We start from the raw sequence: 55,874 nt of genomic DNA, 5'->3' as shown, positions 1-55,874 counted from the left end.
AGGAGCATTAGACATGCCTATCAGACGAAAAGCCGTGGACGCCGGGATTTTTGATCCGGACGAATTGGCCTTGCTGGGGAGGGTTTTTGCGCAGATGAAAACCCCTGACCAATCAGCTGAATCTCAGAGCAGACTGGCCTCTCGGATCATCGCCAATTTTATGAGCGGCGTGGTCGACGAAGCGGAGCTGATCGCGCTTTCAAGGCAACCGCTAGGTCGCTAATCGATGGCAAAAGGCTGACGTTCCAATCACTGATCAACGGCAAGATGACGGTGACGGCGCACTGCCATCACGCGCCGTGCAACCAGGCCTCTTGGTATGCCGAAGGGGATGCCCCCCGCCAGCGGCGCCAATCGGTCCAGACGCCTGAACGACCTCCGAGACCGCGCCATCGCCCTGATCACCGCGCTCGACATGATGGAGGTGGATTGCGACCTCGAGGACACGACCGTCGATGAACCGTCGCTGCTTTGTCTGGACGACCTGGAACTGGACAACGCCGACGATGACGACGGCCACGACGCTGAACCATCAGAGGATGGAGAACACATCATGTGGCCCGACGATATGGCCTCGCAAGAGACGCTGGTGAGGAGTGGGCAATGACCACTGTAATCGATCCGAAGTACACCGGATCTGGAGCGGTCGACGAGGTTGCCACGCGTTGGATCTGCTCGCCGTTGCACGGTTGGCGATTTGTGGCATGACGCCGACCCCTCCAACGTCACAGATCAGGACATCAGGTCGATTGGTTATGCGCTAGTCTATGGAAAGGGTTTGAGTGATCAGGAGGCATGGTAGTGATATCATAGGTAGGTGGGTAGCGGTTGAATGTGGCGAACGTTGTGACAGTCTCGGCCTACATGCGGGCTGGGCTAGCGAACGCAACCGAACGCAGCGCTAATTGCTGCCGATCAATGGGATTTCGTGCATGAGCAGGACAGCCGTCTGGGTGGTGCTGATCGCAATCGTTCTCGCGGGCCTCTACCTGTTGCAGGCCAATGGCGTGATCCGATTCTGAAGTAGTTGCGGCACGCGGCAATGCCAACAGCGGGCCGCTCCTCCGCAGCACAGCGCGCCGTCGGAGAGATTCGTTCAGGCCGCTATTCCCGCTATCAGTCAAGCAAGGCAAAAAGCCCTTCACTTCGAGGGTGGCGGGCTTTCCGACTGGCCGGAGGCAAGGAGAGTGTCACACCGCCTCACGGTTGGTTCGCACTTCCATTCCGGCGGTCCAATCAGCGGCCGGCTATCATCAGACAGAGCTGGCGCAGATCGCGGTCATAACTCTCTTGGCTGCCGAGCACGTCCACGCACCGCTTCTTCATGCGAGCCAACTTGCTATCCGACATATCGGCAACGGCACTGGCCAGTTTGGGACCTGTCGAATTGCTCGGGTTGCTGGGACTGCTTGGGCTGCTCGGATTGTTTCCGCCGTCGAGGCCGAGACCCACATTGACCCCATTGCCGACCCCTAAACCGGCACCAGCACCAATGCCGCTCGTGCCGCCCACCGTTGCACCCAATCCGGCGGTCACAGCGTTCGTGCCCCGGACCCTCGCTCCGGCTCCGGCATTGATGCCGCTGGAGCCACCGACAGACGCACCTAGACCGGCGTTGACGCCGCTTGAACCGCCGACCGAAGCCCCAACTCCTGCCCGTAATGTATTGGCGCCACCGACTTTTACGCCAAGTCTAGCCTTCAAAACACTCGGGTGGCCCACCGTCGCAGCGGCTGCGGCACTAACGCCATTGGTGCCACCGACCGATGTTCCGAGGCCGGCGTTGACATCGCCTGCCCCTCCAATCGAAACACCAGCACCAGCATTGACGCCGCCCGCTCCACCCACCGAGGCGCCCACCCCGGCGTTCACGCCGCCGGAACCGCCAATGGAAGCACCAACCCCGGCATTGACGCCGCCGCTTCCGCCAACAGATGCCCCGGCTCCAACGCCGATTCCGGCCGCATATGCCGGCATGCACATTACCGCGATCATTCCACCACTCGCCAATGCTTTGGCGGTTCTCGCAAAGATACTGGCCATGACACTCTCCTGTGGTTGCCGTACTAAGTGCTGCAAGCGCTCTGCCTGCTACTCATATTAGTACGCGCTAAGGTGCCAGTTCGTTGCAGAATAGTGAGGACGTTCAAAGGGGTTGGTTTCCGTTCGCAGCAGTATAACTTAACGATTTTTTCTATTTATTATTAACGGCGGTACGTTCCCGGCGAGCACTGCTATAGAGCGCTGTGCTGGCGAGGGGGCGAGTGCTTGCGCTCCCTCGGCCCGAATTGCAGGTGCTCATGGACAAGGTGGTGCACTAGATTCGGTGCGTGTGCGTTCCGGCGCCTTAGCACGATGCCGCAAGTTCATTACGTCATGGACGGCGGCTTCGCGCCCCAATAGGCGACTTCGCAAGCGAGCCAGCAGGTTCAAATCCTGTCCCCGCAACCACTTTCATCATAAATCAATAACCGTCCCGGTCTAACCGGGACGGTCAGACCGCTGACAAACCCCGTCGATTTTCGGCGGGGTTTTGTTTTTGCGGATTGATTTGGCTCAGCAAATTTGTGTCGGGAGGAGATGTCAGGAGACAGCTGGCGGCGATGGGCCTCAGGCGAGGCTCGGTTTGAGCTTTGGCCAGAGGCTGATTGCGATCTTTTTCATGTTCTGGGCGGCGGCTGCGATCAGGCACTGGCAGGCGACACGAGTTCGCCCTCGGAAGCGGGCGTAGCGGTGGCCAAAGAGCTGCTTGGCATCGGCGAAGGAGCGCTCGACCGTCTCCTTGCGGCGCCGGTAGATGGCCTTGCCCCAAGCCGTGAGCCGGTTGGCGTCGACCCGCTCGCGGGCATCTTGCCAGACATGGCGCGTGATGGTGCGCTCGGCCTTGGCGTTTGATGTGCAGGAGGCCAGCAGCGGACAGTCGCGGCAGATGGCTGGATCGCTCCTGTAATGGCGATAGCCACTGCGTTCGGTGGTGACGTAGGTGAGCAGCTGGCCCTGCGGGCAACGATAGCCGTCCGCCTCCGGTTCATAGACGAAGTTGCTCTTTCTCATCTTGCCAGGCTTTGGCGGGGTCGGGTTGCGATAGCCGATGACGCCGCTGATGTTCCTGTCCTCCAGGCCCTTGGCGATGCCCGGCGTGGCATAGCCGGCATCCAGCCCCGCCGCCGCCACGGTGAAGCCGAAGCGCTTAACCTGACGGTCGAGCCGGCCTAGATAGACGATCGAGTCATGCACGTTGGCCGGCGTGGCGTATGTGTCGGTGATGATGCCGCAGCGCCCATCCACCGTGCGGTGATCGAGGTAGAAGAAGCCCTTCGGCTTGCCCTCGCGCACCATGTAGCCGGCATCCGGATCGGCGCGCGAGATCTTGGTCTGCTTCTGCGCAGGCTTGCGCTCCTTGGCCTTCAGCGGCTTTTGGCCATGCAGCGTCCGTTCCGCCTCGATGGCGCGGTCCAGATCGGCCCAGTAGTCGGCGCGCGACTTGGCCACCATGGCAAGGTCGTACTTGCCCTTGTTGGCGTTGGCCTTCAGATGTGTGCTGTCGGTATAGAGCACCGTCCCGTCCACCAGCCCCACCCCGATCGCCTGTTCGACGATGCGGTCGAAGATCGCTTGCGCGACCGTCTCGTCTTGATAGCGACGGCGTCGGTTCTGCGACAGCGTCGAGGCATCGAACACCTTGTCGGTCAGCTTCAGCCGCAGGAACCAGCGATAGGCGACATTGACCTCGATCTCGCGCACCAACTGCCGCTCCGAGCGCACCCCGAACAGGTAGCCGATGAACAGCGCCTTGAACATCAAGGTCGGGTCGAGCGGCGGCCGACCATTGTCGGCACAGTACAAGGGCGCTGTCAGATCGTGGATGAAGGAAAAGTCGATCGCTCGATCGATCTTGCGCAACAAGTGATCAGCCGGAACCAGCTGATCCAACGTTACCATCTCAAGCGCGGTCTGTTCAGGGGCGGGTCGCTTCAACATGACCCAGTGAATCAAAAACCCCCGGCAAATGCCAGGGGTTTGTCAGCAGTCTGACCGTCCCGGTCTAACCGGGACGGTTTTTGCGTTTGGAGGCCGGATGTCTCGATCGTGCCGGCAGCCGAAATTCAGCGCCAAGGCGTTCAGTCCCGCTTCATAGTCTCTCCGGAGGACGCTGCCGAGACGGTGGGTTTGCGCTCCTTTACCCGCGATCTCATGTGGCAGCCCGAGAGCGATTTCGGAATATTCACGAAAAGGATTTATGACCGCGCATCGGGCGAGCGGGCCTCTTGCGTCATCTGGCGAGACTAGGTTCTACGTTTCGGCGGGTCGCTGTGTCAGCTCATTGGACTTGGAACTCTTGGCGTCACGGCATAGTGGGCTGGGGCGCTAGCGTTGACGGTCCGATCTTCAAGCTGGAGCAACTGCTTCCTTGGAACTGGGTGCCAACGCAGGTAAAGCCGTTGGCACGCAGGTCAACTGACGCTGCACGGTCTGAAGGATGAGTTGGCCGGGCGCGGAGTCAAAGTCTCGCACAAAGCGGTGTGGTCGTTCCTGCTCCGGGAGGGGCTGAGCTTCAAAAAAAACGCTGTTCGCCCTTGAGCAGGCGCGCGGTGATATCGCCCGCAGGCGCCAGCGATGGCGGTCCTGGCAGGCAGGTCTATGGCGGTTTTGCATGATCGCCCAATAGGCCATCTGCGGCACACGCTGAAGCTGTGGCTTCTATGTATCACCCGAGGAAATAGTCTCGGCTCCGGATTTGGGAGCGTTGACAACGTAAGGCTTTCCGCGACAACCCTATGCCCACTCGGATGGTGATGTCGTTAAGGCATTCATCTGACATAAGCAGGCGACAAAGGGTTATTCCCGTGAAACAGATTCTTCTTGCAACCGCTCTCGTTCTCGCTACCGGCTCCGCGTATGCGGCTGACGTATTGCAGGAGGCACCGGTGGCTGCTTCCTATGACTGGACTGGCGCATATATCGGCGTGAATGCCGGCGGCGGTTTCGGCACCTTTAATCTTTCTCCTTCCGGCGGCGGCCCTGGTGGTTTCGACCTCAGTGCAAGTGGCTTCTTGGGAGGCGTTCAGGCTGGTTACAACTGGCAGTCTGGCCAATTCGTCTACGGCGTCGAAGCCGACTTCCAGGCTTCGGACGTTAAGGCCGACATATCGCTCGGCGGCCCCTCTATCGACGTAAAGGTAGACTGGTTCGGCACGCTGCGCGCTCGCATCGGCTATACGCCCGTCGACCGCTTCATGGTTTATGCCACTGGCGGCTTGGCCTACGGTCATGAAAAGATCGAGGCCCCTGGCACCAGCTTGTCCAAGACCAAGGCCGGCTGGACCGTTGGCGGAGGCGCTGAATACGCCCTCACCAACAATTGGTCGCTGAAGTCTGAGTATCTTTACACGGACCTGGGCAAAGCGACGTTCGATGCCGGACTCGGAGGGCCTGGCATCGAAGCCAAAGTCCCCTTCCACACCGTTCGCGTCGGTCTGAACTACAAGTTCTAAACTCGGCGGACCTACCAGAAAGCCCCGGCAGATTTGTCCGGGGCTTTTTTGCGTTCCTGATTAACAGTCAGGTGCTCTACCAACTGAGCTACATCCCAAGGTGCTTCCGTGGCGACAGGGGGCCTATGCTAGCCGAAGACCCGAAGCTAAAACAGTGACCGCAGGAAGGGTCCTGCCCGAAGAATCGAAGGGTCGCATGGCGCGGAGCAAACCGGCAACTTTGAAGGATGTGGCGGCACTTGCGAATGTATCGCGCGCAACCGCGGCGCGCGCCCTGAACAGTTACGGGTATGTTGGCGACAAGACTGCCCAAAAGGTGCAGGCGGCGGCGGCAAAGCTCGCCTATCGAGGCAATCGCTTGGCGCAGGCATTGCGCAACGGGCAACTGCCGATTGTCGGGTGCATTCTCGGCGACATCCAGAACCCGTTCTTCGCGCGGATCGCCCATGATATCGAAGTGCTTGCCCGCGAGTGCGGGCATAATCTCGTCATCGGCAGCAGCGAGGAGGAACTTGATCAAGAGATTTCGCTCTTGGCGAGCCTCCAATCGCTTTCGGTCCGAGGCTTCATCGTTGCACCCACATCAGCCGAGAACAATGCGCATCTGCAAAGCCTGATCAAGGAAAACGTGCCGCTGATCCTGATCGACCGTGTAGCCGAGGGCGTCGACTGCGACAGCGTCGTGGTCGACAACGAGGGAGGAGCCCGCAAGGCGGTCGAATATCTGATCGCCATGGGCCACCGCCGTGTCGGGCTGCTGCAGGACGACATGCGGATCTTCACCTCCCGCGAGCGCATGACCGGCTACCAGACGGCGCTTGGCGCCGCCGGCCTCGCACCCGACGAACGGACGATCGCGGTCTCGCAATCCACTGTGGAGCATGCCGTCGACGCGACGATACGCCTCTTCAGCCAAAAGACGCCGCCGACGGCGCTTTTCACGGTCGACAGCCTCATGACGCAGGGCGCGCTTCTCGCGTTTCGTTCGATGGGGATTTCCATTCCCCACAATGTCTCGCTGATCGGATTCGACGATTTCAACCTGGCGACATTCACCGATCCGCAGATCACCGTCGTCTCGCAGCCGGTCTCGGAAATTGGACGCGCGGCGGCCCGGCTGCTGTTCGACCGGCTTTCCGGAAACACCGATGCGCCGCGAAAAGTTCGCTTTGAAACCAAGCTGATCGTTCGCGGGTCCGTGAGCCGGCGCGGCTGAACCGCGAAAACGCGTTTTTTTGAAACCCTACTTGCCAGCATCGAATTCTCATGCGCTAAATGCGTGTGAGATCGATCTCACATTGTCTCAAGATCATTGCGTAAAGACGCCCGCGTGATTCGGGACCAGTGCGGAACGCAAAAACGGGAAGGTTCAAATGCTCAACTTCGATAGGGATCGCTTTGTGAAGATCCAAAGCGGCGCGATTGCAATCGCCAAGGACGTGCGCGTCCTGATACGCGATCTGCTGGACGGCGGTCTGGAACGCATCTTCTTCATGGGAACCGGCGGCGTGCAGTTTCTGACCCTGCCGGCCATCGAGCTTGCGCGCAACACGACGCTTTTCCCGGTTTCCGCTGCCTATTCCGCGCAGGTCGTGCTGGAGCCGCCGGCGGGCCTCGACGAGAAGGCGCTGGTCGTTCTGCCCTCGCTTTCCGGCACCACCAAGGAAAGCGTGCAGCTCCTCGCCTTCCTGAAGGAGCGTGGCGTCAAGACGCTGTCGCTCACCGGCCATAAGGATACGCCGCTTGGCCGCGACGCCGACTACAACTTCACCAACTTTGCCGAGGACGACACGTCTTCGGAATCCTTCTACCTCCAGACCCTTCTCATCGTGCTGGCCCTCCTGGCCGAGTGTGGCGAATATGCCGATTTCGATGCGACCGTGGCCGAGCTCGCGCTGCTGCCGAAGCTGCTTGTTTCGGTGAAGGAAGGCTACGAGGCCGAGGCCGCCGCCCTCGCCAAGGAGATCAAGGACGAGACCTACCACATCTTCACGGGCGCCGGTTCCGTCTGGCCGGAAGCGCACTACTACGGCATGTGCATCCTCGAGGAGATGCAGTGGATCCGTACCCGCCCGGTGCAGGCATCCGACTTCTTCCACGGCACGCTCGAACTGGTGGAACCGGGCGTCAGCCTGTTCATCTTCAAGGGCGAGGATGCGTTCCGGCCACTGACCGACCGGGTGGAGAACTTCGCCAAGCGCTACACCAGCAAGGTGCGCGTCCTCGATGCGGCTTCCGCCAACCTGCCGGGTATCTCGGCCAGGACGCGCGGCCTCATCTCGCCGATCATCCTTGCAACCATGCTGGAGCGCCTCAGCGCGCATCTGGAGGTGCTGCGTGACCATCCGCTGACCACGCGCCGCTACTACAAGCGCGTCGAATATTGAGCTTTGCGGTCGGACGACGCCGCCGGACCGCACGCCTGCCTGCATGCCTGACGAAAACAACAGAGAGGAACTGCGAAATGAAAGCCAATATGTTCTTGAGCACGTCCAGCCTCGCGGCGATCGTCGCCTTCGTCGTCGGCGGCATCAGTGCCGCATCCGGCGCCGACGCGGTCGTTGCTGATCCCAATGCGAAGGTCGACTATACGGGCACGGTCAGCGTCCTGACGAAATTCGGCCTGCAGCAGCTCTCTCCTTTTTTCGTCGACACCGCCAAGAAATATGAAGCGCTTCATCCTGGTGTGAAGGTCGAACTCATTCAGGAGAGCGACGACAGCGTAAAGGGCAAGACCAAGGCGCTCGTCGCCTCCAATTCGCTCCCGGACGTCTACTTCACTTGGACAGGCAGCTGGGGCGAGAACTTCGTGCGCGGCAAGCGCGCCGTCGATCTCACCCCCGTCATCGGGCCAGATACGGAATGGGGCAAGACGCTCGCGACCGCCGCCGTCTCCGCCTTCCAGTACAATGGCAAGCTCTACGGTATTCCGCTTTATCTCGACGCCAAGTTCATGGGCTACAACAAGAGCCTGTTCAAAAAGGCCGACATTGCGGAGCCCAAGACCTTCGACGACTTGCTGAGCGCCTGCGCGGCCCTCAAGAAGACCGGCGTCACGCCGATCTCTTACGGCAACAAGGAAGGCTGGCCGGGCGTGCATTATGCGGGCCAGCTCCTTGCCTACAATGTGCCGCAGGCGACCCTCGAGAAGGATTTCGTTCCGGCCACCGCCGAATATACCGATCCCGGTTATGTCGAGAGCCTGAAGCAGTACAAGCAAATCATCGATGAATGTTCGGACGGATCCGGCACCAACGGTTCCTCCTATGCCTCCGCCTTGCAGCAGTTCAGCAACGGTAAGTCCGCCATGTACTATCAGGAGATCATCGAGTTCGATCAGTCGACGGCCGACGGCGCGCTGAAGCACGAGGACTTCAGTTTCTTCAAGTTGCCGGTCCCGAAGGACGCCAAGGGCGATGTCAAAGCCATCGAAGGCGCGCCGGAAGGCTACATGATCAATGCGGCCTCGAAGAACGTCCCGCTGGCGATCGATTTCATGCGCTTCGTCACCTCAGCCGAAAACGGGAAGGTTCTGTCGGCGCCGCCTTATGGCCAGCCGAGCGCAACGGTCGGGGGCTATTCGGCGGAGAGCATGAACCCGGCCGTCGTCGACGGCCTGAAGGTGATCGCTGATTCCTCCTACCTCATGCCCTGGCTCGATACCGCGAACCCGCCGCGCGTAGCGGCCGCCTGGCTCTCCGGCCTGCAGGCGCTGATCGGCGGCTCGATGACCCCGGAACAGGTCATGGAGCGGGTGAAGGAAGCGGCAGCTTCGTCCAAGTAGGGATTGGCCAGCGATGACCGTCATGAAGCCTGGGCACGGGGGTGAAGCCGTCAAAATCGGCTTTGTCGGGTCGAGCCGGTCCGAGAGGGACTGGCTCGGCCCTCTGGCCGCGGTTTGGTCGTTCCGCTGGATCCTGGTCGCCTTCGTGCTGATCCTCTGGTTTGTCTACTATCCGATCATCGACAACTTTGTCGTCAGCACGAAGAACCAGGACATCTTCACGGGCGAAACCGCTTTCGTCGGACTGGAAAACTACCGCCGCTTGCAAGCCGATCCGGTGGTCTGGACGTCGATCGTCAACAATACGCTCTATGCGGTCATCTCGGTTGTCTTCCAGGTTTTCGGCGCCTTCGTGCTGGCGGCGTTGATCGAAGGACTCGCCGGGGAAAGGTGGCGTCGCTTCTGGCGCGCCGTCTATTTCGTGCCCTCGGCCATCTCGATCACCGTGACCGGCCTTCTCTTCTACTTCATTTATCAGCCCGACATCGGCCTTCTGGATTCGGCGCTGACGCAGATCGGCCTGGCGGAATGGTCGCGCTCCTGGCTCGGCGAGGAACAGACCGCCATCTATGCCATCATCGCCATGAGCCAATGGCAGGGGTTCGGCTACTCCACACTGTTGTTCGCCATCGCCATCCAGAAAATCCCGCGCGACCTCTATGACGCGGCGATCATGGACGGAGCCGGAACCTGGCGACGTCTGTGGAGCATCACCTTTCCGCTGACGCGGGAAATGACGGGCCTGATGGTGATCATCACCATCACCGGCGCGTTCCAGGTCTTCAACGAGGTCATGGTGATGACCGGCGGTGGGCCCAACAACAGCAGCCAGGTCCTCGGTACGTGGCTCTATCAGCAAGGTTTCATCGAAAACGACTTCGGCTACGGCGCGGCGATCGCATCGGTCATCTTCGTCATCACGCTCATGACCGGCTTCGCACAGCTCTGGTACACAAAGAGGCGGAGGGTCGAGCTGTGAGCCACTCCTATCAGCCGCGCCAGACGGAGCGCACGGACTTCGTCGCCGTGCTGGCGAAGGTCTGCCTTGTCACCTTTCTCACCAGCCTCGGCATCGTCGTGCTCTATCCGCTGTTCTGGATGGCCCTGAACGGCTTCAAGACCAATGCGGAGATTTTCGGTAACCCGTTCGCGCTGCCGACCGGCTTCAGCCTCACCAACTACATCGCCGCCTGGAACCAGGGTATCCGCAACTACATCGCGACAAGCGTCATCGTTACGCTCGGATCGGCCTTCTGTACCGTGCTGGTCAGCGCATGGACCGCCTATGGTCTGACCCGCTCGAAGCTGCCGGGCAAGCCGTTGTTCGTCGGTATCGTGCTTGGCGGCCTGATGCTGAGTCCGACGGTCGCCGTCATCCCGCTGGTGCGCATGATGCAGGACCTCGGCCTCTATAACACCTACTGGGCGCTGATCATCCTCTACACAGCCTTCCGCATCCCCTTCACGACCTTCCTGATCCGCGCTTACATGCTCGGCCTGCCGCGCGATCTCGACGAGGCTGCCATCATGGATGGCGCCAGCGAAGGCCAGATATTCTGGAAGGTGACGCTGCCGCTGTGCAAGCCGATCCTGGTGTCTTGCGTCATCCTGCACGTGCTCTTTGCCTGGAACGAATATCTCTTCGCGATGATCTTCACCAGCGGCGCGGACCTTCAGACGCTGCCGGTTGGCCTGACCTCCATCATGGCGAAGCACGGCACGAACTACGCCGTCGTCTTCGCCGCCATGACGCTCTCGGCGCTTCCCATCGTCATGGTCTTCTTCGCGGCTCAGCGTTTCTTCGTCCGCGGGCTTGCCGAGGGCATCGGAAAATAGGGCAAGGTCCATGTTGAAACGCAGACAGCTTATCGGTGCGAATTTCTCCTTTCAGCACTATCCCTTCCGCTGGACCGCCGAAAAGCTCAGCGCCATGGGCTTCGACGGGATGGAATTCTGGGGCGTCGCCCCGCATCTCGACCTTTTCCACGACAACCGCGCGCGGCTCGCCGAGGTAAAGTCGATCCTCGACGACAACGGCCTGAGCGTTCGCTGCTTCACGCCGGAGCAGGTTCTCTATCCGATCAACATCGCCTCCGGCGACAGCGCCTATCGGGACGCCAGCGTCGAGCGCTTCATGCGCGCGGTCGATATCAGCGCGGAACTCGGTGCGAGATATCTTTTCCTGACGCCGGGCCGCGGCTTCGAATGCGAAAGCAGGGAAACCGCCTGGGCGCATTCGGTCGCGTCGATCAACCGCATCGCCGCGTATGCGCGGTCGCTCGGCGTTGCCTGCCTTCTGGAGCCGCTGCAGCGCCTCGAAAGCAACATCGTCAGCAATGCGGATCAGCTTCACGCTCTCTGGCGCGCGCTCGACGGCGACGATGTCGACGTGGTTCTCGATCTCGTTGCTATGGCGACCGCGGGCGACAGCGTCGGCGGTTATTTCGAGCGGTTCGGAAAGCGTATCGCGCATGTCCATGTCGTCGACGGGACGCCGGCCGGGCATCTTGCCTGGGGCGACGGGAACTTGCCGCTCGCCCACCATCTCGGGCAGCTTGGCGCACAGGGATTTGCGGGGACGCTGACCTTCGAACCCTTCGGCAACGGCTCCTATGCGCTCGACCCCGTTTCCGCCTGGCGGCGATGCCTGGACGCGATTGCATCTCATCTCGATCAGGCGGACGAGGAATGACGAAAGCCAGTCCCAAGCTGATCGCCGTCGGCGACAATTGCCTCGACGCCTACCTGACCAAGGGTTTCGTCACCGTGGGCGGCAACGCGCTCAATGTCGCCGTGCAGTGGCGGCGGCACGGGCTGAGCGCCCGCTATTTCGGTGCGCTGGGGCAGGATGCGGAAGCCGACATCATGCTCGCGGCCATTGAGGACGCGGGGCTCGACCGGAACGATGTCGAAATCCGTCCCGGCGCTTCCGCCGTAACGCTGCTCACGGACGATGCCGGTGAACGGCGCTTCGTTCTCGAATCGCTCGGCGTGGGAGAGGACTACGTTCCGAGTGCCGAACGCTACAAGGCGCTGCGGCAGGCCGATTGGGTCCATCTCGGGACGAACGCTAGCGAAAAGCTCGTCCGCAGGCTCGTCGCGGATGACATGTCTTTCAGCATCGACATGTCCACCCGGCATTTCGACCTTTCGCTGGAAGGCGTGCCGCTGGTCTTCGCCTCCGGCCCGGACGACCCGGCCGAGGCCGTCGAACCGCTGATCGCGCGGTTCAGGGCCGCAGGCGCGCGTCAGACGGTGATCACCTGCGGCAAGCGCGGCTCCTTCTATGATGATGGCGGCAGGGTGATCGAGGCGGGTTCGGTGCCGGTCGGCGTCGTCGACACCTGCGGTGCCGGGGACAGCTTCATCGCGACCTTCATCACGTCGCGCTTCATCGCCGACCAACCGGGCAGAGCCGCTCTGGAGCTCGCCGCCGAAAGGGCGTCGGAAACCTGCACCCATCTCGGCGGCTTCCCGCAGCCCATCCGGGCGATCCCGCAATGGCTGCTTGCCAAATATGACGATGCCATCCGCGGCACGCAGAGGACCGGAACATGAGCACCATCACGATGCGGCCGCCCGTCCCGGCGGCGAAGGCCGATCGCTCATACTGGCTGCGCAGCATAGAGGCCGACGCCGCCACGCCGCCTTTGCAGGGCGGAGCGGACTGCGATGTGGCGATTGTCGGCGGCGGGTATGCTGGCCTGTGGACGGCCCTGCGGATCAAGGAACAGTCGCCTGACACGCGCGTCACAGTGCTCGAGGCCGATTTCTGCGGCTCCGGCGCCTCGGGCCGCAATGGCGGCCAGGTTCATAGCTGGTTCGCCGAGATCGACATGCTGCGCGCGCTTGTCGGCGAGGACGATGCGCTGATGCTGTGCCGCGCGACCGCCGACGCCATCGAGGAGCTGAGCGGCCTCCAGGCCTCCGGCGCCGTGGACATGGGCCTCAGGCTGGACGGCTGGCTGTGGACGGCGAGTTCGTCCGCGCAGGAAGGGGCCTGGGCCGCCGCCCGCGACCTCTGCCTCGCGCTTGGCGAAGAGCGCTTCCAGCCGCTTCAGCGCGCCGACATCCAGCGCCGCACGGGCTCGGGCGCTTCCTATGTCGGCATCGTCGAGGAGAGGGCGGGGACCGTGCAGCCCGCGAAGCTCGCCATCGGCCTGCGCCGGCTTGCTCTTGAAAAGAGCATCGTCATCCACGAGCGGAGCCCTGTCGTCCAAATCACGCCCGGCCCCCGGCCGCAACTGCGCACGGCCGGTGGCATGCTTTCCGGCGGCAAGGTGGTGCTGGCAACCAATGCCTGGCTTTCGGCCATTCCGGAACTTCACCCCTATCTTTATGTGGTGAGTAGCCAGGTCATCGCGACCGCACCGGCGCCCGGCATTCTCGAGCGGATCGGCTGGACGGACGGCGCCTCGATCTGCGACGCGCAGCACCACGTGCTATACTACCAGCGCACATCGGAAGGCGCGGTCATCTTCGGGCGGGGCACGGGCAGCATCGCCTATAACGACCGCATCGATGGCCGGTTCAACCGCGGCGGCGACGAAGGCGCGGACAACATCCGGGAACTGCACCGGGTCTACCCGCAACTCCAGGACGTGCCGGTGCTATGCGACTGGAGCGGCCCGATCGACTGCACGGCGGAGCACCTGCCGGTCTTCGGGCATCTGAAGGACCACGCGAACATCTTCTACGCGATGGGTTTCAACGGTACGGGCATTGCGCAGACGCCGGTCGCCGGCCGCATCATGTCAAGCCTCGTCCTCGGGCGTGACGATGCGTGGAGCCGGTGTGGGCTGGTCGGCATTGGCAAGCGCACCCGGCTTCCGCCCGAACCCCTGCGGTATCTCGGCGCGCGGGTCGTGCGACGCGCCATCCGGCGAAAGAACGACCTCGAAATCGTTAACAGGAGGCCGGACGCGGTGACGCGATTCCTGGCCGGGCTCGCCCCTGACGGCGCATGCCTCCGAAATCAAACCGATGGAATGGGAACGATGGCCGATTTGTCTCTGAGAAACATTCGCAAGGTTTATGGCGATATGGAGGTCCTGCACGGCATCGACCTTGAGATAAAGTCGGGGAGCTCATCGTCTTCGTCGGGCCGTCGGGCTGCGGAAAGTCCACCTTGCTGCGCTCGATCGCAGGCCTCGAGACGATCACCTCCGGCGAACTCGTCATCGATGGCGAGCGAATGAATGCCGTCGCGCCCTCGAAGCGTGGCATCTCCATGGTGTTCCAGTCCTATGCGCTCTACCCCCACATGACAGTCTACGAGAACATGGCTTTCGGACTGCGCATAGCCGGAATGACCAAGCCTGAGATCGATGAGCGGGTGCGCAAAGCCGCCGAAATCCTCCAGCTCGACAAATATCTCGAGCGCCAGCCGAAGGCGCTTTCCGGCGGGCAGCGGCAGCGCGTGGCGATCGGCCGCGCCATCGTGCGCAACCCACGTGTCTTCCTATTCGACGAGCCGCTCTCAAACCTCGATGCCGCGCTGCGCGTGGCCACCCGCATCGAGATCGCCAAGCTGAAGCAGAGCATGTCCGACGTGACGATGATCTACGTCACCCACGATCAGGTCGAGGCAATGACGCTGGCGGATCGGATCGTGGTGTTCAAGGACGGCAATATCGAGCAGCTGGGCACACCGACCGATCTTTACCGGAGGCCGGCGAATCTCTTCGTCGCCCAGTTTATCGGCTCGCCGGCGATGAACATCCTGAAAGGAACTGTCGTCGAACGCACCGGAACATCGGCGCGCTGCCGACTCGACTGTGGCATCACTCTCGATCTGGCTGTGGAACCGGATAGGCTTTCGAAAGGCGACGCCGTCAGCCTCGGCATCCGCCCGGAAAACCTGCGGATCGCCCAAGGTAGCGGGACCGAACCGGCATTTATCGGAACCGTCGACCTCATCGAGCATCTCGGCGAGGTGCAGATACTCTATGTGGACCTGCCCGGCGTCAGCGAAAAGTTCCTGGTCAAAGTGGATGGTGAGAGTTTCGTTGCGCGCTCGCAGAGCGTCCATGTCACCGCGCGGCGGCGGGATATTCATATCTTCGATGGCGGTGGAAACGTCATTCCGGTTGTGAGCGGGCGCGACAGCCTAACCGACGACTAACTATAATTCGATCCGCTCGTACCCAGGCACTTCAGTCGGAATTCGAACTCGGTTCAGCAAATCAACTTCGCAATAGCCATGGTCGCTACTTGGAGCCCCATTTGCTCCTTTCCGCTCTACCCCGCGTCAGGACGCGTGTCCCCGCAACCACTTTCATCATAAATCAATAACCGTCCTGGTCTGACCGGGGCGGTTTTTGCGTCTAAGGGCTATTCGACATTCAGCATGGCTGAGGTACCGCCCGACCACTCCGGCCTCGGTTGATCGCGGCTCGATACGCTGGGTGAGCCTGTCGCGAGCAACAGGTTCGGGCGGGGTATGTCGATCGCCTAAGCCGCATCACATAAACTGAACATCGTCCGCATTGTGTGCCTGTCTACGGATCGTCAGTTGGCCCAAGGCTGCCGGTCGGCAATGCGCCTCATGCCGGTCGTTCGAAGTGATGATCGCCGCGCCCAAAAGCAGCCGCTCATTCAGTGCACCAAACAATGGCTGCTGCCGCGCCTGCGGGTGAATTCGATCGAGTCGCTAGGGGAAGGTGGATGTCGCGTCGTGACGCAAGCGGTGCCGATGAGACGGAACGCGCTTTGCGTGCGTGGCTGTCGCCGTCTTCCATTCCGCCTCGGAATAACATCTAGTCGCACAGCATCGCTACAGCCTATCTCGCTGAAGGCTCACTGTTCTTACAGGCAAAACGCCTCCGCGGACGCCGTGCGCGGATGATCAGTTGAGCGATGGAGACCATAGTGAACACAAATGCCAAAATCACCCCGCGAGCCGCGGGAGCTCTGGCTTTCAGCCCTGACGGGGTTCTCTTCTTGGGCGACAACAAGCTCGGAGCCGTCTTCGCCTTCAAGACGGAACGGGGCCAAGCTCCAGCCTCGCTGGATCCCTTCCTCTTCGAGTCGATCGACGAGAAGATCGCCAAGGCGCTGGGCGTGACGGTGAAGAGCTTGGTGATGAACGGGATGGTCATCCATCCCGTCACGCGGGAGCCATACCTGTCTGTCGGAGTGCGCAACGGCGATCGCCTGGAGCCCGCTGTCGTGAGCGTCTCGCTTTCCGGCGAGGTCCGCCCCTTCGATCTCTCATCGTCGAAGAGGACAGTACACCGGCTGACCGACGTTCCCGACGAGGATAAGACCTTTAAGTCGCGGGCCGGTTCTTTCCCCTATCCGCCGGCCGCGGTCTTCGAGGAGAAGGCGCGCACGCCGCTCCGATCCATGACGATCGTGGATCTGAAGTTTCACAACGGCGATGTGTTCGTCGCCGGCGTCTCGAACCAGGAGTTCTCCTCCACGCTGCGGCGTATCCCCTATCCGTTCACTGGCGCCGCCAGCGAAACCCAAGTGGAAATCTACCACCTCGCTCACGGCCTATACGAGACGCGGGCGCCGATCCGGACCATGCCGTTCGCCACCATCAATGGTGAGGACACGCTCGTCGCCGCCTACGCGTGCAGTCCGCTCGTCACCATTCCGGTTTCAGAGTTGAAGCACGGCGCAAAAGTGAGAGGCAAGACGATCGGCGACATGGGCAACGGCCAGCCCATCAGCATGGTCGCCTTCCGCGACGGGGACGAAGACAAGCTGTTCATCACCAATCTCAGTCGCGGCCCCATGCTCGTGCCGCTCTCCGGTATCCGCTCCGCTGAAGGTTACACGCCCGAGAACCGACCGACCAAGGACAAGATGCTGGACCAACACCCCACCATGCCGGCCGGGCCGGTCAGCAAGCAGGTGCTGTTCGTCGGGTCGTCGTTGCGGGCCGACCTGTTCAGCGACCGCTTCTTCGTCTCGCTGACCCGCTACGCAGATACCGGCGATCTGACCCTCGAAACCCTGATGACTAGCCCGCTTCCCTTCTGCAATCGTGATCGTGGTCGAAAATGATTCAGAACGGCTCGCCCTTCGCCTCGCCGACGATGCGGCCGCAGAAGCAGGATCCTCGTTCCGTTCGCGGCTGGCGCATGTCGACCTCCTGGGACTGTATCGGCCTGAGCCTCCCAGCAACACGCATAACGTGCTTACGGTTCCGGCGAAGCCGAGCACAGGAGCCTCAATCTAATCGGAACCCATGATGGAGGTCCGAATTGAATCCAGAGCGGGGAGCCATATTCCAAATCAGGAGACGATTCATGCCCAACCAAGGTGGAAACCACGAACAGCATGTCAAAGCCGGCGAACAGAGCCACAAGAACAACGATCAGAACCGTCAGTCCGGTGCCGACCAGCAGCAAGCCGATCAGGGCCAGCGCGAAGGTCAGCATCGCGGTGGCGGCGGCAACTTCGCCGACGATCGCGAAAAAGCATCAGAGGCCGGCCGTAAAGGCGGACAGTCCTGATCACCTTGCAGCGTCCCCGGTCGCCGGGGCGCTACTCTCTTTGACCCGATAGGAAAGGAGGCAAAGATGCCCAGCAAAACGACCACCGCTGAAAACGGCCTGGAGACACTGTTCGTCGAGGGCCTGAAAGACATCTACTACGCCGAAAAGAAAATTCTGAAGACGCTTCCCAAGCTCTCGAAGGCTGCACAGTCCGAGAAGCTCAGCGCTGCCTTCGAGAAACATCGCATGGAGACCGAAGGCCAGGTTGAGCGGCTGGAGCAGATTTTCGAGCAGCTCGGCAAGCCCACCCGCGGTAAGACCTGCCCGGCGATCGACGGCATCCTGGAAGAAGGATCGGAAATCCTCGAAGAATACAAGGACGCGCCGGCGCTCGACGCGGGGCTTGTCGGTGCCGCGCAGGCGGTTGAGCATTACGAGATCGCGCGCTACGGCACGCTGATCGCCTGGGCGGAGCAGTTGGGCATGAAGGACGCCCTCCCGCTTCTGCGGGAAACCCTCAAGGAAGAATCGGCGACCGACGAGGCGCTCACGGCACTGGGTGAGAACGACGCCAACGAGCGCGCCCTCCAGGCGGCTTAATCCCCTGAGACCCGCGCCCTGCAAAGGGCGCGGGCCCATCATCTGTTGCTCGCCACCGAAATGACTGGCAGGCGTTGCCGCTTCGAAGCACCGAGTCCAGCGCTTGGCTAGCGCCAGCCATCAAGGATTTCCTCGACCGGCGCCACTTCGACGTGATGCGAATACCGCTCGGTGAAGAGCCTCACGATATTGTCGTAAGCCTCGTCGGAGGTACTGCAGATCGCGTCTTCCGCGAGAATGGTCCGGAAGCCATAGTCGATCGCGCCCATGAGCGTGGCCAGCACGCACATATCGGCTTCTCCGCCGCTGATGATGAGGGTGTCGACGTTGCTGGCACCGAGCGCTTGGCGCAGCTTGCCGCTGAACCATGGCGAATAGCCGATTTGTCAAATTGCAGGGCCGGCGGCACAAAAGTCCGCAGCGGCGTAACAATCTCAATGCCTCCCAGTCCCGCGCGTTCAAGGGTCATCTCAGCCCAGCGCTCGTAATAACTGCGCCAGACGCCATGGCCGTCGCCAGGCCGGCTTGCCGGAATAAAGCGCGTAAAGATTGTGTGCTGCGGCCGACGCTCGACCAGCTTCAAAACTTTGGGAAGGGTCAGGGGCAGCCAGTCGACCGCCCACTGGCCTGGCGGCATGAACATGCATTGCATGTCCACGCAGAGGTGGATGGCACTGACCGGAACGTCACGCAGCAAAGGCATCTCAGCGCACCCCCGCCGAAAGCCTTTCATGCCTCGTTGCAGAGCTGCGGCCGCCTCGTCAGCACCCTGCCAGCCTTTCAGCTTGATCTTCTTGCCCGTGCCCATGACCGATGAGCGAAAGAATTGCTCGATCTCCCGTCGCATCTCTTGCGGCACTTGATCGGCGGCCACGGCCTCGTCAGGCGCATCCTCCTTATGGGGACAGAAAATGTAGCGGTCGTTGCGGACAGTGGTTCCGTCAGGATCCTTTTGCTTGATGCGCACCGCACCTAGGAGCTGGCATTTGATGACGACGCCTGGCGCTGTCGCGGCCTGATGCAGGACTATGCCGTCGAGCGGATCGCCGTCATCCCCCAAGGTGGACGGAATGAACCCCCAATCAAAAGGATAGGTGTTGCCGACGGGAAGGGGTCGCGAAAACTCGAACACCTGTGTTTTGGGCTCGTAAGCCACCTTCGCGGCGGAGCCCCGCGGGGTTTCGATAACCACGCGGTAGAGGTCACCGGAGCGAGCCGGGAGTTTGAGAAAATCGGTCATGTCTTGACGGTCCGGACGTTCCTTCGAGGAAAGCACGCGCGAAGTGCAAAAAGGTTCCCTGACACTCCCTTTCGGACGAAACCCGCAGGCTCCATCAGCGTTGATCGTGCACGTGAAATGGAGATGATCGCATGACAGATTTTCTGCCCCTTACCGTTGGGTTTCTGGGCCGCCGGCCGGTCGTTGTCGCAACCGTGGCCGATGCGGCAGCAACCTTGGACCTTAATTGGCCTGATCCGCGCAATCCCGCTTATCTGCGAGCCGCAGAGCTTCTTGGCAAAGCCCAGGCAGGTGTCTGTCAGCCGAGAGTGGCCTTCGAAGCCTACCGCATCGCCGTCGCCCGACAGGGCCTCTTGATGGACAGTAGCCGCAGCTCTGCATTGCAGGTGCTCGACTCCCTTGCCGCCGAATCCCTGGTTGTGCCCCCGCAATCGTAGGAAAGATGATCATGGAAAAGGCGTTCAATCGTCTCGCCAACAGCGTTGCCCACGCGGCGGGGCGCACCTGGGGCGTTCGCCCTGTGCCTGGGGTCAGTTATGGGCGGCCAGCGGGCCTGTCTTTCACTATTCGGAGACCTGGCAGCTTATCATCAACACCGGCACGACCATCGTTACGTTCCTGATGGTGTTCCTCATTCAGAACACGCAGAACCGGGACGGTGCGGCGATCCAGGCCAAGCTGGATGAACTGATCCGCTCCGGCCGCGCCAAGAACGACTTCATCGGCATCGAGCATCTCACCGAGGCTGAAGTGGAGATGTTCCGCGCGCGGTGCCTGGAAGCGAAACGCCAGCGGTCGATCGACCTGGAAGGTCCGTCTTAGACATCCCCTGGGAATGCGCCCGTTTTCGTGGAGCTCACGCCAATCGGGAACTTTGGTTCAGCCGAAGTGTTGCCCACGGCGCAAGAGGGAGGTTTAGATGGCTAAGGTTTCACCGCACACCCTGAAGGGCATTGGCTATCTGGTTTCTACGGTGAGTGTCATTCTGTTGGCGATCTTCAGTTGGAAGAGCGCGTCCCAAAGTCCATTCCTTACGATTTGGTCTGTTTGGCGGTGCTGCGACCTCCATGATCGGAATGTGCTTTCGCTGGGCCTCCTACGTGATCGAGAAGCGCCAGAAGGGCCCTTGAGAAGGCGGGGTAAAGATGCGCGTCTCGGTGTGTTTGAAGGGGCCGCCGGGACTTGCGGTACACTGTAGGCCTGATAGCTAGGTAGCAGACGACTTGCTATGGCTACACTGACATCGACGACGAACCTTGGAGCGACGCACTTGTCTACTGACGAGAACCTCAGCCGGATCCACCTGACGGCCGACATCGTATCTGCCTATGTTCAAAAGAACCCCGTGGCAGCCTCGAGTTTGCCGGAACTTATTGCAAGCGTGGACGCCGCCCTTTCTGGAATCGTAGGCAAGCAGGAGCCGCCCGCGCCCGAGCTGAAGCCTGCGGTCAACCCGAAACGGTCGGTCTTCCCCGACTACATCGTGAGCCTGGAAGACGGCAGAAAGTTCAAGTCGCTCAAACGGCACTTAGCCGTGAGTTATGGACTTAAGCCGGACGAGTACCGCGTCAAATGGGGTTTGCCGCAGGATTATCCGATGGTCGCGCCAAACTTCTCGGCAACCCGCTCCACCCTGGCCAAATCGCTGGGCCTTGGTCGCAAGCCTGGCGCGGCCCCAGCACCGAAGCCAAAGGCGCGCGGTCGGAAAGGGTAGGGGGCGTCCCGCACGGCGATAAAGGCAGTAGCGCGGCGGGCACGCTTTGAAGCGCTGCTGCCGAACTTCGCCTTTGCGTCGCTTGAAGCTGGAAATCGCCCATCCAATATCTTCCGAAATCGGGCTGCGACTGCCAGCCGCCGAGGTGCGGCCGTATATGCGGAGGATCTTATGGCAGACATTTTTGAACCGCCAATATTGGTCGAACATGCTTCTCTTGGGGTCAGGGTGATCTACGATGCGATGGACGCGTTCGAATTCCTCGAAGAATGGCCGTTTGAACAGCGATGCAAGTTGCATGCAGGCGCCCGCGAGGCCTGCTGCGCGGCGTATGACGGACGCTGCGAGGCCGAAGCGGCCCGAAAAGCCCTTATTGCATGGGCCCGCCGGGCAGGCGTCAGGGCTTGCGGATCGGTGATGTTCGAAGGAGTGGAAAAGGCTGGCGTCGTCGAATTGCTCTGAACGGCTGTCAGCAACGTTTGGAGCGTGTCAAGCACTCGCCAATGCTCATTGGGACTTTAGCCCCATGCGAAATGGCATTGGTCCCTCTCGGTCTTTCCAGTGAAACATCGAAGCCGGAACGCCATTGCTTTGGTGGATCGCCGAAAACGGTCCCCTGTCGGCGACTCTGCCGGTTTCGAACCGGTATCGGGAAAGGGGCGCAGTTTAGGAGATATAGAATGAAGACGATGATCACCAATTCTGTCGCCGGCCTGCTGCTGTTGTCCGGCATCAGCGTCGCAATCGCGGATACGGTTGTTCTGGCCCCTGAGCAAGAGACGACCATCCGCGAGTATGTAAAGAAGGAACCGCTCGCCTCGATCAAGCTGCCTGGCGTGGAGTTGAAGGTGGGAAGCACGGTGCCGGAGAAGGTCGAGCTCCATAAAGTACCCAACGTGAAGTACGAATACACGGTGATCGACAATCGGACCGTGGTCGTCGATCCGGCAACGCATACGGTCGTCAAGGTTCTGGACTGAAGGATCACACGCGGCGGGACCGCTCTTCAGCGTTCCCGTCCCTGCTCAGCGTAGCCCGCAATCGAGAAAGCCCGCCGCCAGCAGTGGCGACGGGCTTCAAGCTGCGATCATCAGTCTGTTGCGATCCTGAGACCGCGGCCTATGGGCGTGGAGCAGATCCTCGGAGGAACAGGGCTTCCTCCTCATCTCGCTGTTTGCCCCCGAGAGCTGCCGCAGCGCTCGCTATGAAAGCGCCAATCACCAGCGACAGTGCGCCGATCATCGCCGAGGTTGCGCTGGCCTTCCGTGCCTTATCGGCAGCGGCCTTGGCCTTGTTTTTCGCGTCGTTGATACTTGCCAGGACCGTATCAACCCGCTTCGTTGCGTCCGCTTCCGAAAGGCCGGTCCGGGAAGCTACCAGCTTCGCCAGGTAGGTTTTGTCTTCCGCGGTGACCTGGCCGTTGGCTGCACTGGCAACAAGAATACGGGTTGCCTGGGCGACGGCCGTGTTGTCATTCTGGCCCGCTGGCGCCGCAGGCGTCGCGTTGTCGGCCGGCCTGAACAATTCGTCCACGAAATAGCCGAGCGAACTATCCGTCGCGCCGTTGGATCCCGCCGCGTTGGTCGCCGCGGCCGAAGCGCCCAATGCCGCTCCGGAGGCCACCGTGGATGCCGCCTGAATGCCCGCACCGAGGACTGAGGAAAGCGCGGAACCCAAAACGCCGGCCACGAGCAGCGTTGCCAAGGCCCAGGCCAGGAAACCGTGTGCGGTGTCGCGGAAGTAGACTTCATCCGTGTGGACGCTGACCCATTTCGTGCGCAGTCGCCCGGTGAGATAGCCGCCGACGCCGGCGGAAAGCCACTGGACGATGACAAGCCAGATGGCCGCCGTGACCGCAAACGTCGTCGCGGACGGCGCGCTCCATGGCGAAGCAAAGGTAAGACCTAAACCCGCTCCGACGAGCAGGAGGATTACAGTGAGTGTTGAGGCTGCAAATGCGCCGGCCACAATTGGCCCCCAGCTTACAGCAGAGGACGAGGCTTCGACCGTGGTGTCGGAAGCCACCTCGGGAGAGAGAACGCTGGCCATTCCGACCTCCCACTATCGAGCGAACAGCATGAGCAGAATGATGATCGGGATAGGAACCCCCAGCAGCCAGAGCAAAATACCGCGTCCCATCGTGACCTCCTGTGAATGAGTGAGACAAAGACAAACAGTTAAGTAATGGGTTCGTTCCAAGCCGTGGTGCTAAGCGGGATGGGGCTCGCGAGCCCGCCAGAGGTGAGGCCTGATGATGAGCTCGCCGGGCCGTGCTCCGAACGGCCCGAGACTGCACGCCCTCGGCTTGGCGTGCTGGCCTGGACAACAAGAGGGCGAAAATCTCTTTGTTCCTGTCGCGACAAGAAAGTCCTGCGCACCCCTGTCTGAGGAACCATCAGCCACTTTTGCGGTTTGGCTAGCTCGCAAGGAATCGCATCACCCGCGCGGAAGATCGCGAGCGGATCGCCATGAACCTCTTATGCCTGTTTAGGCGCGGCGTGGTTGACCACGACCAGCTGTTGGCCGAACTTAAAAAGGTATGCTCGACGAGGCAACGCTAGCCCTGCTGGTGGCTCCGGCCGGCGAATCCTGTGTCGACCCGATAAACCGGCCGGGTCGCCTATGTTCCGGCGCGCCAGGGCGACCTGCTTTACACGCGCATCCTCGGGAAATCGGCCCTCAAAGTCACTGCGGAACCTTTCAGACAGACTTGCGTTGGGGGTGGTTCTGCCAAGACGGGTGCGGTTGATGGATAGCGAACTTCTGAACGTTGCCAAAAGCTTCGTTCAATTGCGGCCCGGCGCGGAAGGTCTGGGCGAAGCGCCTGACTTCATCGACAAATTGCCCCTTGCGGTCTACGCCTGCGACGCCGCCGGCAGGATTCTTTGGTTCAGCGAGAGAGCAGCTGACCTTTGGGGCCGAACGCCGCTGATTGGTTCTGATAGCGAGCTCTACTGCGGTTCCTATCGTCTCTACTTCGACGGGCGCGCCATCGCCCGCGACGAGACGCCTATGGCCAGCGTGCTCCGCACGGGCGTTCCCGTGCGAGGAGCCGAGGGGAAGATCGAGCGGCCTGACGGTTCCTCCATCTGGGCCATGGTCCACATAGAGCCGATCCATGATGCGCAAGGGCGCATCGTCGGCGCTATCAACTGCTTCCACGATGCCACCGATCGGCACCAGGCCGATGAGCGCCTATGGCAGCAGGAGCAACGGCTCGCCGCGACGTATGAGGCTGCCGGAATCGGCATCGCCGAGGTCGATGCCCAAGGACACTTGGAGCGGGTCAACAGCTACCTGGCTGGCCTGCTCGGGCGGCCGGCCGAAGATCTCATTGGGAGATCGATCTTCGATCCGGAGCTGACGGAGACCGCTGATGTCGACCGCGAGCAATTCGAACGCCAGGTCCAAGGCGACATCGACTCTTACACCATTGAGAAGCGCTTCCTGCGCAGCGACGGCGCCAAGATCTGGGTGGCGATCACCTCGTCGAACGTGCGAGACGCCAAGGGCGCCTTTGTGCATGCCGTCCGCGTGCAGCACAACATCACGGCCCGCAAAGAGGCAGAGGCCGCTCTCGCCCGCCATGTCGATCAGCAAACCGCCCTTTTCGAATTCACCGACCACCTCCAGCATGCGTCGAGCCTCGACGAGGTGCATGAGATTGCGGTGGCCGCGATTATGCGGGCACTCAAGGCCGATCGCGCGTCCGTCCTTCTGTTCGATGAGGCCGGCGCCCTGGACTTTGTCGCTTCCACGGGGCTCTCAGAAGCTTACCGGCGCGCCGTGAAAGGCCATACGCCCTGGTCACGGGATACGCCCGATCCGGACCCTTTGGTGATTGCCGACGTCGAGAGCTCTGATTTGGAGGGAACACTCAAGGCCACGGTTCGTGAAGAAGGGATCGGTGCGTTGGCCTTCATCCCCATTACCGCGCAGGGCCAGCTGCTCGGCAAGTTCATGGCCTATTTTGACAAGCCGCATGCCTTTGCCGAATCGGAAATACGCCCCGCCCAGACCATCGCCCGTCAACTCGGCTTTGCCATCGACCGGGTCAGGCTGGAGACTGCCCGTCAGCGGACCGAACGCGCCGCGAGCCAGCTCGTCGCCATCGTGGAGTCCTCGCACGATGCCATTGTCAGCAAGGATCTCAATGGGACCATCATGTCCTGGAATGTCGGCGCCGAGCGCCTGTTCGGCTACCGGTCCGACCAAGCAGTCGGCCGGAACATCACCATGCTCATCCCCGACGATCGGTTGGGCGAAGAGCCGGAAATCATCCGACGCATACGCAGCGGCGAAGTGGTCGACCATTTCGAAACCGTGCGCCGCCGCCGCGATGGCAGTCTCGTCGACATTTCCCTGACGATCTCGCCGATCCGCGACAGCCACGGCCGAATCGTCGGAGCCTCCAAGATCGCGCGCGACATCACCGATCGCAAGGCTGCCGAGGCCAAGCTGCGCGCCGGCGAGCGTCAGCTCAGAGAATTGCTGGCAGCAATCCCGGCCGCGATCTACACCACCGACGCCGAGGGAACGATCACCTTCTTCAATCAGGCCGCCGTCGACCTATCCGGGCGCGTCCCCCAGATCGGCGTCGACAAATGGTGCGTGACCTGGAAACTCTACTGGCCGGACGGCACGCCGCTGCCCCACGACGAGTGTCCGATGGCGGTGGCGCTCAAGAAGGCCGCCCAATCCGCAATGCCGAAGCCGTCGCCGAGCGTCCGGACGGCGTTCGCATACCCTTCATTCCTTACCCTACGCCACTGCGCGACGAGCATGGCAAGATCGTCGGCGGGATCAATATGCTTGTGGACGTCAGCGAGCGGAAGCAGGCTGAGACCCAGCAGCGGCTTCTTTTCAACGAACTGAACCACCGGGTGAAAAACAACATGCATATGTTGCAGTCGCTGCTCAACGTAGCGGGCCAGCGCACTTCCAATGCGGAGGCGCGGCAGGTCCTGCGCGAAGCCGGCAATCAGGTCGCGGCGATGGCTGCGGCGCAGCAAGTCCTCTACGGCACTGTGGATTCGACACGGTTCAACGCCTGCAAGTTCTTCCGGACTGTCTGTGAAACGATCGGACGCACGTTTCCCAATGACATTCGCATTGAGTGCGACCTGGACGATGCCGACCTCTCCAACGATGCCGCCATGCCGCTGGCGCTCATTCTCAACGAGCTCATTACCAATGCGGTGAAATATGGACCTTCGGGAAGGACTGTCCGGGCCGCGCTTAGTCGCGCCGGCGACCGGTTCGAGATGTCCGTCGAGGACGACGGGCCTGGGTTCGACCTCGCCGCAGTGCGCGGTAAGTCGTCCGGGCTGAAGCTGGTTCAGGGCCTGGCGCGTCAGCTGCATGGGGAGCTGAAAGTGACCACGAATCCCAAAACGCGTTGCAGCATCCAGTTCTCATGAACCCCTCCACGGACAGTCCTGTCAGCCTAGCCAGCTACCGACCCGTCGAGCCCCGCTCCCTGCACGCGCCGGCGGGAGCCAAGTCGGCGGAGGAAACCAACGCTGCGGCACCGGTCCGAATTCTCATAGTCGAAGACGACTTCCTGATTTCCCTCGAGGCGGAAAGCACCTTAGTTGCAGCCGGCTTCGAAGTTCATGTCGTCGGGTCGGGTGAGGAGGCGCTCATGGTCGTTGCCGCGGACTGCCCGGCTCTGGCGATCATGGACATCCGCCTCGCGGGCCGCATGGACGGGATCGAGGCCGCTTTGCAGCTGTTCCGGAACCATGGCCTTCGTTCGGTGTTCGCGACGGCGCACTCTGACCCGGCGATGCGCGGGCGCGCAGGCCCAGCTGAGCCTCTGGGATGGCTGGTCAAGCCATACAGCCCCGCATCCCTGCTCGCCGCCGTCCGGACGGCACTCCAGCACCTTGGTCCTGCCGACAACCGGGGCGGACCCGTTGGGCTGTAGCTGTCACCAGTTGGAACCGGAAGGGGTCTTCGTCGTTCATTCTCCGCCCGACCTGCCTTAGCAAGCGCTTATATGTCGTCGGATAGTTCGATCGGGTCGAACCCTTCGTCGCAGGCCCTCCGCAGCTTGGGCGTGGAGGAGCAAAACGTGAGCGATGTCAGTTCGGAAGTTTCCCGCGAACAGAGCAATGTCAGAGCGAAAGGGCCCTTTCAGCGGTTCCTGCGCACCATCGGCCCGGGTTTCATCACCGGCGCTTCTGACGACGATCCATCGGGTATCGGAACCTACAGCCAGGCGGGAGCTCAGCTGGGGTTCAGCATCGGCTGGACGATGGTCCTGGCATTTCCGCTAATGGCCGCCATCCAGGAGATTTCGGCGCGGATCGGACGCACCACCGGCAAAGGTATCTCGGGCAACCTCGTCCGCCACTACCCCGCCCCCTTGCTCTATTTTATCGTTCTCCTCCTCTTTGCCGCGAATGTGATCAACATTGGTGCGGATCTCAGCGCCATGGCCGACGCGTTGAAACTGCTGGTCGGAGGTCCAAGCTCGGTCTACGTTGTCGGCTTCGCGCTGATCTGTGTCGCGGCGATCATTTTCCTGCAGTACAGCCGCTACGTCACTATCCTCAAATGGACCACGCTCAGTTTGTTTGCCTATGTGATCGCGATGTTCGCGGCCAAGGTGTCATGGCTCGAGGCTGCCGAAGGTCTTATCCCGCAGATCCAATGGAGCGGCACCTTCCTGACCACGTTGCTCGCCATTCTCGGCACCACCATCTCGCCCTACCTGTTCTTCTGGCAGGCCTCGCAGGAAGTGGAGGAGGAGGAACTGAAACCCGCCGCCAAGCCGCTCAAATGGGCGCCGTGGCAGGCCTCGCGGGCGTTCCAACGCATCCGGGCGGATACCTTGGTGGGCATGGCCCTCTCCAATCTCATCGGTCTGGCGATTATCTTCACAACCGCAGCCGCGCTTCACAAGACGGGTGTCACCGATATTGCTTCGTCGACGGATGCGGCAAAGGCCCTTGAGCCGGTGGCCGGCAAGTTCGCGTTCATCATCTTTTCCGCCGGCATCATCGGTACGGGCCTGCTCGCGGTGCCGGTGCTTGCCGGGTCGGCCGCCTTCGCGGTGGGTGAAGCACTGCACTGGAAGGTCGGCCTGTCGCGCAAGCCCAAGGAGGCGGTGGCCTTCTACGCCACCCTGGCGGCGGCGGCGGCACTCGGCACGGGCATCATGTTCACGCCGATCGACCCAATCAAAGCCCTCTACTGGAGCGCCGTGATCAACGGCGTCTGCGCCGTTCCGGTCATGATTGTCATGATGTTGATGGCCGGGCGGGCCGACATCATGGGGAAATTCTCGGTGCAAGGGTGGCTGCGTCTGCTCGGCTGGCTCTCAACCGCGGCCATGGGCCTTGCGACGCTCGGCCTGGTATTGCAGTGGGTGATCTAGGCGGAGGCATCGCAACTATCGCTTGTTAAGAGCTACCCATTTGGCGATGAGCCGGATGAACTGGGTGAACGCCACAAAGGCGAGCAGGAGCAACAACATGAACGTCAGCACGAAAAAGGCTTTGACGTCATCGAAATACCAGTCGGACCTGCGGGTCCAGGCCTCGCAAATGATCGCAATGCCCCGTGGCAAAAGGATAAACGCTTCCAACACGGTTGCGACGGCAAGAGGCAGCGCCTTTGTGAACATGGCGATCTTCACCCGGCTGCGCTGGGGTCCGCGATTGTCGGGATCGGCTTCTGATGTAATTCCTAGCGCCGCCGAAACCTCCGGCAGCCACAGGGTGTAGAGCGCAGCCAACACCGCGAGGACAAGGCTTGCAGCCGATATTGCGTCTGAGAGGTGCCCTGTTGTGCTCATGGGTAGAGCGCCTGAAGTTCCAGGAACGTGCCATTCGACACGACATAGGTATCGAAGCTGCCAGACTTGCGTCGGATAGGCGTGCGCGGGGCGGCTACGGCAGCGAGTTGCGCGTTGAGCATCTCGATAACCACGGCGTTGGCTGGGCCATCCGCAGCGGGTTCTTCTCGCCATAGGCGGCGCCGGTGACCGCGCCCACCTCCATTTCCATCAGCCGCTCGGCGGCAAAGCCGATCATCTCGCGCAAGAGATCGGCATCCGGGGTCTTCTCCACGAGCGTGCGCAGGTTCATCATGTCGTCGGTCATCGGTGGTCCTTCCGAATTGGGTTGGCGTCAACAACCAAACCCTACCGGAAAGCGCCGATGACCACCGACACGCCGCTCACTCGCTACAGCGCTACTAACGGCGCGCTCGCGAGCGGCTTCGTTACCGCCAGCTACACCACCTGATGGGACACGACCGAATGATGCTATTTCCTTCGACGTTTCCCACGCTATTCCGCACAAGTTAGCGATCGTGGAAGCGTCCTGGAAAGTACGTGTGGTAACCGTTGATTCAACCATTAATGGTAGTACAAGAGGAAGGTGGCGGCTCCGACAGTGCGGCGGGGGTGGGTGCCGAAGCCGCCTGCGCGATCCAGGTGTTGGGCACACTATGACCGCGCTGTCTCAGAATAGGACAGCGCGGTCAATGATTGGTTAAATTAGTAACGTGAAAATGACCGTTGGCCACAACCAGCGGCGTCTGGCGCCTGCACGCCGACCGGTGTGGCACATGCTTTGTCCTGGCGTTGCATTGCGCGGCAGGCCAGCCTTTTCAGCCGCTCTTTTGGCGTCGAGCTGCTATCCGCTGTCGAGCTGCTACGCGCGCTCGGGATGCTGAGATACATTCTCTTTTTGTCGTCGGAAATCCGGCAAGGCCATACGCCTTCATCATTGAGCCGAAGCGCCGTTTGAAAACCCTATCTCCCGGAAGATTAGGGTCGCTATTAACCAGGGCCATCGTGATGTAGCCGAACTTCGCATACAATCGCCGAATGCCATTGAGCAACTCGTCATTCGAGTAATATCTACCTCGTTGGCCACCCGGCGGACACATGAATCCAACCGTCTTATAGGCTTTCAATAAACTACCGAAGTGCTTCCAGTACGCGTGCGCGGACGGTATGTAAGGGCACTCGTTGATGAGATCCTCCGAAAGGATTTTCTTCTCCTCAAACAGGCGCCTGAGACTTTTGATCATTTGCGGTTCTGGGAGAGTATAGACGCGCTTCGACCCGAATTCCCGCTGCACTCGGGCAAACGTTTTGGGATCGATGATGGGCTCCATCACCCGCGTTCGTACCCAGAGATTGGAAGGGTTTCGACTTGGCGATTTTTTCATTTTGTGGTTCGTCCGGTTAAAGACGTAGTAGCCAGCCAACAGCTCATTGCGCAGGACACCTCTTACCCGTTCCCAACCCCATAAGCCGCCACCTCTTGACGGCACGTGCTCGTCGTTCAACGTGCGGGCGATATTCGCAACACTCCGTTTTTGCGTCAGAAACATGCGAAAAATCCGGCGTACAATTTTGAGTTCGTCCAGAGGCCCCGGCACAAAAACTATTCGTTCCGACCCCAGCCCCTTACGGTCGCCTGGCTCGAGCAAAAATCGGGGGGTTCCATCTCGGCTAACCAGAAGGCGGCTTATGCCGTACGGCGTAGGGCCGCCCTGCTTAAACCCAAGGCGAGCTTGATGGATCTGCGCTCTGGAGATTTTGCTGGAAAGTTCGCGGCTGTACTCGGCTGCCATCACCCGCTTTAGGTTCTTTACGATGCTGGCAACCATGCTGCCGTCATTCTCGAAGGGTTCCCCGCAGTAATGGAGACTACACCCGGCATCGCGGCAGATGAATTCATAGTGCGCGGCTTGGTCGGTATCCTGGAAACGTCCCCACCTGCTGACATCCAATACGAGGATTGCAGAATAATGACGCTGGCCAGTCACGACATCGGCGAGCAGCTGCTGGAGTCCTTCTCTGCCCTTTAGACTCAGGCCACTCTTGCCGGCGTCGGCATAGGTCTGGACGATTGCGAAGCCTCGCGCCTCGGCGTACTCAGCAATGGCGGCGCTTTGGTTTTCCAGCGAATAACGCTGATGCTCCGTTGACATGCGAACGTACTGCGCCGCCGGGATGCGGAGAGCCGTCGAGAGTTCAGGCACCGCAGGCCCTCCCTAGCAACAACACCGGTCAGTATACAAAAGGATGGTACCATAGCGGGTGCTTACCGATACAGGAAATGCGAAAAGTCGCCGCGTAATGTCATTTATGTACACTCTAGTGTACAAGAATATCGATTGGATAGATCGGACAGCCGATCATGTCGCACTACCGCGTGCGATGGAGAGCGCTTCAAGCGCTTCGACATCTGGCGCGTAAGATGCAGCGTGTGCTGGGTAGCGTTCTTGCTGCTGCCGATAGAACGCGAGCCATTTCGGCAAGTCCGCGATAGGGAACGTCCCTCGCCATTGGTCCTTCACGATGGTGAAGGTGCCCGTTGCCGAATCGTATGTCGTACTGGTTTGCATGCGTGAGTTATAGCGCTCGATCGGGCGCACGCCGACCCGGGTTCGGACGGCTTGGTCACGTCGGCCTATCCACGAGCGGCGTCTTGCGTTTGGGCGGCACATAGGCACTGATCAGGCGAACGTGAGCGATGTCGACGGTGACTGGAATCCCGAGATTAATCGTCACCTTGCCCTCATCGACGCGGGTGACACCGCCTTGAAGCTCGATCTCCTGACCGTGAGTCACTTTGGATGTTCGATCGAGGATCGAGTGCGGCTGTCCATAGGAAGGGATCGAAACGCTCACCCGGTCCTCTGTGACCCGCCTGCGCACCTTTGCCGTGATGGCGACCTCATCGCCAATGTTGATGCTGCCCTTTGCCATGCGGGATCAACTCCGAACAGGCGAGTTTGTTCACAAGGAGATGCTAATGGAACAATCTCCCTGCGATTCGGTTCGGTCGGGCGGCACGGTTCATGGATGGTTTGCCGGCCGCGATGGAGTCTCCCTCTTCTGGCTCCGGGACAGACCCGTCCCATCCAGGGCCCTGTTCACTTTTAGCTGCCCATTTCAGCGGCCCGGCGCGGCAGGGATGATCGCCCTCTTGGCAGCAGGGTGTGCACGAATATATTCCAGACTCGGCGGCGGCCCATTCACGAGGATCGCCAATGTCGAATAAATACCCCTTCGTCGAAGACACGTTAGGCAAGAAGCTGGAGGCCGGAACTGGTCTGTCCGTCTATTGCCTCACCTGTAAGCGCACGGCACTACTCGACGTCGCTGAGCTGGTGCACCGGCTCGGGCCAGATTATGGCTGCATGCACTGGAATCTGATCAAGGTCATCTATTGCCACGAGTGCCGCGCCGCCGGCCGGGATGATAGGAACCTGCAGTTCACCAATCATGTGGTGACGCCGGAGCGGCGAGCGCGGAAGCCGCGCCCTTAGCGGGCCGACAGCCACGTCCGTTGTTTTGGGTGGCATGTACGGTGTGCCTGCCGGGCCTTGGCCAAACTGTTGTGAGTCAGCCGGCCAATGGCGGCTATATATCAGTACTTGCTAAAACACGTTCCTCCACACACAGATAAAGCGTCGGCTCCACAGAGTAGGGTGCTGCTCATTCATGTGCCTGACAGCCAGGAGACGCACGGGCCACGTGTGGTGCTGAACAGCGGGCAACGGTGAACGAGGGCTCGGAGGGCATTCTGCGGCCCGACAGTCCGTTGGGGGAAATTCGACACGCTGGTCTCGTCGCCGATGGCTTCGACGCAGTTCGTGAATTTCAAGCTCTCCATCCTGACATTTGCCAGTGATGTGGCAAAACGAATAGCGGTGGAGGAGCCGCCGGCACCGGTCATGTCGATCGAAACGTTGTTGACGCCGCTATAGGCCGTTGTCGTGCCGGTCAGATACAAAAGAGACGTGGTGGCCGTGGATTTCAGCAGGGCATGGTTCTCTCCAAGAACCGCGGTCACCGTTCAGAGGATGATCGTCGGCAACGCCGGCGGCATGTCCGGCGCAGGTGTCGGGTTCACCAGAAATTCAAGCAATGGAGATACTGCTCCCTGGGTGGATTTTCTGTTCAATGCGCAAGGCGAAGACGTCGTCAGCGGCCGGCGCAGCGCGCCCATGGCCACGGCGAACTGGCCTCAGCCGCGCCGCAAGTCTGGGCTGAACTTGTCGAGGTGACCAGGCGGCCCGCGACCAGCGCGCGGCGGCATAGCCAGCCCAATGGTGAATGTCCTCGGAGGAATGGGAGGTGACCCAGGCGGTGACGAAGCTGAGCGCCAGTGCCCAGTGGAAACTTCGTACCACCCAGTCCCAGACGCGCACCATCTCCGGAGATGGTTGCGCGTCCGCGGTCGCTGAAACACTCAGATCAATTTTCGCCGGCTTCGGCATTGTCGAGCTTTTCAAGGGTCTCGGCATTGTAGGCCAGGTTCACTTTCTTGCCGGCCTTGTCGACCGCGTAGACTTCGTAGCAGCCCTTCTCCACCTTGATCTGGCGGACGGTGAGGCCTTCGCCGATCAATTGCGCCTCGAGCGTTGCCTTGGGCTTGAATTGCGATTTTGGCGCGGCGCTGCAACTGCCGCCGGCGGCGAGGGCTGGCGCTGCAATCAATCCCGCCAGGGCGGCTAACGTAAGTGTGCGGTACATGGTGGCTCCATTCTGAAAGCGCTGATGTTGCGCCTGTGGGTGGGATGCGGATCGGCTTTGGTCAGACGGCGATGTGACCGTCATCGGTGCGGCATAATCAATTCAAGCTGACAACCGGCTGACAGTTGTATGGCGCTGCGGATCAGGCTCCCGCCAGTCGGTTTGATCTGGCGCAAGGACGGCGTCTGACACGGCGAGCAGCATGACGGTCGGGATTGGGAGCGCTTCTGCTCCGTCCTGAAGGAGGGATTCCAATGAACGCCAAATCAAGGAGAGCGGCGCTCGGGCTCACTGGCGCAATGCTCATGGCCGGCAATGCCGGCGCCGTCCAGGCTGCCGCGCTTGTTCAAGTCTCACTGTGGGACAAGGGCGCGAGTATGGAGATGCCGATGGGCCTTGCCTATGAGACGCCAGGCCTTGATCTGGCCAAGGCGACCATGGGCATCAAGGCTTTGCCCGGTGCGGTGAAGGCCGGGGAGGTGACCTTCAATGTTAAAAATGATTCCAAGGACACCGTTCACGAAATGATCGTGATGTACCTTGCCGATCCTGGCAAGTCGCTTCCTTATGTTGACGCCGAGAACCGGGTCGACGAAGACAAGGCGGGCGATAAGGGTGAGGTTTCGGAGCTTGATCCCGGCAAATCAGGTACTTTGACCGTCGACCTGAAGGCTGGAAAATATCTGCTCATCTGCAACGTGCCAGGTCACTATGGAGCTGGCATGTGGGCCGAATTTACCGTCCATCCATAAGCTCCGTATCAGGGAGTTCCGCTTGGCCCGGAACCTGCGACTGTCTTACGACGGCAAGGTTACACGTGAAGTGAAGTCAGCTGTCGTGCCGTGATGACAATCGAGTTGCGTTTAGCCGGCGCGTTCTCCCAGTTCACGCATCTGCCGGATCCATTTCGCGCGGGTTGCATCGCTGGCGCTGGCAACCATGCCGAACAAGGTCTCGCGCACCGGACTGATGCCGACAAAGTGGAGGATGCTTCGCCGCATGCCGGCGATGCCGTGTCCAAGGAACCACAGCCGGTAGAGGACGGACGGCATGCTCATCGTCACCACGACGCGTGCAGAGCGGCCGCGAAGCAGTGTCTTGGTGAAGCCGCCGCTCTTGTCCGGGTAGGCGAAGGCCATGCCGGGCCGCATCACCTGTTCCAAAAAGGCCTTGAGCATGGCTGGCATGGTTCCGAGCCACAGCGGAAAGACAAAGACGATATGCTCTGCCCAGACGATCGCCTCGGCTGCATCCCGCAACTGGTCAGGAACCGAACCGTGTTCGAATTCCTGCATGGTTCGCAGCATCGGAAAATCAAGCGCTGCTAGGTCGACCCGACGGACGGCATGCCCTGCCATCTCGGCGCCCTCGCCATAGGCCTTGGCCAGACCGCGGCAGAGCCGGTCCGGGCACGAATCGGGATATCCGACCACAATGAGGATGCGTCGCGACATGGTCTACTAAGGCCGTTCGACGCGTGCCACCTGATAGGTGTGCATGGCGCCGTTGCGCTGGATCGACACGTACTCACCGGTGACAAATCGTTCATCGCCGAGACGAAAGCCGACCTCGTCTTCGCGATCGCCTTCCGCGTAATCGAAATACCATGCCAGCCAGGCTTGCGGCGGAGCCGGCCAATCAGATCCTCCTCGCCGATGCGAAATCGGCGATGCCTGTTCTTCTAAGCACCTCTCTGACGTTTGCATCTGCTGCGCTCGCCCAGCTGGTCTTATACGGCCTCACCACATTGCCTCCTGCGGGCCATGACCTCAGCATTCACTTTGGTCGGATTTGCATCAAGGGGAAGATATCTCGAAAGCGCGTCAAGCGCGTTCGCGCCTGCACCGAGCTGCCCAGATCTGCATCTGTTTCTGTGGGGATATCTGTGGGGTAGCGGAATCATATCATCGCTAACCTATTGTTTTTTCTGGTCGGAGTGGCAGGATTTGAACCTGCGACCCCCTCGTCCCGAACGAGGTGCGCTACCAGACTGCGCTACACTCCGTGACCAGACCGCGGGCTTATAGCCGCCGCTTTCCGATCCTGCAAGCGCCATGGCAGCACTTCTGTCGCATTTCGCCGGCTTTCGCCGCGATGGTCCGGACGGCAGGAAATTCAGGCGGCCCGCGAAACACGACTTCCAGCCTGCATGGCCAATCGTGAAGCCGCCAAGCGCTTCGCCATCTCGCGAAAATGCGAACCGCTCTGGCTCTTCGCTTTCATGCAACTCAGGGCAGAAAACCGTTTCACACTTTTTCGCGAATTGCTCTAAAACGAGGCCCCGGCCGCCTGGAGTTCCGAGTCTTGCCTCAGCGCATCGTCAGTTTCGTCATGAGCGGCGGCGTCGGCTCGCGGCTCTGGCCGCTGTCGCGTGAGGACAATCCCAAGCAGTTCCATGATTTTTCCGGCGACGGCTCGATGCTGGCCAAGACCTTGCGCCGGCTGGCGGCGCGGCCGGACGGCGAAACGCCGATCTTCCTGATCGCCGCAGAGCGTCACGCCGAGCGCGTCCATGCCGATCTCGCCGGCCTCGATCTTTCCGGCGGCGGTCCGCTGTTCGAGCCCACCGGGCGCAATACGGCTGCCGCCGTGGCGCTCGCCAGCCTGCGCACGCTCGCCGAATTCGGCGACGAACTGGTGCTGGTGGTGCCGTCCGACCATGAGATCTCGACGCCGCACAAGTTCTGGCAGAGCATCGAGGCGGGCGCGGCGGCGGCAAACGCCGGCCGTCTCGTGGTGTTCGGCCTCAAGCCGACCCAGCCCGAGACCGGCTACGGCTATATCGAGGTCGCGGCGGACAAAGGCGGCGTGTTCGACGTTTCGCGCTTCGTCGAGAAGCCTGATCTTGCCATGGCGCAAAGCTATCTCGCGGCCGGAACATTTTATTGGAACACCGGCATTTTCCTGTTTCGCGCCGGCGCGATGCGCGATGCGTTCGCGGCCTTCGCGCCCGATATCTGGCAGGCGACCGAAGCGGCTTATAAAGCGGCGACCAGCGATTTGTCCGGCCTCTACATGCCGCTGGAACTTTACACGGCGATCCCGTCGACCTCGATCGATTATGCCGTCATGGAGCGGGCGAGCGACATCGCAATGGTGCCCGCCGGCTTCCGCTGGAACGATCTCGGTTCCTGGCAGTCGCTGCTCGATGTCGGTCCATCCGATAGCCATGGCAATGTCATCGTCGGCGATGTCGTCGCCATCGATTGCGAGAACTCCTATATTCGCAGCGAGGGCCGCCTGCTGTCGGCGATCGGCATGAAGGATGTCGCCATCGTGTCGACGGCCGATGCCACTTTTGTCGCCCCGGTCAGCCACAGCCAGCACGTCAAGAAGATCGTCGAGCAGCTGGAGAAATCCGGCCGGCTGGAGACAAGGTTCACGCCGGCGCCGGACCGCGTCATCGAGAGTGGCGCCTGGCAACGGCGCGTACATCACTGGCTGTTCGAGGAGACGCTGCCGCTGTGGTCGACCTCGGGCGTCGACGAGCTTTATGGCGGCTTCCACGAGGCGCTCACCTTCGATGCCTCGCCGTTGATGAAGCTCAAGCGCATGCGCACGCAGGCGCGTCAGGTCTATGCCTTCGCGGTCGCCAAGGAGCGCGGCTGGGACGGCCCGGCCGACCGGCTGATCGCCCATGGCATCGACTTCATGGCCGGCAAGGGCCGCACCGAACGCGGCGGCTGGGTGCGCACGCTCAACATCGACGGTTCGGTCGCCGATCCGGTCGAGGACGCCTACGACCATTCCTGCGTGCTTCTGGCCTTGGCGCACGCCCACATTTCGGGCCACCCCGACGCGCTGCGGCTTGGCGAGGAAACCTTCGCCTTCCTCGATGCGCATCTGGAGGACAGCCGCATGACCGGCTTCCTCGAAGCCTCGGACGGCGCCGGGGAGCGGCGCTCCAACCCGCATATGCACCTGCTTGAAGCCTTCCTCGCCTGGCACCAGGCGACCGGCGATCGCGCCTATCTGCGTCGCGCCGCCCGCATCGTCGATCTTTTCCGCAGCCATTTCTTCGACGCCGAAAGCTGGACGTTGGGCGAATATTTCGACGAAGGCTGGAAGCCTGCCGCGGGCGAGAAGGGCAACTGGACCGAACCCGGCCATCACTTCGAATGGGCTTCGCTGGTTGTCGACTTCGCCGGCCGCAGCGGCCAGAGCGAACTCCCCGCTTTTGCCCGCAAGCTTTATGCCTCGGCGATCGCCAACGGCCTCAACCGCGCCACCGGGTTGGCCTATGGCGCGGTTTCGCGACAGGGCCTGCCGCTCGACACGGTCTCGCGCAGCTGGCCGCAGGCCGAGGCGATCAAGGCAGCGATCGCGCTCGACGGCTCGGGCGGGCCGGATCTCAAGCCCGAGATCGAGGCGCGCGTCGGCCGGCTGTTCCGCTGGCACATCGACCCGGCGCCGCTCGGCCTATGGATCGACCGCATCGACGAACGCGGCCGCTCGCTGGCGACCGATGTGCCGGCCAGCATCTTCTACCATCTGGTCTATGCGCTGACGCAGTATCTGGACGGAACGGCGGGGAAGGGGTGACGTCGATGCCAGCCCGCTAAGCGCTATCGTCCGTTTCGAAAATGGCATCGATATCGCGAGCGCCGTGCAGGACACGTTCAATTCGAACTTCGTCGCCTTCAGCCACGTAGAAGATTACATAATGCTGGAATGGGATAGACCGTAGATCCGGGAACAAGGAATAGCGAGGCGCGCCGCCACGTGGTGCGTCGGTGATGCGATCGCACCGCCCTCTGAGCGCCGTCACAAAGCGTCGAGCCGCTGCCGGATTTTCACCATGAATATAGTCGCCGATTTCCTCGACATCTCTGGCTGCGGCGGGTGAGAATGTGACAGCCATTATTTGTGGCGTTTATCGCGATACTTTACGTCCAGCCGGTCAAGAATCTCCGACGCCGGAATGCCAGGGCCGCTTTCTCTGCCCCTGCGGATATCTTCACGCAATGCTGTAAGTTTCGCTTGCCGCTGCTCCTCGCGCTCCTCCAACAAACGCAAACTGTCGCGCACGACTTCGCTAGCGCTCGCGTAGCGACCGCTTTCCACGAGCTCGCGCACCAATGCCTCGTAGCGCGAACCGATATTGTAGCTTGCAGGCATGCCATTACCCTTGGGTATTATCCAGTCTTATCAATTTATGATAAGTTGGCCGCGCTAGTTTGCCAAGTCAGTAAGGCGCTACCACGTCGCCCGTCTCGACATACACCGCCTTGAGCTGCGAGTAGTGCGCCAGCGCGGCCAGCGAGTTCTCGCGGCCGATGCCGGATTGCTTGACGCCGCCGAAGGGCATTTCCACCGGTGTCAGATTGTAGGCGTTGATCCAGCAGGTGCCTGCCTGTAGCTCGGCGATCACCCGGTGCGCGCGCGGCAGGTCGCGCGTGAACACGCCGGCCGCCAGGCCGAATTCGGTGTCGTTGGCGCGATCGATGACCTCGTCCTCGCCGTCGAACTTCAGAACGCTCATGACAGGCCCGAAAATCTCCTCGCGCGCGATGCGCATCGTGTCGGTCACCCCGGTGAACACCGTCGGCTCGATGAAGAAGCCGCCATCAAAGCCCTGCAGCGCCGGCACGTTGCCGCCGCAGGCGAGCGTGGCGCCTTCCTGCTTGCCGGCTTCGACATAGGAGACGACCTTGTCCTGCTGGGCCTTGCTGACCAGCGGCCCCATCTGCGTTTCCGGGTCGAGCGGATCGCCGATGCGGATCTTTTTCGTCCGCTCGACCAGTCGATCGACGAAGCGGTCGTGGATGCCGCTCTGCACGAAGACGCGCGTGCCGTTGGAGCAGATCTGCCCGGTCGAATAGAAATTGCCGAGCATGGCGCCGCCGATGGCGTTTTCGAGATCGGCGTCGTCGAAGACGATCAGCGGCGACTTGCCGCCGAGCTCCATCGTGGCGTGCTTCATCTTCGAGCCGGCGAGCGACAGCACCTTACGGCCTGTCGGCACCGAGCCGGTCACCGAAACTTTTGCCACGACATCGTGGCCGACCAGGCCCGCGCCGACATCGCCATAGCCCTGCACCACATTGAACAAGCCATCCGGCAGGCCGGCCTCCGAATAGATCTCGGCCAGCGCCAATGCCGACAGCGGCGTGTTCTCCGACGGCTTGAACACCATGGCGTTGCCCATGGCCAAAGCCGGCGCCGACTTCCAGCCGGCGATCTGGATCGGATAGTTCCAGGCGCCGATGCCGACGCACACGCCAAGCGCCTCGCGCCGCGTATAGGCAAAAGGTCCGCCGAGATCGATCATCTCGCCATTGAAGGTCGCGACCGCGCCGGCGAAATATTCCAGGCAATCGGCGGCCGAAGGCGCATCCGCCACCAGCGTCTCTTGGATCGCCTTGCCGGTGTCGAGCGTCTCGATCCGTGCCAAATCGGCATTGCGGGCGCGCAGGATGTCGGCGGCGCGGCGCAGGATACGGCCGCGCTCGACCGGTTTCATCCGCGCCCAGGCCGGTTGCGCTGCACGCGCGGCCTCGACCGCCAGCTCCAGCACGTTCGGCGTCGCCGAATGCAGCGTGGCGATGACCTCGCCGGTTGCCGGGTAGATCACCGGCAGCGGCGCGCCGCCCTCATCCTCGATGTAACGGCCGTTGACATAGTGCGATGCCGTTGGCTGGGCGCGCATGGCTTTCTCCAGATCAATTCGCTGAACAGGGCGATTTTGCCCGACAATGCCCTATCGGTCCGCCACCTGCCAGCGCGGATTGATCCATGGTTCCTGGTTGGACGGCGCCAGCGGCGTGCGGCCAAGGATATGGTCGGATGCCTTCTCGCCGGTCATGATCGACGGCGCATTGAGATTGCCGTTGGTCACGCGCGGGAAGATCGAGGAATCCGCCACCCGCAGCCCTTCGACGCCGATGACCCGGCATTCCGGATCGACGACGCTGCCGAGATCGTCGGCTCGGCCCATCCTGCAGGTGCCGCAGGGATGGTAGGCGCTCTCGGCGTGTTCGCGGATGAAGGCGTCGAGCTGATCGTCGCTCTGCACGTGGCTGCCTGGGGAAATCTCCTTGCCACGGAAGCCATCAAAAGCCTGCTGGCCGAAGATCTCGCGTGTCAGCCGGATGCAGTGGCGGAACTCGCTCCAGTCGTCGGCATGCGACATGTAATTGAAGCGGATCACGGGCTTGGCCTTCGGGTCCGGCGAGCGCAATGTCACCGAGCCGCGCGACTTCGAGCGCATCGGCCCGACATGCGCCTGGAAACCATGCGCCTTCGCCGCCGCCTTGCCGTCATAGCGCACCGCCGCGGGGATGAAATGATACTGGATATCGGGATAGTCGACGCCGGCTTGCGAGCGCACGAAGGCGGCGGCCTCGAAATGGTTGGTGGCGCCAAGTCCGGTCTTGAAGAACAGCCACTGCGCGCCGATCAGCGCCTTGGAGAACGGATTGAGCACCGAGTTCAGCGTGATCGGCTTGGTCGATTTCTGCTGGATATAGAGCTCCAGATGGTCCTGCAGATTGCCGCCGACGCCTGGCCGGTCGGCGACCACCTGAATGCCGTTTTCCTGCAGATGCGCGCCTGGGCCGATGCCCGACAGCATCAGGATTTTCGGCGAGTTGATCGACGAGGCCGCGACGATCACCTCACGCCGCGCCTTAACGACCTGAATCTGTTTGTTAGCTTCGATCTCGACGCCGACGGCTCGTTGATTCTCGATCACCACGCGCCGGGCGAAGCCCTTGACCACGCGGACATTTCCGCGCTTGAGAGCCGGCTTAAGATAGGCGTTGGCCGCCGACCAGCGGCGGCCGCCCAGGATGGTCTGCTCCATGGCTCCGAAGCCTTCCTGCTTCGAGCCGTTATAGTCGTCGGTGAGTTCGAACCCGGCCTGGCGGCCGGCTTCGACGAAGGCGCCGTAGAGCGGATTCTTACGCGTGCCGCGCTGCACATGCAGCGGGCCGCTTTTGCCCCGCCAGCCATCCTCGCCGCCGTCCGAATCCTCCATGCGCTTGAAGTAAGGGAGCACGTCGGCGAAGCCCCAGCCGGCCGCCCCCTGTTCGGCCCAGTGGTCGAAGTCATGCGCATGCCCGCGCACATAGACCATGCCGTTGATCGAGGACGAGCCGCCGATCACCTTGCCGCGTGGTGTGGCCAGCACGCGGCCGCCCAGATGCGGTTCCGGCTCGCTGGCAAAACCCCAGTCGTAAAGGCTCATGTTGAGCGGGATCGACAGCGCCGACGGCATCTGGATCAGCGGCCCGATATCGGTGCCGCCGAACTCGATGACGATCACCGAATGCTTGCCGTCTTCCGACAGCCTGTAGGCCATGGCCGAGCCGGCGGAGCCGGAGCCGATGATGACGAAATCCGCTTCAAGCATTGTTCATATGCGCCATGAAATCGGCGAGCGAGACATTGCCGCCGGTAGCCACAACCAGGACGGTTTTATCAGCCACATCCACCTTGCCGCCGAGAAGGGCGGCGAGCGATGCCGCGCCCGACGGCTCAAGCACCAGCTTCATCCGCTCGAAGGCGATCTTCATGGCCCGCCGCACCGAGGCGTCGTCGACTGTGATGCCGCGCGCGCGGGCTGCACGCACCGCCGCGAAGGGCGCGTCGCCGGGCTTGCGCGCCATCAGCCCGTCGCAGATCGATTTCGGCCCGATCGGCATGGTCTCGATCGCGCCATGCGCCAGCGAGGACCCCATGCCATTGAAACCTTCCGGCTCGACCGCGATGATCTCGGTCCTGGGCGACAGATAATGGAAGGCGAGCGAGACGCCGCCGATCAGCCCGCCACCGCCGACCGAGCAGAACACCAAGTCGGCATGCGTCTTCTTGGCCGCCAACTGGTCGAGCGCTTCAAGTCCAGCGCCGGCCTGGCCGGCGACGATCTCGGGATCGTCGAAGGGATGAAGCAAGGCCAGCCCCTCGGTCTCGGCGATCTCGCGCGCCTTGGCTGCAGCGACCTCTTCGCGGGCGCGCTCGCCATGGTCGGTCAGCACCACGCGGGCGCCGTAGCCGGCGGTGGCGTCGCGCTTGGCGGCCGGCGCATCGACCGGCATGACGATGGTGACGGGAATGCCGAGCGCCTGGCCGGCGGCGGCCAGCCCTTGCGCGAAATTGCCGGAGGAGTAGGCGACCACGCCTTGCTTTGCCTCGCCGGGCGTGAGCCGCTTCAGCCGCCAATAGGCGCCGCGCACCTTGAAGGAGCCGGCCCATTGCAGCGATTCCGGCTTGACGAAAACGCGCGCGGCACCCGTCTCCCGGGCAAGCACGGCCGATTCCAGCAGCGGCGTCACCTGCGTCGCTAGCGAGGTGACGGCATAGGCCTGTTTCAGATGGTCGATGGTGGGAACCAGAATATCAGCCATCATTCGCCTCGCGGATACCGTTTGCTGTCTTCGAGATTGTCGAGGTTCATATGATTGCGCATGTAGCGCTCCGACGCCTTTTGCAGCGGCTGGAAATCCCATGGGTAATAGGCGCCGTTGCGCAGCGCCGGATAGACGACCCAGCGGCGCGCCTGGCTTTCGCGCACGGCCGCGTCGAAACCGGCCATGTCCCAGCGTGCCCGTACCTTCTCCATGAAGGCTGCCACCAGCGCTGCGTTCGCCGGATCGTCGGCGAGGTTGTCGCGCTCGAGCCGATCGGTTTCGAGATTGAACAATAGCGGCGGGTCCAGCTCGCAATGGACGAATTTATATTTGCCTTCGCGGATTGCGACCAGAGGCGCATAGGAACCCTCGGCCGCATACTCGATCAAAACAGGCGCCGTGCGCTGCCCGCCATTGGCAAGCGGCAGCAGCGATTGGCCGTCGGTCCATGGCGCGATTGCCGCGATGTCGATGCCGGCGAGGTCGCACAGCGTCGGCGTCACGTCGAGATTGGAGACCGACGCCTCAATCAGCCCAGCGGGAACGCCCTTGCCGGCGATCATCAGCGGCACGCGCACCGATCCCTCGAAGAAGCTCATCTTGAACCACAGGCCCCGCTCGCCCAGCATGTCGCCATGGTCCGAGCAGAACAGGATCGTGGTGTCGTCGAGCATTCGCGTCCGCCTGAGGACGTCCAGAAGCTCGCCGAGCTTGTCGTCGACATAGGAGATGTTGGCGAAATAGCCGCGCCGTGAGCGACGCACCTGTTCGCGGGTGATCTCGAACGACGGATAATCGCTGGCGTGGTACAGCCGCTGCGAATGCGTGTCCTGCTCGTCATGCGCGATGAACCCGGTTTCCGGGTCCAACGCCTGGCAATGCTCGTAGAGATCCCAGTATTGCTTGCGCGCGACGTAGGGGTCGTGCGGGTGCGACAGCGAAACGGTGAGGCACCAGGGCCGATGGCTCGCGTCGTCCTGTTCGCGTGACAGCTGGTAGAGTTTCTGCGTGGCCAGGAACACGACCTCGTCGTCATACTCCATCTGGTTGGTGGTCTCGGCGACGCCGGCGCCGGTGACGGAACCCAGATTGTGGTACCACCATTCGATGCGTTCGCCGGGCTTGCGGTAGTCCGGCGTCCATCCGAAATCGGCAGGGTAGATGTCGGTTGTCAGCCGTTCCTCGAAGCCGTGCAACTGGTCCGGCCCGACGAAATGCATCTTGCCCGACAGGCAGGTGTAGTAGCCATTGGCGCGTAGATGATGGGCAAAGGTCGGGATCGAGGACGCGAACTCGGCCGCGTTGTCATAGACGCCGGTGCGCGACGGCAATTGTCCGCTCATGAACGAGGCGCGGCCCGGCGCGCAGAGCGGCGATGCAGTGTAGTTGTTGGCAAAGCGCGCCGAGCGGGCGGCCAGCGCCTTCAGATTCGGCACGTGGAGGAAGTCGGCCGGTCCGTCCGGAAAGAACGTGCCGTTGAGCTGATCGACCATGACGATCAGGAGATTCGGTCGTCCGGTCGTCAAGGCAGGCTCCGTCCTTTGAGCTTGGTTTCGAGATAGTCTTCGATGAGCGCGATCGCGGTAGCCGCGTCCGGCACGCCGTCCTTCAGCGCGCGCCGGATATAGAGCCCGTCGATCAGCGCCGCGGTCGCTTCCGCCACGCGGTCGGCCTCGGCCCGCGGCAGGATGCCGCTCAGCCCGCTCATCAGGTTGGAATGCAGCCGCCGCGCATAGATGCGCAGGAGGCGCCGCAACTCGGTCGATTTTTGCGCCTCGACATAGAAGGCGAGCCACGCGGCGATGATCTCGGCCTGGAACTGCTCGTCAGAGAAGCTGACCGCGACAACGGTCGAGACACGCTGGCGTGCCGTGGCGGCGAGGCGAAACGCGCGCCGCGTATCGGCGTTGAGCTCGGCCAGGATGTGCCGCATCGTTGCGAACAGCAATTCGTCCTTGGCGCCGAAATAGTGGTGCGCCAGCGCCGACGATACGCCGGCGCGGCCGGCGATCTCCGACATGGTGACGTCCAGCGAACCGCGCTCGCCGATCGCGGAGATCGTCGCGTCGATCAGCGCCTTGCGGCGCAGCGGTTCCATTCCGACTTTTGGCATGTGGGGAGCCCGGTTCGAGCACATGATTATTTTTTATTGACGGATCAATCAATAAAAAAATCGACACTCGGATCAAGCGATCGTGTCGCTCTGGCCCATCCGCCGGACTGGAAAGCGGTTCACAGTTGAACAATATTAGAGACTGGTGCCGCGCCAGGACATGCTAGGTTGCGGCAAACGGAGGTTGCCATGACCGCATGCATCGTCGGCTGGGCGCATTCGCGCTTCGGCAAGCTTGAAGGCGAGACGCTCGAGGGCCTGATCACCAAGGTCGCCGTCGAAGCGCTCGACCATGCCGGCATCGGCCCGGACGATGTCGACGAGATCGTGCTCGGCCATTTCAACGCGGGTTTCTCGCCGCAGGATTTCACCGCGAGCCTGGTGCTGCAGGCCGACGACCGGCTACGCTTCAAGCCGGCGACGCGTGTCGAAAACGCCTGCGCCACCGGCTCGGCGGCCGTCAGGCAAGGCATCCGCGCCATCGACGCCAACGCCGCCCGCATCGTGCTGGTGGTCGGCGCCGAGCAGATGACGACGACGCCCGGCCCGGAAATCGGCAAGAACCTGCTCAAGGCTTCCTATCTGCCCGAGGACGGCGAGACACCGGCGGGTTTCGCCGGCGTCTTCGGCAAGATCGCGCAGGCCTATTTCCAGCGCTACGGCGACCAGTCGGATGCGCTGGCGATGATTGCCGCCAAGAACCACAAAAACGGCGTCGACAATCCTTATGCGCAGATGCGCAAGGATTTCGGCTACGAATTCTGCCGGCAGGAAAGCGAGAAGAACCCGTTTGTCGCCGGTCCGCTGAAGCGTACCGACTGCTCGCTGGTGTCTGACGGCGCCGCAGCACTTGTGCTGACCGATACCGCGACGGCGCTGAGGATGCGCCGCGCCGTCACCTTCCGCGCCAACGAGCATGTCCAGGATTTCCTGCCGATGTCGAAGCGTGACATCCTCTCCTTCGAGGGCTGCGAGCAGGCCTGGAACCAGGCGCTGAAGAAGGCCGGCGTGACGCTCGACGATCTTTCCTTCGTCGAGACGCATGACTGCTTCACCATCGCCGAGCTCATCGAATACGAGGCGATGGGCCTGGCGAAGCCGGGCGAGGGCGCCAAGCTCGCGCTGGACGGGACGACGGCCAAGGATGGCCGCTTGCCGGTCAATCCATCCGGTGGGTTGAAGGCCAAGGGCCACCCGATCGGCGCCACCGGCGTGTCGATGCATGTGCTCACTGCCATGCAGTTGACCGGCGAAGCCGGCGGTATCCAGGTGCCGGGCGCCAGGCTCGGCGGTATCTTCAACATGGGCGGCGCGGCGGTGGCCAACTACGTTTCCATTCTCGACCGGATCAGGTAGAACCTGCCCGATTTTTCGGGGGATCCATGACAAATCCGGTTCTGGTCGAAGTTCTGCGCGGTGCGATTGTCGAGAGCGCCCATCGCGGCGCTGTCGCGGTCTTCGATGCCGACGGCAAGCCCTTCCTGGAAATCGGCGACACAACGCGCCCTGTATTCCCGCGCTCGGCGGTGAAGGCGATCCAGGCGCTGCCGCTGGTCGAATCGGGTACCGCCGACGCCTATGGCTTCGGCGACCGCGAACTGGCGCTGGCCTGCGCCTCGCATTCCGGCGAACCCGTGCATGTCGAACTGGCTACGGCCATGCTCGCCAAGGCCGGTCTCGACCGGACCGCGCTCGAATGCGGCGCGCATTGGCCGTCGAGCCATGATGCCACGATCGCATTGGCGCGCGCTGGTGGCTCGCCGAATGCGCTCCATAATAATTGTTCCGGCAAGCATTCCGGTTTTCTCTGCACCTGTGTCCATGCCGGCATCGCCCATCGGGGGTACGTCAAGGCCGGCCACGCCCTGCAGGAAATGGTGCGCGACGTCATGCAGGCGGTGACCGGAGCCGTTCATGGCGATGAGAACAGCGCGACCGACGGCTGCTCGATCCCGACCTACGCGGTGCCGCTGAAAAGCTTCGCGCTGGGTTTTGCCCGCATGGCGACGGGCAGAGGTTTTGCGCCGGAGCGCGCCAAGGCGGCGAAACGGCTTTTGTCGGCCTGCATGGCCGAGCCTTTCCTCGTCGCCGGTACCGGCAAGGCCGATGTCGCGCTGATGCAGGCCGCGCCCGGCCGCATCTTCGTCAAGACCGGCGCCGAGGGCGTGTATTGCGCGGCGGTCCCGGAACTTGGCCTCGGCATCGCGCTGAAATGCGATGACGGCGCCGCCCGCGCCGCCGAGGTCATGGTCGCTTCCGTGCTGGCAAAGCTGTTGCGGTCGGACGAAGCCTTGGCTGCGAAGCTCAGCGAACTTGCCCGTCCACCAATCGAAAGCCGGATCGGCGCCAAGGTCGGCCTGCTGCGGCCGACAGCGGCGCTGAACTAACGCAATTCCAGGAAAAGTGTGAGCGGTTAAGTTCGGCGACTTCGCCGTAACCCTCCGTCCGGAATTGCGTAAAAACAAAGAGTTAGAGCGTTTCACCGTTTCCGTGAAACGGTGAAACGCTCTAACGCAAGGTCTCCCTGGCATTATGTGCTAGTCTCCTCCGCCACTTGAGCGGGCGGTGGGGGACAATCATGTTGGAAGCGGACAAGCTTTTTGCCGGGTCGATCCCGGAAAATTACGATCGCCATATGGTGCCGCTGATTTTCGAGCCATACGCCGCGGATCTTGCGCGGCGTATGGCGGCCTTCTCACCTGGCGCGGTGCTGGAAACCGCCGCGGGCACCGGGGTCGTCACCCGCGCCTTGGCGCCGAAACTCTCTCCTGTCGCCAGCTACGTCGTGACCGATCTCAACCAGCCCATGCTCGACTATGCGGCTTCGCGCCAGGGTCCCGATAGCCGCATTTCATGGCGCCAGGCGGATGCCCTGAAACTGCCATTCGAGGACGAAACCTTCGACCTCGTTTGTTGCCAGTTCGGCGCGATGTTCTTCCCCGACCGGCCGGCAGCTTATCGTGAGGCCAGGCGGGTCCTGAAACCGGGCGGGCGCTTCCTGTTCAGCGTATGGGACCGCATCGAGGAAAACATATTCGCCAACGACGTCACGAACGCCCTCGCCAGGATTTTCCCGGACGATCCGCCTCGCTTCCTGGCGCGTACGCCGCATGGCTACCACGACAAGGGCTTGATCCGTAGCGATCTGCAGGCCGCGGGTTTCTCCGATGTGGCGATCGAGACGAGAGCCGAACAGAGCCGCGCCTCGTCGCCGCGCATTCCGGCGGTGGCCTATTGTCGGGGGACGGTTCTGCGAACCGAAATCGACGCCAGGGATCCGGAAAAACTTGAAGCCGCGACCGATTATGCCGCGGCCGCGATTGCCGAAAAACATGGCTACGGCGAGGTTGCCGCCAAGATTCAGGCGCACATAATCGTGGCTTCTGCTTAGGGCGGTGCAACGCCTCCATCGCGTCGCACATGCACCCTAGCTTACCTTGTTGCGCTCGACAGTCAGGTGCGCGTAGCCGCTGTCGCTTGATTTGGCGAGGTCGCCGGTCACTGGATCGGCCCAGCGCTGGCCGATGATGGCGCCGTTCTTCACGCCGTCGATCACATTGTCCGAGATGACGGCGCTGCCGGAGCCCTCGACGACGCTGACGACGATGCCCGTGCCCGCCTTGCGGATGACGTTGCCCGTCGCCACGACATTGCGCAGATAAGGCCCCCAGCCAAGCTGCATGCCGTAGAGCGGCGCGTTCTCGACCACGTTGCCGGAAACCGTCGTGTCGGCCTCGGCGCTGATGCCGACGCCGAAGCCGGGCGGATCGGCTGTGTAGGGGCCGACCGTCGTCAGGTTGCGCACGATGTTGTTGGCGCACACCGCCATGCGGCCGCCTTCGTTGAAATTGACGATCGAGATGCCGTTGGCGGCGCCGTCGACCAGATTGTTGCTGAGGATCGCGCCTTCGAAGGAGAATTCCGAATAGATGCCCGTCTCGCCCGAGCGCGAACAGGTGTTGCCGGTGATCTGCAGGTTGCTGGCGCTGTTGGCGCGGATCGCGGTGAAAGCGCAATCGGAGACGACATTGCCCGAAATGATGACTTTGCCGGCTCGGAAGGCATTGATGCCGTTGCCGTTCTGGCCGGTGCCGCCGCTGCGCGCGCCGATGCGCTGCACGCGGTTGCCGCTGACGATGGTGCCGTCCTCCGCCGCCTGCCAGCGATGCACGAGGATGCCGCCATTGGCGCAGTCGGAAACATTGTTGCCGGAAATCTCCAGCCCGCCAGCTTCGACCGAATAGATGCCGGCATCCGCCGCGCCCGAAATGTCGCAGTGGCCGACGCGGCCGACGGCATGTTCCAGCGCCAGCCCGCTCTTGCCGCTGCCGGTCACCTGGCAATTGTCGATGACCAGATGAGCGACGCGGCGCAGGTCGAGCAGGCCTTGCGTATAGTCGCCCAGCCATCGATTGCTGCCGTCGAAGACGAGGCCGGTAAGCTCGATATGTTCGGCTTGCTCGGCCATCATCAGATGGCCGTTGCCACCATAGACGATCCGCGTTGCGCCCGGCACGCCCGACAGCCTTACGCGGGCCGGCAGCTTCAGGTTGGAAACAAGATAGGTGCCGGGTGGCAGCGCCACCGGCGCATTGCGCTCGCTGGCCTCGGCCAGCATTTTGGCAAAAGCCTTGCTCTGGTCGTCCAGCGCGCCCGGTTGCACACCAAGCTCGGTGGCGTTGATCGAGCCGCGCATGGCGGCCATCTCGATGCCGGGCAGCGTCTCGGCCGATGCCTTGCCGAGGCAAAGCCCGGCAACGGCGAAGCCGGCAGTCTGGGCAAGCAGCGTTCGTCTGTTCAACATCGGCACAGGTCCTGGCGTTTTGCCTTGCCTGTCGCAGGAATCGTGCCAAGGGCCGGCCTGCCGGTAAATCGCTTGTGCGGACGCTGCGCCGGCCCTAAGTTCACTGAATGAGCAGAGCTTTTACGCGCGAAGAAGACAGCGAAAACGCCATTGCCGGCGTCGGCGAGCGGCCGATCAGTCAGCACCGCAATCTGGTGACGGAGCGCGGTCTTGCCATGATCGAGGAGAACCTCGCCGATCTGCGCGACATCCTGGCTAAGGCCGAACGCAAGGGCGACCGCGAGCGCCTGGCGGTGGTGTCGCGCGACCTGCGCTACTGGACCGCGCGGCGCGAGAATGCCGAGCTTTCCGTGCCGGAGCCCGGCAGCGACGTCGTTCGCTTCGGCATGGGCGTCACGCTGGAAGGCGACGACGGCAAGAAAGTGCATTGGAAGATCGTCGGCGAGGACGAGGCCGACCCGACGAAGGGCAGCATTTCCCATGTCTCGCCGATGGCCGTGGCCCTGTTCGGCAAGAAGGTCGGCGAAACCGTAAGGGTCAACGGCAAGGAATGGGAAATCGTGAAGCTATCGGACAAGGCCGAGAACTAGTCTTCGAGCTTGACAGTATGGTCGCGGAAGAATGCCACGGCGCCGGCCTCGTCGATTTCGCCTGCCGCGACACCCATGACGAATTCATAGATCGTGCCGTTGTCGGCAGTGAGTCCGTACCCATTGATGATCAGGAACGCGCCGGCCGCGACCATAGCCGTGCGTTTGTTGCCATCGACGAACGCATGGTTCCTGGCGATACCGAAAATATAAGCTGCCGCCAGATCTTCGATCGACGGATCACCATAGTTGGCCTTGTTTTCGGCACGGGCGAGCGCGGATTCAAGGGCGTTCTCATCCCTCAAACCCTGGGCGCCGCCGTGCTGGCGCAACTGCTCGGCATGCATTGCCTCCACGGCGCGACGCGACAGAAACTGCCAGCTCATTCGGCAAGCTTCTGAAGCGCGACCTTGTACTTGTCCATGACCTTGCGGGCAGCTTCCATCTGCCGCTCGAAACTGTCATCGACGGGCTCAAGGGCGATGCCCTTCTCGGTTTCGACGATCTGCAGCTGGTCGCCCGTTTTCATGTTCAGGCGGTCGAGAAGGTCCTTCGGCAGGATCACGCCCTCGGAATTGCCGATCTTGCGAGATCGTGGTGTTCATGATGAAATGTCCTGTTGCAACGCTGATTATAACGCACCATTATTTGTGTTGCAACAGAGATTATAACTTCACTTAATCGGCCAGCAACCGGTCCATCAACCGATCCGCTGCCTCCGGGATGACCGTTCCAGGTGGGAAAATCTCTGCCGCTCCCGCCGCCAATACGGCCTCAAAGTCCTGCGGCGGGATGACGCCGCCGGCGACGATCAGCATGTCGCCATGGCCGAGCCTCTTCAGCGCGTCCTTTAGCTCGGGGATCAGCGTCAGATGCCCGGCGGCCAAGGACGAGGCACCGATGATGTCGACATCGTGCTGGACGGCCAGCCTCGCGATTTCGTCCGGCGTCTGGAACATCGGCCCAACGGTGACGTCGAAGCCAAGGTCGGCAAAGGCGCTGGCAATCACCTTCTGGCCGCGGTCGTGGCCATCCTGGCCCATCTTGGCGACCAGGATGCGCGGCTTGCCGCCGGTTTTCTTCTCGAACGTCTCGATCTTCTCCTGCAGCCGGTCGACCGTCGGATTATCGCCGAGCGCGTCACGATAGACGCCGGAGATCGTCTGCACGATGGCCGCATGGCGGCCGAAGACCTTTTCCAGCGCCAGTGAGATCTCGCCGACCGTGGCGTTGGCGCGCGCGGCGCGGATCGCGAATTCAAGCAGGTTCTCGCCGCTTTCGGCGGCGCGGCCGAGCGCGGCGAGCGCATCTTCGAGCGCGCCAACGTCGCGCGTGCCCTTCAGCCGCTGCAGCTTCGCCAACTGCCTGGCCTTCACCTCGGCATTATCGATCTTCAGCACATCGACTTCGATGTCGGTCTGCGGCCGGTGGGCGTTGACGCCGACCAGAATTTGCTCGCCGGAATCGATGCGCGCCTGGGTGCGCGCCGCCGCTTCCTCGATGCGCAGCTTGGGGATACCTTGCTCGATCGCCGCAGCCATCCCGCCGAGGCTTTCGACCTCCTCGATATGGGCAAGCGCGCGCGCGCCAGGTCATGCGTCAGCCGTTCGACATAGGCTGAGCCGCCCCACGGATCGATCATGCGCGTGGTGCCGGATTCCTTTTGCAGGATGAGCTGCGTGTTGCGGGCGATGCGCGCTGAATGGTCGGTCGGCAACGCCATCGCCTCGTCGAAGGAATTGGTGTGCAGGGATTGCGTATGGCCCTGTGTCGCCGCCATCGCCTCGATCATCGTGCGGGTGATGTTGTTGTAGGGGTCCTGCGCCGTCAGCGACCAGCCGGATGTCTGGCAGTGGGTGCGCAGCGACAGCGAGCGCTCGTCCTTCGGCGCGAAATTCTTCTTCATCAGGCTCGACCACAAAAGCCGCGCGGCGCGCAGCTTGGTGACTTCCATGAAGAAGTTCATGCCGATCGCCCAGAAGAACGACAGCCGCGGCGCGAAGCGGTCGATGTCGAGGCCCGCGGCGACGCCGGCGCGCGCATATTCGATGCCGTCGGCGATCGTGTAGGCGAGCTCGAGGTCGGCGGTCGCGCCGGCTTCCTGCATGTGGTAGCCCGAAATCGAGATCGAATTGAACTTTGGCATGTGCCTGGAGGTGTAGGCGAAGATGTCCGACACGATCCGCATCGATGGCTTCGGTGGATAAATGTAGGTGTTGCGGACCATGAACTCCTTCAGGATGTCGTTCTGAATGGTTCCGGCCAGATCCTTCTGCGCGACGCCCTGTTCCTCTGCCGCCACGATATACAGTGCCATGATCGGCAGCACGGCGCCGTTCATGGTCATCGACACCGTCATGTCGCCGAGCGGAATGCCGTCGAACAACTGGCGCATGTCGAGGATGGAATCGATCGCCACGCCGGCCATGCCGACATCGCCCGCGACGCGCGGATGGTCGCTGTCATAGCCGCGATGGGTCGCAAGGTCGAAGGCGACCGACAGGCCCTTCTGGCCGGCGGCGAGATTGCGGCGGTAGAAGGCGTTGGATTCCTCGGCCGTCGAGAAGCCGGCGTACTGCCTGATTGTCCAGGGCTGCTGGACATACATGGTCGGGTAGGGGCCGCGCACGAAGGGCGGCAAGCCTGGATAGGTGTCGAGATCGGCTAGGCCCTTGAGGTCGCCCTGGCCGTAGAGGTGCTTGACCGCGATGCCCTCCGGCGTCATCCGCTGGCCTTTGAGCTCGACCGGGGCACGCCTGGGCGCCGACCAGCCGATCCCGCTGAAATCCGGGATCATGAGCCTGCCCCGATCGACTGGTCGATGCGCACCGCAAACAGCGGTTCGCACGTGGCGACGCCTTCGGTCAGCGCCGGCCGGCGTTCCGCCGGCAGCGTCTCGACCGGGCGCTCCTTCGGCGCACGGAACAGCGTCGTGCCGATGATGCCGCGTTCGCCTGCCCGATAGGTGGCGTTGCGCTTGGCAGCGGCCATCTGCACGCGGTTCTGGATATAGCCCTGCTGCAGGCTGTCGAGCACGCCGCCTTCGGCTTCGATGCGCTGGAATTCCTCCCAGGCTTTGGCGCAGAGGTCATCGGTCAGCGTCTCGACCGCGCCGGAGCCGCTGACCGGATCGGCGACGTGATAGAGGTGGCTTTCATGCGCCATCACCAACTGCGCGTTGCGGGCGACACGGCGGGCAAAGCCGGCCGGCAGTCCATGCGCGATGGTGTGCGGCAGGATCGAGACCGAATCCGCGCCGCCGGTCGCCGCGGCGAAGGCCGCGATTGCCGTGCGCAGGATGTTGGTCTCGGCATCGGCCATCGTCATCATGCGATAGGATGTCTCGGCATGGACGCTCGCAGTCGAGGCCGGGATCGAGCAGGTCTCCTGGATACGTGCCCAGAGCTTGCGCAATGCCCGCACCTTGGCGATCGACAGGAACTGGTCCTGGTCGACGCTGAGCGCGAAGCCGATATACGGTGCTGCGTAGACCAGCGGCTGGCGCGCCTTCTCGAACATCCTCAGATAGGAGACCGCCGAGGCCATCATCGTGCCGAGTTCCTGCGCCTCGGTGGCGCCGGCATTGTGGAACACGCGGCCGTCGGCTTCGAGCAGCACGCCGGGCACGCCCATGGCGAAGAAATGCGCCAGCGACTGCGGCATCGATTCCTGCAGCGCCTCGATCGAGGTGCGCAACCGCCCGGTGCCGGCGAAGATCGCGGCCGGGTCGATGCCGAAGGAGAGATTGAGCTTGGTCGGATCGGAGCGGCGCTTGCTCAGGAAGGCGAGCAGCCAGTCGGCCACCGCGCGGCTCCAGGGATGCGCGTCGATGCGCACCTGGACGCGGTTGAGCGGCACGCCGTCGAGCACCGTCTCCAGCGCCTCGGCGGTGCGCGGCAGGCCGTAGCCGAAGGCGTTCGGCGCGCCTTCGAAGACCAGCGAAAGGCCGGTGGCGCCCTGCGCGATGTCCTCCAGCGCCTGCGCGCTGGCGCGGGCAATGTCCGGATCGTCGACGCGCTGGCTGACGATCCATGGCGCGGTCGGATTGGTGCGCAGCAAGGGTTCGGCGGACGCGGAGCGTTGGCTGAGCGGTTCGATGCGGATGCCGTCATCGGTGTGGGAAACGAGCTTGTCTTCGAAAGAGCCGCCGGCAAGCGCCTTCTCGGCCAGCGCCAGCCAGCGCTTGGCATCCGGGTTTGGAAGGTCGACATCCCTGGTCGTGGCGCCGGCGCCCATCGCTCTCCTCATCCTTTGGCCGCATCGGCCAAGCACATCAGCCAGTAGGATCCAATCTAGGGTCCCACGGCGGATATCACAATGTGCCATCCGGCCACGTTCCGGTGCGGCCCGTCAACCGATTGCCAAACATAGGCAAAATGCGCAAGCGCCAAAGCCCGATTTTGGCAGGCCAATTTCGGCAGCCACCGTTCTCAGGCATTGTCGCCTGGGCCTCGCCTCACTATACCTCGGAAAGGCTTTTCGACGAACGGATTGCGGAGACCGGATATATGGCTGACGAGACCAGCATCTTCATCGGCGCCAGCCGCAAGCCCGACGATTCCTACCAGCGGGCGGAAGCGCTGTTGCTGCGTTACGGCAATCGCCACGGCCTTGTCACCGGGGCGACCGGCACTGGCAAGACGGTCAGCCTGCAGGTCCTGGCCGAAGGCTTTTCCAATGCCGGCGTGCCGGTCTTCTGCGCCGACATCAAGGGTGATCTTTCCGGCATCGCCATGATGGGCGAGGCCAAGGATTTCCTGGTCAAGCGCGCCGAGCAGGTGAAGCTCGACCCTTATCAGTTCCAGGAGTTCCCGGTCATCTTCTGGGATCTGTTCGGCGAGCAGGGTCATCCGATTCTGCGCCACCATCTCCGAGATGGGACCGCTGTTGCTGTCACGGCTGATGAACCTCACCGACGCCCAGGAAGGCGTCATGAACATCGCCTTCCGCATCGCCGACGAGGAAGGCCTGCTGCTGCTCGACCTCAAGGATCTGCAGGCGCTGCTCGCCAACATCGCCGAGCGTTCCGACGAGCTCAGCGCCCGCTACGGCAATGTCACCAGGCCCTCTGTCGGCGCCATCCAGCGCACGCTCTTGGTGCTGGAACAGCAGGGTGCCGCCAATTTCTTCGGCGAGCCGGCGCTGCGCATTGCCGACATCATGCGCACGACGCGCGACGGGCGCGGCGCGGTCAGCGTCCTGGCCGCCGACAAGCTGATGATG

General features: G+C 62.2%; 53 protein-coding genes, 1 tRNA gene and 7 pseudogenes (2 of these 61 running past the window's edge). 35 read left to right on the top strand and 26 right to left on the bottom strand.

What is annotated here, in order from left to right; translation table 11 throughout:
* The 3 genes from ACVDG8_RS07615 to ACVDG8_RS07605 form a co-directional block, all read left to right on the top strand.
* Positions 1-11: the 3' end of an ATP-dependent DNA ligase gene (locus tag ACVDG8_RS07615; protein WP_447257259.1), read on the top strand. It extends 871 nt beyond the left edge of the window; only the last 11 of its 882 coding nucleotides appear in the window; its start codon lies off the left edge, out of view; it ends in the stop codon at positions 9-11.
* Between the two features lie 2 nt (positions 12-13).
* Positions 14-223 (top strand): hypothetical protein, encoded by a 210-nt coding sequence (locus tag ACVDG8_RS07610; protein WP_447254172.1) that lies wholly within the window; start codon positions 14-16, stop codon positions 221-223.
* A 96-nt stretch (positions 224-319) separates the two neighbouring features.
* Positions 320-607, top strand: a complete 288-nt coding sequence (locus ACVDG8_RS07605; protein WP_447254171.1) for a hypothetical protein — start codon at positions 320-322, stop codon at positions 605-607.
* 629 nt (positions 608-1,236) lie between these two features.
* On the opposite strand, the gene ACVDG8_RS07600 is transcribed toward ACVDG8_RS07605, so the two are convergent.
* Together ACVDG8_RS07600 and ACVDG8_RS07595 are read right to left on the bottom strand one after the other, a co-directional pair.
* Positions 1,237-2,043, bottom strand: a complete 807-nt coding sequence (locus tag ACVDG8_RS07600; RefSeq protein WP_447254170.1) for a hypothetical protein — start codon at positions 2,041-2,043, stop codon at positions 1,237-1,239.
* A 567-nt stretch (positions 2,044-2,610) separates the two neighbouring features.
* Positions 2,611-3,981: an IS1182 family transposase gene (locus ACVDG8_RS07595; RefSeq protein WP_447252026.1), complete on the bottom strand. Its 1,371-nt coding sequence runs from the start codon at positions 3,979-3,981 to the stop codon at positions 2,611-2,613.
* Between the two features lie 477 nt (positions 3,982-4,458).
* Here ACVDG8_RS07595 and ACVDG8_RS07590 point away from each other — a divergent pair.
* The 14 genes and pseudogenes from ACVDG8_RS07590 to ACVDG8_RS07525 form a co-directional block, all read left to right on the top strand.
* Positions 4,459-4,633, top strand: a pseudogene (locus ACVDG8_RS07590) (IS630 family transposase); the annotation flags it as partial.
* Positions 4,634-4,847: 214 nt separating this feature from the next.
* A complete protein-coding gene (locus tag ACVDG8_RS07585) occupies positions 4,848-5,495 on the top strand; it encodes an outer membrane protein (protein ID WP_447254169.1) in 648 nt (215 codons plus the stop codon).
* Between the two features lie 196 nt (positions 5,496-5,691).
* Positions 5,692-6,711: a LacI family DNA-binding transcriptional regulator gene (locus ACVDG8_RS07580; RefSeq protein WP_447254168.1), complete on the top strand. Its 1,020-nt coding sequence runs from the start codon at positions 5,692-5,694 to the stop codon at positions 6,709-6,711.
* A 157-nt stretch (positions 6,712-6,868) separates the two neighbouring features.
* Entirely contained in the window at positions 6,869-7,882 is a 1,014-nt protein-coding gene (locus ACVDG8_RS07575; RefSeq protein WP_447254167.1) for an SIS domain-containing protein, read from the top strand.
* A gap of 77 nt (positions 7,883-7,959) precedes the next feature.
* On the top strand, positions 7,960-9,279 hold the full coding sequence (locus ACVDG8_RS07570) for an ABC transporter substrate-binding protein (protein WP_455707611.1): 1,320 nt from the start codon (positions 7,960-7,962) through the stop codon (positions 9,277-9,279).
* A 13-nt stretch (positions 9,280-9,292) separates the two neighbouring features.
* On the top strand, positions 9,293-10,258 hold the full coding sequence (locus tag ACVDG8_RS07565; RefSeq protein ID WP_447254165.1) for a carbohydrate ABC transporter permease: 966 nt from the start codon (positions 9,293-9,295) through the stop codon (positions 10,256-10,258).
* A complete protein-coding gene (locus tag ACVDG8_RS07560) occupies positions 10,255-11,115 on the top strand; it encodes a carbohydrate ABC transporter permease (RefSeq protein ID WP_447254164.1) in 861 nt (286 codons plus the stop codon). Before ACVDG8_RS07565 ends, ACVDG8_RS07560 begins: the two co-directional genes overlap by 4 nt.
* Positions 11,116-11,125: 10 nt before the next feature.
* The gene (locus ACVDG8_RS07555; protein ID WP_447254163.1) at positions 11,126-11,971 is read left to right on the top strand and encodes a sugar phosphate isomerase/epimerase family protein; all 846 of its coding nucleotides are present in this window, start codon (positions 11,126-11,128) and stop codon (positions 11,969-11,971) included.
* Positions 11,968-12,837: a PfkB family carbohydrate kinase gene (locus tag ACVDG8_RS07550; RefSeq protein ID WP_455707610.1), complete on the top strand. Its 870-nt coding sequence runs from the start codon at positions 11,968-11,970 to the stop codon at positions 12,835-12,837. The genes ACVDG8_RS07555 and ACVDG8_RS07550 overlap by 4 nt, the downstream gene beginning before the upstream one ends.
* Positions 12,834-13,979, top strand: a pseudogene (locus ACVDG8_RS07545) (NAD(P)/FAD-dependent oxidoreductase); the annotation flags it as partial. The gene ACVDG8_RS07550 and the pseudogene ACVDG8_RS07545, both read left to right, overlap by 4 nt.
* Before the next feature lie 297 nt (positions 13,980-14,276).
* A pseudogene (locus tag ACVDG8_RS07540) lies at positions 14,277-15,403 on the top strand (ABC transporter ATP-binding protein).
* Positions 15,404-16,149: 746 nt separating this feature from the next.
* Complete coding sequence (locus tag ACVDG8_RS07535; RefSeq protein ID WP_455707609.1) at positions 16,150-17,295, top strand: hypothetical protein; 1,146 nt, start codon at positions 16,150-16,152, stop codon at positions 17,293-17,295.
* A 245-nt stretch (positions 17,296-17,540) separates the two neighbouring features.
* Positions 17,541-17,747 (top strand): KGG domain-containing protein, encoded by a 207-nt coding sequence (locus tag ACVDG8_RS07530; protein WP_447254156.1) that lies wholly within the window; start codon positions 17,541-17,543, stop codon positions 17,745-17,747.
* A 66-nt stretch (positions 17,748-17,813) separates the two neighbouring features.
* On the top strand, positions 17,814-18,329 hold the full coding sequence (locus tag ACVDG8_RS07525; protein WP_447254155.1) for a YciE/YciF ferroxidase family protein: 516 nt from the start codon (positions 17,814-17,816) through the stop codon (positions 18,327-18,329).
* A gap of 107 nt (positions 18,330-18,436) precedes the next feature.
* Here the strand turns inward: ACVDG8_RS07525 and ACVDG8_RS07520 are convergent, their stop codons facing one another.
* Together ACVDG8_RS07520 and ACVDG8_RS07515 are read right to left on the bottom strand one after the other, a co-directional pair.
* Positions 18,437-18,682, bottom strand: coding sequence for a cysteine hydrolase family protein (locus tag ACVDG8_RS07520; RefSeq protein WP_447257258.1), 246 nt, complete (start codon positions 18,680-18,682; stop codon positions 18,437-18,439).
* Between the two features lie 434 nt (positions 18,683-19,116).
* Positions 19,117-19,569, bottom strand: a pseudogene (locus ACVDG8_RS07515) (inorganic diphosphatase); the annotation flags it as partial.
* Positions 19,570-19,700: 131 nt separating this feature from the next.
* Here ACVDG8_RS07515 and ACVDG8_RS07510 point away from each other — a divergent pair.
* From ACVDG8_RS07510 to ACVDG8_RS07490, 5 genes are all read left to right on the top strand, one after another.
* Positions 19,701-20,006: a DUF982 domain-containing protein gene (locus tag ACVDG8_RS07510; RefSeq protein WP_447254153.1), complete on the top strand. Its 306-nt coding sequence runs from the start codon at positions 19,701-19,703 to the stop codon at positions 20,004-20,006.
* A complete protein-coding gene (locus ACVDG8_RS07505; protein WP_447254152.1) occupies positions 19,969-20,391 on the top strand; it encodes a low affinity iron permease family protein in 423 nt (140 codons plus the stop codon). The genes ACVDG8_RS07510 and ACVDG8_RS07505 overlap by 38 nt, the downstream gene beginning before the upstream one ends.
* A gap of 448 nt (positions 20,392-20,839) precedes the next feature.
* A complete protein-coding gene (locus ACVDG8_RS07500) occupies positions 20,840-21,283 on the top strand; it encodes a MucR family transcriptional regulator (RefSeq protein WP_447254151.1) in 444 nt (147 codons plus the stop codon).
* Positions 21,284-21,454: 171 nt separating this feature from the next.
* Positions 21,455-21,745 carry a DUF982 domain-containing protein gene (locus ACVDG8_RS07495; RefSeq protein WP_447254150.1) on the top strand — a complete coding sequence of 97 codons (291 nt, stop codon included), beginning with the start codon at positions 21,455-21,457 and terminating at the stop codon, positions 21,743-21,745.
* Between the two features lie 218 nt (positions 21,746-21,963).
* On the top strand, positions 21,964-22,263 hold the full coding sequence (locus tag ACVDG8_RS07490) for a DUF1236 domain-containing protein (RefSeq protein ID WP_447254149.1): 300 nt from the start codon (positions 21,964-21,966) through the stop codon (positions 22,261-22,263).
* A 139-nt stretch (positions 22,264-22,402) separates the two neighbouring features.
* On the opposite strand, the gene ACVDG8_RS07485 is transcribed toward ACVDG8_RS07490, so the two are convergent.
* The gene (locus ACVDG8_RS07485) at positions 22,403-23,332 is read right to left on the bottom strand and encodes a hypothetical protein (RefSeq protein ID WP_447254148.1); all 930 of its coding nucleotides are present in this window, start codon (positions 23,330-23,332) and stop codon (positions 22,403-22,405) included.
* Between the two features lie 699 nt (positions 23,333-24,031).
* Here ACVDG8_RS07485 and ACVDG8_RS07480 point away from each other — a divergent pair.
* The 4 genes from ACVDG8_RS07480 to ACVDG8_RS07465 all read left to right on the top strand — a co-directional run bounded on the left by ACVDG8_RS07480 (position 24,032) and on the right by ACVDG8_RS07465 (position 28,667).
* On the top strand, positions 24,032-26,158 hold the full coding sequence (locus tag ACVDG8_RS07480) for a PAS domain S-box protein (protein WP_455707608.1): 2,127 nt from the start codon (positions 24,032-24,034) through the stop codon (positions 26,156-26,158).
* A complete protein-coding gene (locus tag ACVDG8_RS07475) occupies positions 26,092-26,703 on the top strand; it encodes a sensor histidine kinase (RefSeq protein WP_455707607.1) in 612 nt (203 codons plus the stop codon). The genes ACVDG8_RS07480 and ACVDG8_RS07475 overlap by 67 nt, the downstream gene beginning before the upstream one ends.
* Positions 26,700-27,212 carry a response regulator gene (locus tag ACVDG8_RS07470; RefSeq protein WP_447254146.1) on the top strand — a complete coding sequence of 171 codons (513 nt, stop codon included), beginning with the start codon at positions 26,700-26,702 and terminating at the stop codon, positions 27,210-27,212. Before ACVDG8_RS07475 ends, ACVDG8_RS07470 begins: the two co-directional genes overlap by 4 nt.
* 147 nt (positions 27,213-27,359) lie before the next feature.
* On the top strand, positions 27,360-28,667 hold the full coding sequence (locus tag ACVDG8_RS07465) for an NRAMP family divalent metal transporter (protein WP_447254145.1): 1,308 nt from the start codon (positions 27,360-27,362) through the stop codon (positions 28,665-28,667).
* Positions 28,668-28,682: 15 nt separating this feature from the next.
* On the opposite strand, the gene ACVDG8_RS07460 is transcribed toward ACVDG8_RS07465, so the two are convergent.
* From ACVDG8_RS07460 to ACVDG8_RS07445, 4 genes and pseudogenes are all read right to left on the bottom strand, one after another.
* A complete protein-coding gene (locus tag ACVDG8_RS07460) occupies positions 28,683-29,087 on the bottom strand; it encodes a hypothetical protein (RefSeq protein ID WP_447254144.1) in 405 nt (134 codons plus the stop codon).
* A gap of 121 nt (positions 29,088-29,208) precedes the next feature.
* Positions 29,209-29,394: pseudogene (locus ACVDG8_RS07455) on the bottom strand (IS256 family transposase); the annotation flags it as partial.
* A 511-nt stretch (positions 29,395-29,905) separates the two neighbouring features.
* Positions 29,906-31,291, bottom strand: coding sequence for a recombinase family protein (locus ACVDG8_RS07450; protein ID WP_447254142.1), 1,386 nt, complete (start codon positions 31,289-31,291; stop codon positions 29,906-29,908).
* A 421-nt stretch (positions 31,292-31,712) separates the two neighbouring features.
* A complete protein-coding gene (locus tag ACVDG8_RS07445) occupies positions 31,713-32,021 on the bottom strand; it encodes a hypothetical protein (protein WP_447254141.1) in 309 nt (102 codons plus the stop codon).
* Between the two features lie 284 nt (positions 32,022-32,305).
* Between ACVDG8_RS07445 and ACVDG8_RS07440 the strand changes: the two genes are divergently transcribed.
* A complete protein-coding gene (locus ACVDG8_RS07440; protein ID WP_447254140.1) occupies positions 32,306-32,584 on the top strand; it encodes a hypothetical protein in 279 nt (92 codons plus the stop codon).
* A 173-nt stretch (positions 32,585-32,757) separates the two neighbouring features.
* Here the strand turns inward: ACVDG8_RS07440 and ACVDG8_RS07435 are convergent, their stop codons facing one another.
* A complete protein-coding gene (locus tag ACVDG8_RS07435) occupies positions 32,758-33,111 on the bottom strand; it encodes a hypothetical protein (RefSeq protein ID WP_447254139.1) in 354 nt (117 codons plus the stop codon).
* Between the two features lie 10 nt (positions 33,112-33,121).
* On the opposite strand from ACVDG8_RS07435, the gene ACVDG8_RS07430 reads away from it, so the two are divergent.
* Positions 33,122-33,325 (top strand): hypothetical protein, encoded by a 204-nt coding sequence (locus tag ACVDG8_RS07430; protein WP_447254138.1) that lies wholly within the window; start codon positions 33,122-33,124, stop codon positions 33,323-33,325.
* A gap of 190 nt (positions 33,326-33,515) precedes the next feature.
* On the opposite strand, the gene ACVDG8_RS07425 is transcribed toward ACVDG8_RS07430, so the two are convergent.
* Positions 33,516-33,794 (bottom strand): PepSY domain-containing protein, encoded by a 279-nt coding sequence (locus ACVDG8_RS07425; protein WP_447254137.1) that lies wholly within the window; start codon positions 33,792-33,794, stop codon positions 33,516-33,518.
* A gap of 254 nt (positions 33,795-34,048) precedes the next feature.
* On the opposite strand from ACVDG8_RS07425, the gene ACVDG8_RS07420 reads away from it, so the two are divergent.
* The gene (locus ACVDG8_RS07420; protein WP_447254136.1) at positions 34,049-34,546 is read left to right on the top strand and encodes a plastocyanin/azurin family copper-binding protein; all 498 of its coding nucleotides are present in this window, start codon (positions 34,049-34,051) and stop codon (positions 34,544-34,546) included.
* A 111-nt stretch (positions 34,547-34,657) separates the two neighbouring features.
* On the opposite strand, the gene ACVDG8_RS07415 is transcribed toward ACVDG8_RS07420, so the two are convergent.
* The 3 genes from ACVDG8_RS07415 to ACVDG8_RS07405 form a co-directional block, all read right to left on the bottom strand.
* Positions 34,658-35,248, bottom strand: coding sequence for an NAD(P)H-dependent oxidoreductase (locus tag ACVDG8_RS07415; RefSeq protein ID WP_447254135.1), 591 nt, complete (start codon positions 35,246-35,248; stop codon positions 34,658-34,660).
* Between the two features lie 6 nt (positions 35,249-35,254).
* Positions 35,255-35,500: a hypothetical protein gene (locus ACVDG8_RS07410; RefSeq protein WP_447254134.1), complete on the bottom strand. Its 246-nt coding sequence runs from the start codon at positions 35,498-35,500 to the stop codon at positions 35,255-35,257.
* Positions 35,501-35,722: 222 nt separating this feature from the next.
* Positions 35,723-35,799 (bottom strand) — tRNA-Pro (locus ACVDG8_RS07405).
* A gap of 299 nt (positions 35,800-36,098) precedes the next feature.
* Here ACVDG8_RS07405 and ACVDG8_RS07400 point away from each other — a divergent pair.
* Positions 36,099-38,336: an AGE family epimerase/isomerase gene (locus ACVDG8_RS07400; RefSeq protein ID WP_447254133.1), complete on the top strand. Its 2,238-nt coding sequence runs from the start codon at positions 36,099-36,101 to the stop codon at positions 38,334-38,336.
* 16 nt (positions 38,337-38,352) lie between these two features.
* Here the strand turns inward: ACVDG8_RS07400 and ACVDG8_RS07395 are convergent, their stop codons facing one another.
* The 7 genes from ACVDG8_RS07395 to betI form a co-directional block, all read right to left on the bottom strand.
* Complete coding sequence (locus ACVDG8_RS07395; protein ID WP_447254132.1) at positions 38,353-38,655, bottom strand: type II toxin-antitoxin system RelE/ParE family toxin; 303 nt, start codon at positions 38,653-38,655, stop codon at positions 38,353-38,355.
* Positions 38,655-38,912, bottom strand: a complete 258-nt coding sequence (locus ACVDG8_RS07390) for a type II toxin-antitoxin system ParD family antitoxin (protein WP_447254131.1) — start codon at positions 38,910-38,912, stop codon at positions 38,655-38,657. The genes ACVDG8_RS07395 and ACVDG8_RS07390 overlap by 1 nt, the downstream gene beginning before the upstream one ends.
* Before the next feature lie 67 nt (positions 38,913-38,979).
* Positions 38,980-40,443 (bottom strand): betaine-aldehyde dehydrogenase, encoded by a 1,464-nt coding sequence (gene betB / locus ACVDG8_RS07385; protein ID WP_447254130.1) that lies wholly within the window; start codon positions 40,441-40,443, stop codon positions 38,980-38,982.
* Positions 40,444-40,494: 51 nt separating this feature from the next.
* Positions 40,495-42,147 (bottom strand): choline dehydrogenase, encoded by a 1,653-nt coding sequence (betA, locus tag ACVDG8_RS07380; protein ID WP_455707606.1) that lies wholly within the window; start codon positions 42,145-42,147, stop codon positions 40,495-40,497.
* Positions 42,140-43,144: a threonine/serine dehydratase gene (locus ACVDG8_RS07375; RefSeq protein ID WP_447254128.1), complete on the bottom strand. Its 1,005-nt coding sequence runs from the start codon at positions 43,142-43,144 to the stop codon at positions 42,140-42,142. Before ACVDG8_RS07375 ends, betA begins: the two co-directional genes overlap by 8 nt.
* Positions 43,141-44,670 carry a choline-sulfatase gene (betC, locus tag ACVDG8_RS07370; RefSeq protein WP_447254127.1) on the bottom strand — a complete coding sequence of 510 codons (1,530 nt, stop codon included), beginning with the start codon at positions 44,668-44,670 and terminating at the stop codon, positions 43,141-43,143. Before betC ends, ACVDG8_RS07375 begins: the two co-directional genes overlap by 4 nt.
* Complete coding sequence (gene betI / locus ACVDG8_RS07365; RefSeq protein WP_447254126.1) at positions 44,667-45,257, bottom strand: transcriptional regulator BetI; 591 nt, start codon at positions 45,255-45,257, stop codon at positions 44,667-44,669. Before betI ends, betC begins: the two co-directional genes overlap by 4 nt.
* Before the next feature lie 189 nt (positions 45,258-45,446).
* On the opposite strand from betI, the gene ACVDG8_RS07360 reads away from it, so the two are divergent.
* The 3 genes from ACVDG8_RS07360 (at position 45,447) to ACVDG8_RS07350 (ending at position 48,648) form a co-directional block, all read left to right on the top strand.
* Positions 45,447-46,613, top strand: a complete 1,167-nt coding sequence (locus tag ACVDG8_RS07360) for an acetyl-CoA acetyltransferase (protein ID WP_447254125.1) — start codon at positions 45,447-45,449, stop codon at positions 46,611-46,613.
* Between the two features lie 26 nt (positions 46,614-46,639).
* On the top strand, positions 46,640-47,644 hold the full coding sequence (locus ACVDG8_RS07355; RefSeq protein WP_447254124.1) for an asparaginase: 1,005 nt from the start codon (positions 46,640-46,642) through the stop codon (positions 47,642-47,644).
* A 191-nt stretch (positions 47,645-47,835) separates the two neighbouring features.
* Positions 47,836-48,648 (top strand): class I SAM-dependent methyltransferase, encoded by an 813-nt coding sequence (locus ACVDG8_RS07350; protein WP_447254123.1) that lies wholly within the window; start codon positions 47,836-47,838, stop codon positions 48,646-48,648.
* Positions 48,649-48,684: 36 nt separating this feature from the next.
* On the opposite strand, the gene ACVDG8_RS07345 is transcribed toward ACVDG8_RS07350, so the two are convergent.
* Positions 48,685-50,061 carry a TIGR03808 family TAT-translocated repetitive protein gene (locus ACVDG8_RS07345; protein WP_447254122.1) on the bottom strand — a complete coding sequence of 459 codons (1,377 nt, stop codon included), beginning with the start codon at positions 50,059-50,061 and terminating at the stop codon, positions 48,685-48,687.
* Positions 50,062-50,168: 107 nt separating this feature from the next.
* Between ACVDG8_RS07345 and greA the strand changes: the two genes are divergently transcribed.
* Positions 50,169-50,651, top strand: a complete 483-nt coding sequence (gene greA, locus ACVDG8_RS07340) for a transcription elongation factor GreA (protein WP_447254121.1) — start codon at positions 50,169-50,171, stop codon at positions 50,649-50,651.
* On the opposite strand, the gene ACVDG8_RS07335 is transcribed toward greA, so the two are convergent.
* The 4 genes and pseudogenes from ACVDG8_RS07335 to ACVDG8_RS07320 form a co-directional block, all read right to left on the bottom strand.
* Positions 50,648-51,037 (bottom strand): type II toxin-antitoxin system death-on-curing family toxin, encoded by a 390-nt coding sequence (locus ACVDG8_RS07335; protein WP_447254120.1) that lies wholly within the window; start codon positions 51,035-51,037, stop codon positions 50,648-50,650. The two genes, greA and ACVDG8_RS07335, sit on opposite strands and share 4 nt — an antisense overlap.
* On the bottom strand, positions 51,034-51,216 hold the full coding sequence (locus tag ACVDG8_RS07330) for an AbrB/MazE/SpoVT family DNA-binding domain-containing protein (RefSeq protein ID WP_455707605.1): 183 nt from the start codon (positions 51,214-51,216) through the stop codon (positions 51,034-51,036). Before ACVDG8_RS07330 ends, ACVDG8_RS07335 begins: the two co-directional genes overlap by 4 nt.
* A 112-nt stretch (positions 51,217-51,328) precedes the next feature.
* Positions 51,329-53,448 (bottom strand): annotated as a pseudogene (scpA, locus tag ACVDG8_RS07325) (methylmalonyl-CoA mutase).
* A complete protein-coding gene (locus ACVDG8_RS07320) occupies positions 53,445-54,887 on the bottom strand; it encodes a methylmalonyl-CoA mutase family protein (RefSeq protein ID WP_447254117.1) in 1,443 nt (480 codons plus the stop codon). The pseudogene scpA and the gene ACVDG8_RS07320 overlap by 4 nt, the downstream one beginning before the upstream one ends.
* Positions 54,888-55,159: 272 nt before the next feature.
* On the opposite strand from ACVDG8_RS07320, the pseudogene ACVDG8_RS07315 reads away from it, so the two are divergent.
* Positions 55,160-55,874 (top strand): annotated as a pseudogene (locus ACVDG8_RS07315) (helicase HerA-like C-terminal domain-containing protein) (it continues 809 nt past the right edge of the window).

This window comes from Mesorhizobium sp. ORM8.1, from assembly GCF_053005525.2.
Note: the sequence above shows the minus strand (reverse complement) of the source record. Positions and strands in the feature narration are given on the sequence as shown.

Bases quoted from the DNA above. Each gene is read 5' to 3' on its own strand.
- ACVDG8_RS07480 (WP_455707608.1), top strand. From the start codon at position 24,032: ATGGATAGCGAACTTCTGAACGTTGCCAAAAGCTTCGTTCAATTGCGG.
- ACVDG8_RS07470 (WP_447254146.1), top strand. From the start codon at position 26,700: ATGAACCCCTCCACGGACAGTCCTGTCAGCCTAGCCAGCTACCGACCC.
- ACVDG8_RS07430 (WP_447254138.1), top strand. From the start codon at position 33,122: ATGATCGTCGGCAACGCCGGCGGCATGTCCGGCGCAGGTGTCGGGTTC.
- ACVDG8_RS07410 (WP_447254134.1), bottom strand. From the start codon at position 35,500: ATGCAAACGTCAGAGAGGTGCTTAGAAGAACAGGCATCGCCGATTTCG.
- ACVDG8_RS07570 (WP_455707611.1), top strand. From the start codon at position 7,960: ATGAAAGCCAATATGTTCTTGAGCACGTCCAGCCTCGCGGCGATCGTC.
- ACVDG8_RS07445 (WP_447254141.1), bottom strand. From the start codon at position 32,021: ATGGCAAAGGGCAGCATCAACATTGGCGATGAGGTCGCCATCACGGCA.
- ACVDG8_RS07420 (WP_447254136.1), top strand. From the start codon at position 34,049: ATGAACGCCAAATCAAGGAGAGCGGCGCTCGGGCTCACTGGCGCAATG.
- ACVDG8_RS07510 (WP_447254153.1), top strand. From the start codon at position 19,701: ATGACAGATTTTCTGCCCCTTACCGTTGGGTTTCTGGGCCGCCGGCCG.
- betI (WP_447254126.1), bottom strand. From the start codon at position 45,257: ATGCCAAAAGTCGGAATGGAACCGCTGCGCCGCAAGGCGCTGATCGAC.
- ACVDG8_RS07550 (WP_455707610.1), top strand. From the start codon at position 11,968: ATGACGAAAGCCAGTCCCAAGCTGATCGCCGTCGGCGACAATTGCCTC.
- ACVDG8_RS07565 (WP_447254165.1), top strand. From the start codon at position 9,293: ATGACCGTCATGAAGCCTGGGCACGGGGGTGAAGCCGTCAAAATCGGC.
- ACVDG8_RS07595 (WP_447252026.1), bottom strand. From the start codon at position 3,981: ATGTTGAAGCGACCCGCCCCTGAACAGACCGCGCTTGAGATGGTAACG.
- ACVDG8_RS07440 (WP_447254140.1), top strand. From the start codon at position 32,306: ATGTCGAATAAATACCCCTTCGTCGAAGACACGTTAGGCAAGAAGCTG.
- ACVDG8_RS07390 (WP_447254131.1), bottom strand. From the start codon at position 38,912: ATGCCTGCAAGCTACAATATCGGTTCGCGCTACGAGGCATTGGTGCGC.
- ACVDG8_RS07350 (WP_447254123.1), top strand. From the start codon at position 47,836: ATGTTGGAAGCGGACAAGCTTTTTGCCGGGTCGATCCCGGAAAATTAC.
- ACVDG8_RS07460 (WP_447254144.1), bottom strand. From the start codon at position 29,087: ATGAGCACAACAGGGCACCTCTCAGACGCAATATCGGCTGCAAGCCTT.
- ACVDG8_RS07320 (WP_447254117.1), bottom strand. From the start codon at position 54,887: ATGGGCGCCGGCGCCACGACCAGGGATGTCGACCTTCCAAACCCGGAT.
- ACVDG8_RS07600 (WP_447254170.1), bottom strand. From the start codon at position 2,043: ATGGCCAGTATCTTTGCGAGAACCGCCAAAGCATTGGCGAGTGGTGGA.
- ACVDG8_RS07335 (WP_447254120.1), bottom strand. From the start codon at position 51,037: ATGAGCTGGCAGTTTCTGTCGCGTCGCGCCGTGGAGGCAATGCATGCC.
- ACVDG8_RS07580 (WP_447254168.1), top strand. From the start codon at position 5,692: ATGGCGCGGAGCAAACCGGCAACTTTGAAGGATGTGGCGGCACTTGCG.
- ACVDG8_RS07415 (WP_447254135.1), bottom strand. From the start codon at position 35,248: ATGTCGCGACGCATCCTCATTGTGGTCGGATATCCCGATTCGTGCCCG.
- ACVDG8_RS07575 (WP_447254167.1), top strand. From the start codon at position 6,869: ATGCTCAACTTCGATAGGGATCGCTTTGTGAAGATCCAAAGCGGCGCG.
- ACVDG8_RS07605 (WP_447254171.1), top strand. From the start codon at position 320: ATGCCGAAGGGGATGCCCCCCGCCAGCGGCGCCAATCGGTCCAGACGC.
- ACVDG8_RS07610 (WP_447254172.1), top strand. From the start codon at position 14: ATGCCTATCAGACGAAAAGCCGTGGACGCCGGGATTTTTGATCCGGAC.
- ACVDG8_RS07360 (WP_447254125.1), top strand. From the start codon at position 45,447: ATGACCGCATGCATCGTCGGCTGGGCGCATTCGCGCTTCGGCAAGCTT.
- ACVDG8_RS07395 (WP_447254132.1), bottom strand. From the start codon at position 38,655: ATGGCTGTCACATTCTCACCCGCCGCAGCCAGAGATGTCGAGGAAATC.
- ACVDG8_RS07555 (WP_447254163.1), top strand. From the start codon at position 11,126: ATGTTGAAACGCAGACAGCTTATCGGTGCGAATTTCTCCTTTCAGCAC.
- ACVDG8_RS07355 (WP_447254124.1), top strand. From the start codon at position 46,640: ATGACAAATCCGGTTCTGGTCGAAGTTCTGCGCGGTGCGATTGTCGAG.
- betB (WP_447254130.1), bottom strand. From the start codon at position 40,443: ATGCGCGCCCAGCCAACGGCATCGCACTATGTCAACGGCCGTTACATC.
- ACVDG8_RS07495 (WP_447254150.1), top strand. From the start codon at position 21,455: ATGGCAGACATTTTTGAACCGCCAATATTGGTCGAACATGCTTCTCTT.
- ACVDG8_RS07375 (WP_447254128.1), bottom strand. From the start codon at position 43,144: ATGATGGCTGATATTCTGGTTCCCACCATCGACCATCTGAAACAGGCC.
- ACVDG8_RS07345 (WP_447254122.1), bottom strand. From the start codon at position 50,061: ATGTTGAACAGACGAACGCTGCTTGCCCAGACTGCCGGCTTCGCCGTT.
- ACVDG8_RS07475 (WP_455707607.1), top strand. From the start codon at position 26,092: ATGCTTGTGGACGTCAGCGAGCGGAAGCAGGCTGAGACCCAGCAGCGG.
- greA (WP_447254121.1), top strand. From the start codon at position 50,169: ATGAGCAGAGCTTTTACGCGCGAAGAAGACAGCGAAAACGCCATTGCC.
- ACVDG8_RS07425 (WP_447254137.1), bottom strand. From the start codon at position 33,794: ATGTACCGCACACTTACGTTAGCCGCCCTGGCGGGATTGATTGCAGCG.
- betA (WP_455707606.1), bottom strand. From the start codon at position 42,147: ATGCTTGAAGCGGATTTCGTCATCATCGGCTCCGGCTCCGCCGGCTCG.
- ACVDG8_RS07490 (WP_447254149.1), top strand. From the start codon at position 21,964: ATGAAGACGATGATCACCAATTCTGTCGCCGGCCTGCTGCTGTTGTCC.
- ACVDG8_RS07485 (WP_447254148.1), bottom strand. From the start codon at position 23,332: ATGGCCAGCGTTCTCTCTCCCGAGGTGGCTTCCGACACCACGGTCGAA.
- ACVDG8_RS07530 (WP_447254156.1), top strand. From the start codon at position 17,541: ATGCCCAACCAAGGTGGAAACCACGAACAGCATGTCAAAGCCGGCGAA.
- ACVDG8_RS07525 (WP_447254155.1), top strand. From the start codon at position 17,814: ATGCCCAGCAAAACGACCACCGCTGAAAACGGCCTGGAGACACTGTTC.